Origin of the sequence: Pseudomonas sp. TYF_14, assembly GCF_043105275.1 — a bacterium.
GTDB classification, from domain to species: domain Bacteria; phylum Pseudomonadota; class Gammaproteobacteria; order Pseudomonadales; family Pseudomonadaceae; genus Aquipseudomonas; species Aquipseudomonas alloputida.
In genome coordinates this window covers 1-47,074 of sequence record NZ_JBICLK010000018.1, presented here as the reverse complement: position 1 = coordinate 47,074, position 47,074 = coordinate 1, and the positions used below count along the sequence as shown (strand labels likewise).

General features: G+C 63.3%; 40 protein-coding genes and 1 pseudogene. 25 read left to right on the top strand and 16 right to left on the bottom strand.

Going from position 1 to position 47,074, the window contains the following annotated elements:
• The 3 genes and pseudogenes from ACF8O8_RS05495 to ACF8O8_RS05485 form a co-directional block, all read left to right on the top strand.
• Positions 1–906: pseudogene (locus tag ACF8O8_RS05495) on the top strand (hypothetical protein); the annotation flags it as partial.
• A 2-nt stretch (positions 907–908) separates the two neighbouring features.
• A complete protein-coding gene (locus tag ACF8O8_RS05490; protein ID WP_392509349.1) occupies positions 909–1,799 on the top strand; it encodes a DUF6708 domain-containing protein in 891 nt (296 codons plus the stop codon).
• Positions 1,796–2,053: a PAAR domain-containing protein gene (locus ACF8O8_RS05485; RefSeq protein ID WP_003250871.1), complete on the top strand. Its 258-nt coding sequence runs from the start codon at positions 1,796–1,798 to the stop codon at positions 2,051–2,053. Before ACF8O8_RS05490 ends, ACF8O8_RS05485 begins: the two co-directional genes overlap by 4 nt.
• 150 nt (positions 2,054–2,203) lie before the next feature.
• Here the strand turns inward: ACF8O8_RS05485 and ACF8O8_RS05480 are convergent, their stop codons facing one another.
• Positions 2,204–2,974, bottom strand: coding sequence for an IclR family transcriptional regulator (locus tag ACF8O8_RS05480; RefSeq protein WP_064491504.1), 771 nt, complete (start codon positions 2,972–2,974; stop codon positions 2,204–2,206).
• 156 nt (positions 2,975–3,130) lie between these two features.
• On the opposite strand from ACF8O8_RS05480, the gene ACF8O8_RS05475 reads away from it, so the two are divergent.
• From ACF8O8_RS05475 to ACF8O8_RS05455, 5 genes are all read left to right on the top strand, one after another.
• Positions 3,131–3,940, top strand: a complete 810-nt coding sequence (locus ACF8O8_RS05475) for a shikimate dehydrogenase (RefSeq protein WP_010953529.1) — start codon at positions 3,131–3,133, stop codon at positions 3,938–3,940.
• Positions 3,941–3,944: 4 nt separating this feature from the next.
• Positions 3,945–5,678 (top strand): FAD-dependent oxidoreductase, encoded by a 1,734-nt coding sequence (locus tag ACF8O8_RS05470; protein WP_392509348.1) that lies wholly within the window; start codon positions 3,945–3,947, stop codon positions 5,676–5,678.
• Positions 5,663–5,983 carry an NIPSNAP family protein gene (locus ACF8O8_RS05465; RefSeq protein ID WP_003250862.1) on the top strand — a complete coding sequence of 107 codons (321 nt, stop codon included), beginning with the start codon at positions 5,663–5,665 and terminating at the stop codon, positions 5,981–5,983. Before ACF8O8_RS05470 ends, ACF8O8_RS05465 begins: the two co-directional genes overlap by 16 nt.
• 41 nt (positions 5,984–6,024) lie before the next feature.
• Positions 6,025–7,713, top strand: a complete 1,689-nt coding sequence (locus ACF8O8_RS05460) for an FAD-dependent oxidoreductase (RefSeq protein ID WP_350297686.1) — start codon at positions 6,025–6,027, stop codon at positions 7,711–7,713.
• A 241-nt stretch (positions 7,714–7,954) separates the two neighbouring features.
• A complete protein-coding gene (locus ACF8O8_RS05455; protein WP_012052802.1) occupies positions 7,955–9,280 on the top strand; it encodes an MFS transporter in 1,326 nt (441 codons plus the stop codon).
• Between the two features lie 148 nt (positions 9,281–9,428).
• Here ACF8O8_RS05455 and ACF8O8_RS05450 read toward each other — a convergent pair whose 3' ends face one another.
• From ACF8O8_RS05450 to ACF8O8_RS05440, 3 genes are all read right to left on the bottom strand, one after another.
• The gene (locus ACF8O8_RS05450) at positions 9,429–10,244 is read right to left on the bottom strand and encodes a sugar phosphate isomerase/epimerase family protein (protein WP_392509347.1); all 816 of its coding nucleotides are present in this window, start codon (positions 10,242–10,244) and stop codon (positions 9,429–9,431) included.
• Positions 10,245–10,273: 29 nt separating this feature from the next.
• Entirely contained in the window at positions 10,274–11,326 is a 1,053-nt protein-coding gene (locus ACF8O8_RS05445; RefSeq protein ID WP_010953524.1) for a Gfo/Idh/MocA family protein, read from the bottom strand.
• A gap of 138 nt (positions 11,327–11,464) precedes the next feature.
• Positions 11,465–12,241 carry an IclR family transcriptional regulator gene (locus ACF8O8_RS05440; protein ID WP_392509346.1) on the bottom strand — a complete coding sequence of 259 codons (777 nt, stop codon included), beginning with the start codon at positions 12,239–12,241 and terminating at the stop codon, positions 11,465–11,467.
• A gap of 194 nt (positions 12,242–12,435) precedes the next feature.
• On the opposite strand from ACF8O8_RS05440, the gene ACF8O8_RS05435 reads away from it, so the two are divergent.
• Entirely contained in the window at positions 12,436–14,148 is a 1,713-nt protein-coding gene (locus ACF8O8_RS05435) for an FAD-dependent oxidoreductase (protein ID WP_392509345.1), read from the top strand.
• A gap of 108 nt (positions 14,149–14,256) precedes the next feature.
• Here the strand turns inward: ACF8O8_RS05435 and ACF8O8_RS05430 are convergent, their stop codons facing one another.
• Both ACF8O8_RS05430 and ACF8O8_RS05425 read right to left on the bottom strand, forming a co-directional pair.
• Positions 14,257–17,163: an HD domain-containing phosphohydrolase gene (locus ACF8O8_RS05430; protein ID WP_392509344.1), complete on the bottom strand. Its 2,907-nt coding sequence runs from the start codon at positions 17,161–17,163 to the stop codon at positions 14,257–14,259.
• Positions 17,164–17,368: 205 nt separating this feature from the next.
• Positions 17,369–17,980: a TetR/AcrR family transcriptional regulator gene (locus ACF8O8_RS05425; RefSeq protein WP_049588130.1), complete on the bottom strand. Its 612-nt coding sequence runs from the start codon at positions 17,978–17,980 to the stop codon at positions 17,369–17,371.
• Between the two features lie 109 nt (positions 17,981–18,089).
• Between ACF8O8_RS05425 and ACF8O8_RS05420 the strand changes: the two genes are divergently transcribed.
• The 7 genes from ACF8O8_RS05420 (at position 18,090) to ACF8O8_RS05390 (ending at position 27,627) form a co-directional block, all read left to right on the top strand.
• Positions 18,090–19,883: an ABC transporter ATP-binding protein gene (locus ACF8O8_RS05420; RefSeq protein WP_010953518.1), complete on the top strand. Its 1,794-nt coding sequence runs from the start codon at positions 18,090–18,092 to the stop codon at positions 19,881–19,883.
• The gene (locus ACF8O8_RS05415; RefSeq protein WP_049588131.1) at positions 19,877–21,634 is read left to right on the top strand and encodes an ABC transporter ATP-binding protein; all 1,758 of its coding nucleotides are present in this window, start codon (positions 19,877–19,879) and stop codon (positions 21,632–21,634) included. Before ACF8O8_RS05420 ends, ACF8O8_RS05415 begins: the two co-directional genes overlap by 7 nt.
• Complete coding sequence (locus ACF8O8_RS05410; RefSeq protein ID WP_010953516.1) at positions 21,634–22,575, top strand: ABC transporter permease; 942 nt, start codon at positions 21,634–21,636, stop codon at positions 22,573–22,575. Before ACF8O8_RS05415 ends, ACF8O8_RS05410 begins: the two co-directional genes overlap by 1 nt.
• Positions 22,572–23,513 (top strand): iron chelate uptake ABC transporter family permease subunit, encoded by a 942-nt coding sequence (locus ACF8O8_RS05405; RefSeq protein WP_010953515.1) that lies wholly within the window; start codon positions 22,572–22,574, stop codon positions 23,511–23,513. The genes ACF8O8_RS05410 and ACF8O8_RS05405 overlap by 4 nt, the downstream gene beginning before the upstream one ends.
• Complete coding sequence (locus tag ACF8O8_RS05400) at positions 23,510–24,286, top strand: ABC transporter ATP-binding protein (protein ID WP_010953514.1); 777 nt, start codon at positions 23,510–23,512, stop codon at positions 24,284–24,286. The genes ACF8O8_RS05405 and ACF8O8_RS05400 overlap by 4 nt, the downstream gene beginning before the upstream one ends.
• Positions 24,283–25,272 carry a siderophore ABC transporter substrate-binding protein gene (locus ACF8O8_RS05395; RefSeq protein WP_014591457.1) on the top strand — a complete coding sequence of 330 codons (990 nt, stop codon included), beginning with the start codon at positions 24,283–24,285 and terminating at the stop codon, positions 25,270–25,272. The genes ACF8O8_RS05400 and ACF8O8_RS05395 overlap by 4 nt, the downstream gene beginning before the upstream one ends.
• Before the next feature lie 117 nt (positions 25,273–25,389).
• Positions 25,390–27,627, top strand: coding sequence for a TonB-dependent siderophore receptor (locus ACF8O8_RS05390; protein ID WP_049588134.1), 2,238 nt, complete (start codon positions 25,390–25,392; stop codon positions 27,625–27,627).
• 141 nt (positions 27,628–27,768) lie between these two features.
• Here the strand turns inward: ACF8O8_RS05390 and ACF8O8_RS05385 are convergent, their stop codons facing one another.
• The 3 genes from ACF8O8_RS05385 to ACF8O8_RS05375 form a co-directional block, all read right to left on the bottom strand.
• A complete protein-coding gene (locus ACF8O8_RS05385; protein WP_350297682.1) occupies positions 27,769–29,262 on the bottom strand; it encodes an aldehyde dehydrogenase in 1,494 nt (497 codons plus the stop codon).
• A 195-nt stretch (positions 29,263–29,457) separates the two neighbouring features.
• A complete protein-coding gene (locus ACF8O8_RS05380) occupies positions 29,458–30,840 on the bottom strand; it encodes an aspartate aminotransferase family protein (protein ID WP_003250846.1) in 1,383 nt (460 codons plus the stop codon).
• Between the two features lie 42 nt (positions 30,841–30,882).
• Entirely contained in the window at positions 30,883–31,725 is an 843-nt protein-coding gene (locus ACF8O8_RS05375) for a helix-turn-helix transcriptional regulator (RefSeq protein ID WP_010953510.1), read from the bottom strand.
• Between the two features lie 280 nt (positions 31,726–32,005).
• Between ACF8O8_RS05375 and ACF8O8_RS05370 the strand changes: the two genes are divergently transcribed.
• From ACF8O8_RS05370 to ACF8O8_RS05360, 3 genes are all read left to right on the top strand, one after another.
• Positions 32,006–33,388 (top strand): APC family permease, encoded by a 1,383-nt coding sequence (locus ACF8O8_RS05370; protein ID WP_392509343.1) that lies wholly within the window; start codon positions 32,006–32,008, stop codon positions 33,386–33,388.
• 152 nt (positions 33,389–33,540) lie between these two features.
• Positions 33,541–35,121, top strand: coding sequence for an aldehyde dehydrogenase (NADP(+)) (locus ACF8O8_RS05365; protein ID WP_392509342.1), 1,581 nt, complete (start codon positions 33,541–33,543; stop codon positions 35,119–35,121).
• 160 nt (positions 35,122–35,281) lie between these two features.
• Positions 35,282–36,655 (top strand): 8-oxoguanine deaminase, encoded by a 1,374-nt coding sequence (locus tag ACF8O8_RS05360; RefSeq protein ID WP_392509341.1) that lies wholly within the window; start codon positions 35,282–35,284, stop codon positions 36,653–36,655.
• A 113-nt stretch (positions 36,656–36,768) separates the two neighbouring features.
• On the opposite strand, the gene ACF8O8_RS05355 is transcribed toward ACF8O8_RS05360, so the two are convergent.
• The gene (locus ACF8O8_RS05355) at positions 36,769–37,260 is read right to left on the bottom strand and encodes a GNAT family N-acetyltransferase (protein WP_392509340.1); all 492 of its coding nucleotides are present in this window, start codon (positions 37,258–37,260) and stop codon (positions 36,769–36,771) included.
• A gap of 162 nt (positions 37,261–37,422) precedes the next feature.
• On the opposite strand from ACF8O8_RS05355, the gene ACF8O8_RS05350 reads away from it, so the two are divergent.
• Complete coding sequence (locus tag ACF8O8_RS05350) at positions 37,423–38,013, top strand: biliverdin-producing heme oxygenase (RefSeq protein WP_392509339.1); 591 nt, start codon at positions 37,423–37,425, stop codon at positions 38,011–38,013.
• Between the two features lie 199 nt (positions 38,014–38,212).
• Positions 38,213–38,587, top strand: coding sequence for a hypothetical protein (locus tag ACF8O8_RS05345; RefSeq protein WP_392494358.1), 375 nt, complete (start codon positions 38,213–38,215; stop codon positions 38,585–38,587).
• A gap of 29 nt (positions 38,588–38,616) precedes the next feature.
• On the opposite strand, the gene ACF8O8_RS05340 is transcribed toward ACF8O8_RS05345, so the two are convergent.
• Positions 38,617–38,772 (bottom strand): DUF2986 domain-containing protein, encoded by a 156-nt coding sequence (locus ACF8O8_RS05340; RefSeq protein WP_392509338.1) that lies wholly within the window; start codon positions 38,770–38,772, stop codon positions 38,617–38,619.
• Positions 38,773–38,982: 210 nt separating this feature from the next.
• On the opposite strand from ACF8O8_RS05340, the gene ACF8O8_RS05335 reads away from it, so the two are divergent.
• Positions 38,983–40,737 carry a phosphoethanolamine transferase CptA gene (locus tag ACF8O8_RS05335; protein WP_392509337.1) on the top strand — a complete coding sequence of 585 codons (1,755 nt, stop codon included), beginning with the start codon at positions 38,983–38,985 and terminating at the stop codon, positions 40,735–40,737.
• A 10-nt stretch (positions 40,738–40,747) separates the two neighbouring features.
• Here ACF8O8_RS05335 and ACF8O8_RS05330 read toward each other — a convergent pair whose 3' ends face one another.
• From ACF8O8_RS05330 to ACF8O8_RS05315, 4 genes are read right to left on the bottom strand one after another with little or no spacing between them, the layout of a single operon-like run.
• On the bottom strand, positions 40,748–41,278 hold the full coding sequence (locus ACF8O8_RS05330) for a membrane integrity-associated transporter subunit PqiC (RefSeq protein ID WP_392509336.1): 531 nt from the start codon (positions 41,276–41,278) through the stop codon (positions 40,748–40,750).
• 11 nt (positions 41,279–41,289) lie between these two features.
• Positions 41,290–42,930, bottom strand: coding sequence for an intermembrane transport protein PqiB (locus tag ACF8O8_RS05325; RefSeq protein ID WP_392509335.1), 1,641 nt, complete (start codon positions 42,928–42,930; stop codon positions 41,290–41,292).
• Positions 42,930–43,559 carry a paraquat-inducible protein A gene (locus ACF8O8_RS05320; protein WP_392509334.1) on the bottom strand — a complete coding sequence of 210 codons (630 nt, stop codon included), beginning with the start codon at positions 43,557–43,559 and terminating at the stop codon, positions 42,930–42,932. The genes ACF8O8_RS05325 and ACF8O8_RS05320 overlap by 1 nt, the downstream gene beginning before the upstream one ends.
• The gene (locus ACF8O8_RS05315) at positions 43,556–44,152 is read right to left on the bottom strand and encodes a paraquat-inducible protein A (RefSeq protein WP_014860839.1); all 597 of its coding nucleotides are present in this window, start codon (positions 44,150–44,152) and stop codon (positions 43,556–43,558) included. Before ACF8O8_RS05315 ends, ACF8O8_RS05320 begins: the two co-directional genes overlap by 4 nt.
• A gap of 150 nt (positions 44,153–44,302) precedes the next feature.
• On the opposite strand from ACF8O8_RS05315, the gene ACF8O8_RS05310 reads away from it, so the two are divergent.
• Positions 44,303–44,776 (top strand): hypothetical protein, encoded by a 474-nt coding sequence (locus tag ACF8O8_RS05310; protein ID WP_392509333.1) that lies wholly within the window; start codon positions 44,303–44,305, stop codon positions 44,774–44,776.
• Positions 44,777–44,825: 49 nt separating this feature from the next.
• Here the strand turns inward: ACF8O8_RS05310 and ACF8O8_RS05305 are convergent, their stop codons facing one another.
• The gene (locus ACF8O8_RS05305) at positions 44,826–45,731 is read right to left on the bottom strand and encodes a LysR family transcriptional regulator (RefSeq protein WP_392509332.1); all 906 of its coding nucleotides are present in this window, start codon (positions 45,729–45,731) and stop codon (positions 44,826–44,828) included.
• A gap of 277 nt (positions 45,732–46,008) precedes the next feature.
• On the opposite strand from ACF8O8_RS05305, the gene ACF8O8_RS05300 reads away from it, so the two are divergent.
• Both ACF8O8_RS05300 and ACF8O8_RS05295 read left to right on the top strand, forming a co-directional pair.
• Complete coding sequence (locus tag ACF8O8_RS05300; protein WP_003250815.1) at positions 46,009–46,395, top strand: VOC family protein; 387 nt, start codon at positions 46,009–46,011, stop codon at positions 46,393–46,395.
• Positions 46,396–46,436: 41 nt separating this feature from the next.
• On the top strand, positions 46,437–47,006 hold the full coding sequence (locus ACF8O8_RS05295) for a hypothetical protein (protein WP_003250813.1): 570 nt from the start codon (positions 46,437–46,439) through the stop codon (positions 47,004–47,006).
• The last annotated feature ends 68 nt before the right edge of the window (positions 47,007–47,074 follow it).

The following is a 47,074-nucleotide window of genomic DNA, read 5'->3' as shown; positions in this document are numbered from 1 at the left end:
TCAACTGCGCCAGGCATGGCCTTTGGCAATGGGATCATCAAGTTCTTGGGTAGCAATCTGTTTGCGCGTTTAGCCGGATACCCGGCAATTGCATTTAGCCTATTTTCTGACCTATCTAAGGGATTGCGCCAATTCGATAACGGCAATTCTACGGCTGGCAGATACACAATTGCTGGTGGATTAACCATGGCCATTGGCTCTGCTGTCACTCTTGAAGCAGGACTTGCCATTGCGGGCGCTACAACGCTGGTACCCTTTGCCGGATGGGCCGCCGCTGCCCTTGTCCTCGTAGGCGTAGCCATCATAGCAGGAGGCCTCTACCTACACGCCAAGGCACATGAACGCCTTCACAGCCCAATAGAACTGTGGGCAGCACGTAGCATATTCGGCAATCGCATCAATGATGGAGAGTCGCACGCCGACATCAACTTGGACTTTCACAAAAAACTGCCTGCTTTCACCTCGCTGCAAACAGAAATTAAGGCTTGGCACAATGAACATTATGGACCCAAGCTACTATTCGCCGAGCAGGCCTTATCACTCGGCATAACTAACGTCGACACCCGATGGCATCAGAATAACCACTGGTCGCCGCCAGATTGGACAGCGATCACACATAACAAAGTAATCACTTCCCAACCAACCGCTGAATTCACAGTACTGCTGCCTGGCTTTGTGCTTGGGGTAAGCGAATGGTCAGGAAGCTTGAGCACCCTCCGTGACGACAAAGGAATAAACGTATTCCCAATTGCCCCGACCGGCCACATCGTAGGTGCTGGCCTGGTTCTGCATTTCGAGAACACGCTAGCCAACCAAAATCCTGTCTTACTGCATCTAACTTACCGCGCCAATCAAGGGTTGGACGAAGACACTGAGACGCTGTCACTTTTCCGTCTGGATCACTAATTATGGCAACCATCTGGATATTCAATTCAACGTCATACTCAGGGCACGCACCTGCAATTGGAGGACAATTAGCAAAACTATCCGAGAATACCTTGTGCCTGAGAAACCCATGGGTAACAGATTCCGTATTTATGGGAAAACTGTACTGCGCAATGACGATCACACTATTGATAAGCACTTACCCTTATCTATCCCCCAGCATCTCGAGACTCTACAACGAAGACATTTTATTGATGTTTTTATTTCTAATAACCCCCTTCGTGTTCACTCCCTTCCTAGTTTATCGAATTCTCTTTATAAAGGGCCTATCAACCATTTGCCTCAACCGATCAACCCAAAAGATCTACTACCGACGTTTGAGCAAGGTATTTGTGTTTGAATGGAGTAACACCGGAGGTGGCATCTTCAAACGCACCGAATACGGCGGCTCATCGTTCAGCACCAGCTATGCCCTCGCCTTCGCCCCCCGCCGCGAAGACGGCAGCCTGCACCAAAAAGACTGCCTCTGGGTCGACAGTAACGAACCCACCGAACCCGGCGTCAAGCATGTCGCCGAGGTATGGGAATACCTCCGCCACTTCATGGATCACGGCCCGGACAAACTCCCTCCGCCCGGTGAACCCAACTGGTGGCACAAGCCACTGCACGCCATCTGCCTGACCCCGGCAGAAGCCTGGCGCCACTATGCACCTTGGCGAACCGGCGAGCCCGGTGAAATGCAGGGTAAAAAGAACTGGCAATTGCCGTTCTGGGCCGTGCTGTTTCCCTACAACCTCTCCGTCGCCCTCTGCTGGTACGGCATCTGCCGCCTGTTCAACGTCCGAGCAGCGCCACCGCCTCCCGAAGCATTTGAGGAAGCCCCCATTCAACCCGGCAAAAGGAAGCGCAAATGAAACCCATCGTACTGGTAGGCCATCGTCATAGCTGCCCGCTCCATGGCGAAGGCACCGTGGAAACCGGCGCAAATGCAACATTCGTGGATGGCAAGGCCGTCGCTCGTGTGGGCGATCGCATCAGTTGTGGCGCCGTTATCGAAACCGGCGCTGCCTGCACGATCATCGAGGGCCACCCCGCAGCAAGGGAGGGTGACACTACCAGTCATGGAGGGACCTTGATCGAGGGGGACCAGGGTTGGCTCATTGATTGAAATCCACTACCGGCCACCGAGCCGGATGCTGAAGCCTGTCAGTCAACAGGTTTGGGCCGTCCAGCGGCCCAAAAGGCGAGCAAAGCCACCTTTCCGGGTGACCCGTTCTCGCATCCAGGGCGCCAGCCCGCAAACTGCGCCATGTCTGCGTCAATCCAGCACTGGCCGAAGCAACGCCTGCGCCTCATACAGGGTCGGTAAATACCGCAACCGTATCTCATCAATACTCAACCGCGATGCATGAGTAGTGATGGTCAGCGTGGCTTTCAACTGGCCGGCCCGCCCCAGCAATGGCACCCCCAGCACCCGCATACCGATTTCATATTCCTGATCAACGATACAGAACCCCTGCCCCTTCACGCGCTGTAGCTCAGCGTCCAGCTGCGCCCGGTCTGTCAGTGTGTAAGGCGTCAACGCCCGCAGCGGGTGACGGGCAAAGTATTCGTCCCGCTCCCCCTCATCCAGCCAGGCCAGCCAGATTCGCCCGCTGGCCGTGCAATACATCGGTACCCGCGAGCCCGGCCTGATCGACAAAGACGCCACATGGCTATACCGGCTACGCACCAGATGGATGATCTCATCGCCATCGCGGGTACCCACCGATACGTGCTCCTGGGTCTGCCGCGCCACCTGTTCAACAATCGGCCGCAGCATGCGCGGCAGTTGCGCTGAGTCCACATAAGCCTGGCCGATACGCAAGGCCTTGGGGGTCAGCCAGTACTCACGGCTGTCAGTTTCGGCAAAGCCCTCATGCACCAAGGTCAGCAGAAACCGCCGCACCGCACTGGACGTAAGGCCAGACAACCTGGCCGCCTGCGGCACACTCAGGCGCGGCTGCTCGGCGCTGAACAGTTGCATCAGCGCCAGGCCTTTCTGCAAGCCCGCGATCAGGTCACGGGGATGGATGGCGGGTGTGTTCATGCATTCGACTCGCTACCAGAGGAACAAAAACAGCCGATTACTGCGATAACCGGATCATGACTGCGATTATCGCATTAAGTGGCCGCTTGGCGCATTGTTGCCCACGCCCCTCTGCCTCACCCTTGGCGCCATAACAACGCCAATAAGGAGGTCAGCATGATTCGAGGTTCCACTGAACTGGTCGCCATCGTCGGTTCGCCCATCGCCCAGGTGAAGTCCCCGCAAAACTTCAACACCTGGTTCAACCACAACAACTGCAACCTCGCCATGCTGCCCATCGACCTGCACGAGGCGGCGCTGGACAGCTTTGCGGATACCCTGCGTGGCTGGCAGAACCTGCGCGGTTGCGTGGTCACCGTGCCTTACAAGCAGGCGCTGGCCAACCGCGTGGACGGCCTGAGCGAGCGCGCGGCTGCCCTGGGCTCGATCAATGTGATACGTCGCGAGCGCGACGGACGCCTGCTGGGCGACAATGTGGACGGCGCCGGCTTCCTCGGCGCTGCGCACAAGCATGGCTTCGAGCCGGCGGGCAAACGGGCACTGGTGATCGGTTGCGGCGGTGTTGGCAGTGCCATTGCCTATGCACTGGCTGAGGCAGGGATCGCCAGCATAACCCTCTGCGACCCCAGCACCGCACGCATGGGTGCGGTATGCGAACTGCTCGGCAACGGCTTCCCCGGGCTTACGGTCAGCACACAGTTCAGTGGGCTGGAAGACTTCGACCTGGTGGCCAACGCGTCCCCAGTCGGCATGGGCACCCGCGCAGAGCTGCCGTTGTCCGCCGCCCTGCTGGCTACCCTGCAGCCAGACACCCTGGTCGCCGACGTGGTCACCTCACCCGAGATCACCCCGCTGCTGAACCGCGCGCGGCAAGTAGGTTGCAGGATCCAGACTGGCCCGGAAATGGCCTTCGCCCAACTGGGCCACCTTGGCGCCTTCATGGGCGTCACACCGTTGGAGATCTGAAGCCATGACGACTCTGGAGCACACACACAACAGCTTCGACCTGGTTGTGCTGGGCAGCGGTGCCGGTGGTTTTGCCGCTGCCGCCACCGCGGCCCGCCGTGGGCTGAAGGTGCTGGTGGTGGAAAAAGCCGAACGCTTTGGCGGCACCTCGGCGATTTCTGGCGGCGCGGTGTGGCTGTACGGCACCGACCAAGCCCGTGACGCCGGCGCCAAGGATTCCCCCGAGGCAATGCGCACCTACCTCAAGCAGGTCATCGGCGACGGCTACGACCCCGCCTTGGGCGACGCCTTCATCGAGCATGGCCACCAGGCGCTGCGCTGGCTGGAGCAGAACACCGAACTGCGTTATGCCCTGCGCCCACTCTCGCCCGACTATTACCCGGATGCACCCGGTGCCACTCAGTTCGGCCGGGCGCTAGAAATGGTCGAGTACGACGGCAAGCGCCTGGGCACACGCTTCAAGGACCTGCAGATGCCACCGCCCGGCATGCTGCTGTTCGGCGGCATGATGGTCAACCGGGTGGATATCCAGCATTTCCTCAGCATTCGCCGCTCACCCAGGTCGCTGTGGCATTGCCTGAAGTTGATGGCGCGTTACGCGCGCGACCGCCTGCAGCACCCACGCGGCACCCGGCTTACCACCGGCAACGCATTGATCGCCCGCCTGGCCACCAGCGCCTTCGCCCACGGCACGCAGTTGTGGTTGCGCAGCGAAGCCGTGGAGCTGATCGCCGAGCGCGGCGTGATCACGGGCGTGGTCGTACAGCGCGAGGGCCGACGTGAGCGGGTAATGGCCCGTGGTGGCGTGGTGTGCGCCATGGGCGGATTCGCAGCAGGCGCAATGGCCGCCGACTACCGCCCGGCTCAAAAGGCGCCGCACCTGACCCTGTCACCACCGGCCAACGACGGAGCCGCCCTGCGCCTTGCCCAGGCCGTGGCAGCAGCCGAGGGCGAGGGCCTGGCGGCCAACTTCTTCTGGGCACCGGTTTCCGAACTACGTCATGCCGATGGTGAACGTGAGCGCTTCCCGCACCTGGTCACAGACCGCGCCAAGCCGGGCGTGATTGCGGTAGACCAAACCGGGCGGCGCTTCGTCAACGAGTCCGACTCCTACCACCACTTCGTGCACACCATGTTCGCCAAAGGCATTGCCAGCTGCTGGCTGGTCTGCGATGCCGAGGCAATGAACCGCTACGGGCTTGGCCTGGCGCGGCCCAAGCCCGTCAACAACCAGGCGTTGATCGACGCAGGCTACCTGTACCGGGCCACCACATCGCAGGCACTGGCCCTGGCCATCGGCGTCGATCCACAGGTGTTTGCGCAAACACTTTCACAGTTCAACAGCGATGCCGGCAATGGCATCGACCACGCCTTTGGCAAAGGCGGCAACAGTTACAACTGCTACATGGGCGACCCACAACATACGCCCAACCCATGCTTGGCACCCCTTACCAAGGGGCCGTTCTACGCCATCCGCATTCACACCGGCGACCTCGGTTCAGCCCGTGGCCTGGTGACCAACGCCGATGCCAACGTGCTGAACCGCAACGGCTTGCCGATTCCCGGGCTGTATGCGGTCGGCAACGACATGAACTCACTGATGAAGGGCACCTACCCCGGCCCCGGCATCACCCTGGGCCCTGCCCTCACCTTCGGCTGGCTTGCTGCCAACCACGTCACCGCGCGCCTGCAGGCGCCGGCTACCCCTACGGAGAACCCGGCATGTACTACGAACTGAGAACCTACACCCTCGACCCATTGAAAATGGCCGACTGGCTGGCCCTGTACCAAAGCCACGCACTCGAGGTGCAGAGCGAACACCTGGGCAACCTGGTGGGCTTTTTCACCAGCGAGTTCGGCGACGTCAACCAAGTGGTGCACATCTGGGGCTATGCCAGCCTCGACGACCGCATGGCACGCCGCGCAGCCATGGCGGCAGACTCGCGCTGGGCGGAATTCTCGCGACGCAACCGCGAGCTGGGCGCGGTACTGCGCCTGCAATCGCGGCTGCTGCGCCCGACCGGTTTCTCACCGCTGCAGTAAGCCACACGCCACTTCTTCCAACATCCGAGCGGACCCCTTCCATGCCCCCCCTTGAATGTGACGTACTCGTCATCGGCTCCGGCGCCTCTGGCCTGGCTGCCGCCGTAACCGCCGCGCATCATGGCCTGACAGTGGTCGTCGCGGAAAAAGCCAGCCAGCTGGGCGGCACCAGCGCCTGGTCGGGGGGGTGGTTGTGGATACCGCGCAACCCGCTGGCCATCGCCGAAGGCATCGTCGAAGCCGACGATGCCCCGGAGCGCTATCTGCGTGCGCAAACCCACACCCGCGAGCTGGACCCGCGTCAACGCGCCTTCCTGCGCCATGGTCCGGAAATGGTGGCGTTCTTCGAGCAGCACACAGCCGTGCAGTTCCAGTGCGGTAGCCGTATGCCCGACATGCGTGAAGGCGATGGCAGTGCACGCGGCGGTCGCTCGCTGTGTGCATTACCTTACGACGGGCGACGGCTAGGGCCTTGGTTGCACAAGTTACGCCCACCGCTGGACATCGTCAGCCTGGCCGGCATGGGCATTGCCGGGGGCGCCGACATGGCTGCCTTCTTCAACGCCACACGCTCGCCCAAGGCAGCGCTGCATGTTGGCAAGCGCCTGTTGCGCCATGGCCGAGACTTGCTGCTGCACCGTCGCGGCTTGCATCTGGTCAATGGCAACGCGCTGGTGGCGCGCCTGCTGCGCAGCGCCCTTGATCGTGGCGTGACATTGCTGACCGAGAAAGCGGCCAGCCGTCTGTTGTTGTGCGAAGAACGGGTCAACGGCGCGCTGTTTGCCGATGGCCAAGCGATCTACGCACGGCGTGGTGTGGTGCTGGCCTGCGGTGGCTTCCCACATGATCGCCAGCGTATCTCGCAACTGATGCCGCACGCGCCGGACGGTGACCAGCATTACTCCGCTGCGCCCAGGGAGAATAGCGGTGATGGTTTGCGCCTGGGCGAACAGGCGGGTGGGCGGGTGTCTGCGGCAGGCGCCCACGGGGGCGCCTGGGCGCCGGTATCGCAGGTACCGCGCCGCAATGGCCATTTCGGCCATTTCCCACACCTGATCGACCGTGCCAAGCCCGGTTTCATCGCCGTGCGCCGCGATGGTCGGCGCTTCGTCAACGAAGCCGATTGCTACCACGACTTCATGAACGCGCTGTTCGCCGCCACGCCGCAGGCTGAGCAGCCGGAGGCCTGGCTGATCTGCGACCATGCTGCGCAACGGCGCTATGGCATCGGTTGGGCCAAGCCCTTTCCCTTCCCTACCCGCTTCTATCAGCGCAGTGGCTATTTGCACAGCGGCGCTACCCTGGCGCAACTGGCACAGCGCTGCGGGATCGACGCCGAGCAGTTGCAGCGCACGGTGGAGGGCTTCAACCATCACGCGGCACAAGGTGAAGACCCTACCTTTCTGCGTGGCGCGTCGGCCTACAACCGGGCCCAAGGCGACCCGCAGCAGGCACCTAACCCGTCGCTTCGGCCGTTGCTGAAGGGGCCGTTCCATGCGGTGAAACTGCTGCCAGGCAGCCTTGGCACCTTCGCCGGCCTGGACACAGACGCCTCAGCCCGCGTACTGGACCACGCAGGGCAGCCGATACCCGGGTTGTTTGCAGTGGGTAACGACATGCACAGCGTGATGGGTGGGTACTACCCGAGCGGTGGCATTACCCTTGGGCCAGGGATGACCTTCGGCTATCTGGCCGGTAGAGCGTTGAGCGCGGGCTGTGCAGATCATTGACGTCGGTGTTGCGCCCATCAGGCAACCAAGGCCAAAGCCTTCTACCCTTCAGTGACGTGAATACCTGCCGCGCCCGCCGGCCAACGCAACCGTTCGATAACCGAACAGTAGCCCGTCTCTTGAATTGACGCTGCCGTCTTCACTGCTCACCATGCACCGGCCTTGCGTGCCCCCCTGCCTGGGAAACGGTCACGCACCCGTAGCACCGCAGCTGAATACAATTTCAAGAAACGAGCAGTCTATGAACCACTCCAAGATCCCCCCCGCCGCGCCCCGGATGTCCCAGGGCTCGATCGGCGACAAGCTCCGCGGCGCCTTCGGCGTCGGCAAGACCCGTTGGGGCATGCTCGCCCTGGTGTTCTTCGCCACCACCCTGAACTACATCGACCGCGCCGCCCTTGGCATCATGCAGCCCGTGCTGGCCAAGGAAATGAGCTGGACGGCGATGGACTACGCCAACATCAATTTCTGGTTCCAGGTCGGCTATGCCATCGGCTTTCTGCTGCAAGGCCGGCTGATCGACAAGGTCGGAGTCAAACGGGCCTTCTTCTTCGCTGTACTGCTGTGGAGCCTGGCCACGGGTGCCCACGGCCTGGCCACCTCGGCTGCAGGTTTCATGGTCTGCCGCTTCATCCTCGGCCTGACCGAGGCCGCCAACTACCCGGCCTGCGTCAAGACCGTGCGCCTGTGGTTCCCGGCGGGTGAGCGGGCGATTGCAACGGGGTTGTTCAACGCCGGTACCAATGTTGGCGCCATGGTCACCCCCGCGCTGTTGCCGCTGATCCTGGCTGTATGGGGCTGGCAGGCTGCGTTCATCGCCATGGGCAGCCTGGGCCTGGTGTGGGTCGTGTTTTGGGTGCTGAAATACTACAACCCGGAAGACCACCCCCGCGTGCGTCAGAGCGAGGTGCAGTACATCCAGCAGGATGACGAGCCCGAGCCGACCCGCGTGCCGTTCAGCCGCATCCTGCGCCTGCGTGGCACCTGGGCTTTTGCAGTGGCCTATGCGATTACCGCGCCGGTGTTCTGGTTCTACCTGTACTGGCTGCCGCCGTTCCTGAACCAGCAATACAGCCTGGGCATCAACGTGACCCAGATGGGCATCCCGTTGATCATCATCTGGCTGACGGCAGACTTCGGCAGTATCGGGGGAGGCATTCTGTCCTCGTGGCTGATCGGCCGTGGCGTGCGTGCCACAACAGCGCGCTTGGTGTCCATGCTGATCTTTGCCTGCACCATGCTCAGCGTCATCTTTGCTGCCAACGCCAGTGGACTGTGGGTCGCGGTGGCGGCCATCTCGATCGCGGTAGGCGCGCACCAGGCGTGGACGGCGAATATCTGGAGCCTGGTGATGGACTACACACCCAAGCATCTGGTGAGCACCGTATTCGGCTTCGGCAGCATGTGTGCGGCAATTGGCGGGATGTTCATGACGCAGATTGTCGGCAGCGTGCTGACCGCTACCAACAACAACTATGCCGTGCTGTTTACCATGATCCCGGCCATGTACTTCCTGGCGCTGGTGTGGATGTATTTCATGGCACCGCGCAAGGTCGAGAGCGCCTGAGAGCGCTAGCCACTTACCTCTACGGGGCCCTTGCGGGCCCTTTTTTTGGCTTGGAGTTTCTTGAGAAGCGGACAACGACAATGCAGCGTTCGGTGTGGGTTCACTCGCGAACGTGGCGTAACCGGTGCCATGCGCCACGTTCGCTCGATCAGACCGCGGCCAATACCGCCTGGGCTTTCTCCAGCGCCATGCGCGCGCGCTGTTCGCCACTGACGCCTTGCTCCAGCAATTGCCGCGTGGGGATTTCCAGGCTCAGCGGCACGCTCGGCGGCAAGGCGCGTAACAGGCCAACCAGATCGGCATCGCCATCACCCGGGAAGCGTCGCTCGTTACGCGCCTGGCGCAGGATCTCGTCCATGTCGGCCGGTACCGGGCCAGCAACGTCACACAGTTGGGCATAGCGCATGCGCTTCGGCTTCAGTTGCGCCAGGTCGTCCAGCGAAGAGCCGGAGCGGTTGAAGTGGAAGGCATCCACCAGTACGCAGCCATTGGCGCGGTCGGCGTTGGCCACCACCCGCATGGCCTGGCGCAGGTCACGTACGTCGGTCCAGGGCATGAACTCCAGGTGAGGGTGAATGCTGTAGCGCGCCGCCAGCTCGCACAATGCGGCAAAGCGTTCGGTCAGGCGCGCTTCGTCGGGGTCGTTGCCCGCTACCAGCAATTCAGTGCCACCCAGCTCGGCGCCCACCGCCAGGATCGCTTCGAAATCGGCCACACAGGTTGCCGGTTCAAGACGCAGGATCTCCAGGTCGAGCACCTTGATGCCCGTGTCGCGCAGGCGCGCCTGGGTTTGCCGACGCAGTTCGGCATCGGCAACCAACGGGAAATGCCGCTCCTGTTCGGTGGCTGGCACCAGCCGTAGGCCGACATGGCTGTAACCCGCTCGGGCGGCGACCTCGACCATGTCCGGTGGAGACAGCTCGAGCACCGTCAGGGCCGCGAGGGAAAAAATTCGATCAGTCATTTATCATCACCAGCAATAGTAAGGTTGTATCAGCCAATGTGCGCGGGCGCGCAAGCCCGACCGCTTTGGGCTGCCTGTCGTATCGCTTCGATCAGCGCCAGTGTGCGCCCCCCGTCGGCAGCGTCGATCAGCGGCGCCTGTTCACCCCGGGCAACACGCACAAAATGCTGCAATTGCAGGGTCAATGCCTCGCCGGCAGGGATGCTTTCCGAACTTTGCAACAGGGGCGTATGCCAGCCCGAGCCTGCCTCGGCGTAATGCCAGCGCTTGAGCTGGGGAATGCTCAGTGCACCTTGGGTACCGGCCAGCAGATAGCACGGCTGGCCATCCTGGCGCGGGTACACGGGGCTTTCGCCAGCGTCCAGCTCCCAGCTCCACGGTGCAGCCACCGCGTCAGACCCGGTCAGGCTGCCCAGGGCACCGTTGGCAAACTGCAGCAGCACCGCGGCGCTGTCTTCGTTGGCAAAACCGCGTACATCGTTGCGGGTGAAGGCCTGCACCTGCACCACCTCGCCGCACAGGTAACGCAACAGGTCAAGGTCGTGGATCAGGTTGGTCAGCAAGAAACCGGCCCCTGGCTCGCGGCGCCAGGGCGTTTCGAAATAGCTGTCGGGCTTTTGCAGTTGCCACAGCGCGGTGACATTGATCAGACGGCCCAGTTTGCCTTCGTTGATCACCTGGTGCGCCTTGGCGATCAGCGGATTGTGTCGGCGATGGTGCCCTACAAGCACCGGTACACCTCGGCGGCGTGAGGCTTCCACCAGTGCACGCACTTCATCCAGGTTCACGCCCACCGGTTTTTCCACCAGCACTGGCACCCCGGCCTCGACACAATCCAGGGCGGTGGCGACATGCAGGGTGTTGGGGTTGGCGACGATCACTGCCTCGGGGCGCACCTGCTCCAGCATTTGCCGGTGGTCGGCAAAGCATGGCACACCGCACTCGGCAGCGAAGGCCTCGGCCTGCGGGCCGGGGTCGGCTACCGCACACAGTTGGGCTTGCGGCACATTGCGCAAGTGCTGGTAATGCTGCCGGCCCATGATGCCGGCGCCAATCAAGGCAATACGAAGGGGTGCGTTCAACAGCCTGTCCTCTTGTCATTGTTGTTATGAAATTCTGAAACCGGGTTCCAAAATTCATACTCGACAATTTAGAACCAAGTTCAGCTTTTCAGAAGAACGGGCGCAACAGACTGTGCGGTAATCGACCGGAATATTCCCTCAGGCAAACAGCTCGCTGGCGGGACTGGCCGCCGACAGCTCTTCTGCCGCCGACAACAATAGCGGTGCCAGCGCTGCGAGGCGGCTCTGTGCCAGCCGCGCGCTGGGCCCGGCGATGCTCAGCACGCCAATCACCTCGACACTTTGCGGGCGGCGCACCACTGCGGCCAGGGCTGAGGTGCCGATGGCGGAGGTTTCCTCGACCCAGGCATAACCACGCTCGCGGGCGCGGTGCAGGTAGGCGAGCAGCTCGTCGGTGGAACGTGGCGCGTTCGGGCCGAACTGGTCGGGGTCGGCAATACCTTGGCGCAACACCATCTGCAGCGCCTGCTCATCGTCCAGGCTGGCCAGCCAGGCGTGCCCGGAGGCGGTATAGAACAGCGGCGCGTCGCGCCCCATATCCGGGTCGTAGCGCAGCCCGGAGCGGGCCCCCTGAGACTTGGCGATCCAGGTTTGCCGGGCACCGTCGATTACCCCAAGGCGCACCAGTTCACCGCTGTCCTGGGCCAGGCGGTCAAGAATCGGCTGGATGATGTCGGCACCGCTGCTGGCCAGGTAACGAAAGCTCAGCGCTACCAACTTGGCCGACAGCTGATAGCGGCTGTTTTCCCGGTTCTGGCGCACGTAGCCCAGCCGCACCAGCTCCGTGAGCATGCGGTGGGCAGCGCTTTTGGGAATGTCCAGGCGCTCGGCCAGGGTTTGTAACGGCAGCCCTTGGGGTTCACCGGTAAGGCTTTCTACAAGACTGAAGGCGCGTTCGATCTGACTACCAGCCATGTCACAGGTCCCTGATTTTTTTGCGAATTCTAGAAGATGATTCCACATCGTCGCTAGCCAGCGCAGCTCGGGCCACCCCGAATGTCCGATGATCGCCCAGTTCTTGCCTGACATGACCAACCTGACCTTGCAGGACCACCCGCTGCTGATAAGAATGTGGAACATTGTTCTAATAAAAGCACAGGAAACCCGCAATGCCTTCCGCTCCTCTCGAAACCGAATGCGATGTACTGGTCATAGGTTCTGGCGCCGCCGGGCTGGCGGCGGCCGTCACGGCTGCCTGGCATGGGCAGAAGGTGATCGTGGCGGAGAAAGAACCGGTGTTTGGCGGTGCCACCGCCTGGTCCGGCGGCTGGGCCTGGGTGCCACGCAACCCGCTGGCGCGCAGGGCCGGCATCGAGGAAGACATCGAACAGCCGCGGACTTATCTGCGCCATGAGCTGGGGACAAACTACAATGCCGAGCGCGTCGATGCCTTCCTTGAGGCGTGCCCGCATATGGTGGCGTTTTTCGAGAAGTACACGGCGTTGCAGTTTGCCGACGGCAACGGCATCCCGGACATGCATGGCGATACGCCAGGCGCAGCCCTTGGCGGCCACCAGGTGATCGCCGCGCCCTACGATGCCCGCGAGGTTGGCGCCCTGCTGCCACGCTTGCGCAAGACCATGCGCGAAACCTCGTTCATGGGCATGCCGATCATGGCCGGTGCCGACCTTGCCGCCTTCCTCAACATGACCCGCTCGCCCAAAGCCCTGCTGCACGTGTGCAAGCGCTTTGGCCGCCACCTGTACCACCTGGCCCGCCATGGTCGGGCCATGCACCTGGTCAACGGTGTGGCACTGGTGGCGCGCCTGGCCAAATCGGCACAGGACCTGGGTGTGCACCTGCAAGCGTCGGCGCCGGCCAAACGCCTGCTGATCGAGGGTGGCCAGGTGCGCGGGGCGTGGGTCGCGACGCCACAGGGCGAGCAGCTGATCCGCGCCAAGGCCGTGGTGCTGGCGGCAGGCGGTTTCCCCAATGACAACGCCCGGCGCCAGCAACTGTTCCCGCGCGATGCCAGCGGCCACGACAACCTGGCGCTGCCGCCCAAGGGGTGTTCTGGCGATGGCCTGCGGCTGGGCGAGTCCGCCGGCGGCGTGGTTGCCACCGACCTGAAGTCGCCAGTGGCCTGGGCACCGGTTTCACAGGTGCCGTATCGCGACGGCAGCGTCGGCCACTTCCCGCACATTATCGAGCGCGGCAAACCGGGCGTTATCGGCGTGCTGGCCAACGGCAAGCGTTTCGTCAACGAAGCGCATGGCTATTACGACTATGTGTCGGCCATGGTCGCTGCAGTGCCGCAGGGCCAGGAGGTGTGCTCGTGGCTGGTTTGCGATCATCGCTTCTTGCGCTGCTATGGCCTGGGGCATGCCCGCCCGGCACCGCTGCCGGTAGGGCCGCATGTGCGCAACGGCTACCTGAAACGCGGCGCTACGCTCGAGCAGCTCGCCCAGGCCTGCGGCATTGACCCGTCCGGGCTGCGCGCCACGGTCACTGACTTCAATACCCATGCCCGTAACGGCCAGGACCCGGCGTTTGGCCGCGGTTCCACGCCGTTCAACCGCAAGCAGGGTGACCCACAGCACAAGGGCCCTAACCCTTGCGTGGCGCCCATCGAGCACGGGCCGTTCTATGCGGTGAAAGTAAAGCCCGGCTGTTTTGGCACCTTTGCCGGGTTGCGCACCGACGGCAATGCCCGTGTACTGGATGAGGCGGGGCAACCGATTGCAGGCCTGTATGCAGCAGGTACCGACATGGCCAGCGTGTTTGGTGGCTGGTACCCGTCGGGCGGCATCAACCTGGGGCCGGCGCTGACCTTTGGCTATGTCGCCGGGCGGCACATTGCCGGGGTGCAGGGGTATGAGTGAGCTGACCCCCAATACCCGGGTGGTCGGCGCTCTGCAGGAGGACGCCGGGAAAGGCCGTGGCGCTTGAATCGAGCGCCACGCGGTCTGATTTTTCAGTGCTGTCACCCCTCAGTTCACAGGTCTCGCTGCGCTGCGCTCCTGAATTTGCGCCAGCCAGTAGGTCACATCCACCTCGTCGATCTGCTCGGTGCGCAGGAAGCGCTCGGCATATTGGCGGTATACCCCGCTGCTGAGGAACAGCTGTAGCAGTTGCCCGTCGACGTGCCCCTCGCGGGCCATGGCCACCAGGATCTTCACCGATTCGGACAGCGTCTTCGGGGGTTTGTATGGCCGGTCTGCTGCCGTCAGTGCTTCGAAGATGTCGGCAATCGCCATCACTCGCTCGGCAATGCCCAGGTCCTGCCCGTCCAGACGGCGCGGATAGCCGCTGCCGTTCATCTTTTCGTGGTGGTTGCCGGCGATGTCGGGTACCCGCTTGAGCTGACGCGGGAGCGGCAGTGCACTGAGCATGATGATGGTCTGCACGATGTGTTCGTTGATCTTGAAGCGTTCTTCGTCAGTCAGCGTGCCACGGCGGATCGACAGGTTGTACAGCTCGCCGTAGTTGCTGGCGTGGCCTGGCAGATGCATGTCGAACCCCCAGATGTTACGCGGGTCGTCCTTCACCACCGGCGGCGTGCGGGTGCCCCAGGGCACGCAGTGCTCGGGGCGGTCGGCCAGCAATGGCTCCTCTGTCGGTAGTTCAGGCTGCGGCACGCCGACAAAGCGTTCCGCCTCGTCACGGGAGATGCCCAGGCGGTTATCGAAATGGCGCAGCCAGCGTCGCTTGCCGATCACCTGCAAGCGCTGGATATCGGTGTCCTGCATGAACTCGCCGCCGATGTTGGCCTGGGCGACGAAAGCGAAGTCGTCCTGCAGCTCGGCCTGGCTTCGCTGCAGTGCGGCTTTCAGTACCTGCTGGTCGACGCCGCTGGCCAGGCCTTGCCAATAAGCCAGCTCCGCATCGCGCCACAGCACTTCGAAACGCATGCGTACTTCGTGGATGCGGTTGTACAGGGTCTCCAGCTTGGTCGCCTTGTCCACCACGTACTCGGGGCTGGTGACCTTGCCACAATCGTGCAGCCACGCTGCCACACGGAACTCGTACCGCTCTGCCTCGGTCATGCTGAAGCTGGCGAACGGACCGCTGTCGGCTGCCACTGCCTGATCCAGCAGCATCTGCGCCAGCTGAGGCACCCGCTCGCAGTGGCCACCGGTATAGGGGCTCTTGGCATCGATGGCGTCTGCCAGCAGCTTGATCATGGCGTCCAGCAGGCGTTGCTGGGCTTCGACCAACTGGCGGGTTTCGATGGCCACTGCAGCCACACCGGACAGCTCCTCGACAAAGCGCCGAAATGCCTCGCCCACCCGCTCCTGCGCCTGCTCTTCGCCCATTTGCAGGACCAGGATGCCCAACAGTGCCTGGCTACGGTCATTCAGCACCACGGCCAGACTGCGTTCGTGCAGGCCGAGGGCCTGGGTCACTGTTGCAGCCAAGTGCTGCCGGGCGCTTTCATCCACTGCCAGCTCGCTTGGGTAGTGTTCACCGCGGCACGAGGCGGCCAGGCGCAGCAAAGCCTGTTCAGCGTCGTACAGGTAAACCCCGCCGGCGTCGCCCCCGGCAGCTTCTACCAGATGGCTCAGCACGCCATCGAGCATGCGCTCCAGGTCTCGCTCGCGGCTGAGCGCAAGGGTAATCGCCTGAAAGTGGCGAATAGTACCGGACATGCGGCTCAGCACGCGGCTCAACTCGCGCACCTCGGAAACCCGCGAGTGCACGCCCACTTCACGGCTGAAATCAAAACTGGCCAAACCTTGAACCTGCTCGCGCAACAGCCGCAGCGGGCGGCCAATGCGCCGGCCGAGCACACCGCCGAGCACCAGCAACACGGCCATCAGTGCCACGGTCCAGAGCAACTGCTCGAACAAGACTTTGCGTGCCCCCACCATCAGCTCGTGGCCTGGTACGGCAATCAGCACGTGCAAGTCGTGCCCGGCCAGGGTGGTCAGCTGCACACGAATGCCGTACCAGGTCTGGCCGTCCACCTGATAAGGCTGAGGCTGGTTGCCCTTCGGCAGGTCAGCGTATAGCCGCGCCAGGCTGGGAGCGCCCAGCTCGGCGACACGCGACAGGCGCACGCCTTGCCCTTCGTGCACGATTGCCCGCTGCGGGTCCGGATAGGCCACAACGTTGCCCTGGTCATCGACCACCACGATCTCGGTACCCGGGGTCATGCGCAGGTCCTGAGTCTCGCTGGCCAGGTCGTTGACCGAGACATCCAGGCCGATCACGGCCCCACCGTCGACGCTACGTTGGGCCATGGTCAAGCCGACCTCGCGGGTGGTGAAGAACACATAGGGGCGCGTCAGCACAGTAGAGGGTTGTACCGTGGCTTCAGCAAACCAGGGGCGCAGGCGTGGATCGTAGCGATAGTCAGGTTTGGCCTGGGCCTGCAACAAGTTCAGCGCCCGATCATAAAAGCGCCACTCGCCCTGCACCTTGGCGCCGTCGCCATGGCTGACGCTCTGCACCAGAAAAGCCGTGCCCGGTGGAGCGGCGAAACGCTGCATCAGCTGTGGGTCACGCAGGCGACGCACCAACAGGAACTCGCCGCTGGGGTAACCCAGATAGGCGGCGCTGAGCATGCGGTTGGCGTCCAGCATTTCCACCAGCTGTGGCAGCCGATCCAGGCGCTGTGCCTGGGTGTGCACCGTCGTGTTGTGAGCCAGCAGGCGAATGCTGCTTTGCGCCGGCTCGATCATGCGCCTGGCGCGCTCGTCGATCGTCTTGGCAACCTGCTGGGCGGCATCGCCAGCGGCGGCCACGAGGGTTTGGCGAATTCCGCGGTAACCCTGCCAGGCCAGGGCGGCGCCGAGCAGCAGCATGCCCAGCACGATGGCCAGCGCCACCAGCCATTGCAGCGAGATGCCACGCCCGGCTTTACCGGCAACACGGTCATTCGACACGCAGCCCATTCCAGGTACTCCATGTGTGGCAGTTTGAAGGAGCAGCCAGAACGATCATGCAGGCCAAGGCCATTCGCAGGCAGCGTGACGGGCCAAATGGTGGCAAGCTGCCCTGGTCCATCTTGGCAGCAGTGTAGAGCGTACGTGGGCTTTCTGCCGGGATGGCAAAAAAGTTAACCTGGGCAGTAAAAGGCGCACAGCCGTTACATGAGGCTCAACCCCGCTGCTCCAGCATGACCAACGCCCCGACAATCAGCGCCTGCATGCCCTCAAGCAATTCCACTTCCATCTCCGATTCTTCGCCAGCCCGGTCGGCCTCCAGCAGCGGCTCGCGCCCCGACACCGTGTACACCGTATCGGCCACGGCAAAGCCATGGAACGCCACCGTCGACAACAACCAGCGCGCCTCTTCCAGGCTCAGGCCGTAGGCCTGGGCGATGTGCGCCTGGTGGTCATTGATCTTGTCGATCATCGCTTCTGTCGCTGCCAGCCTGCGGATCACATAGGGCGTCAGACCCGGGTGGGCCTTGACGAATGCCTGTACCGACGTGGCAAAGCGCGTCAGGTAGGACTGCAACCCTTCTACACAATTCCCGTCTGCCCTAGGGATCTGCCAGCGCTGAAAGATCTCCTCGGCCACCAGACACTTGAGTGCTTCGATGTTCGGCACATGCTTGTACAGCGCCATGTGGCTTACGCCCAACGCAGCGGCCACGCCAACGAACGTGAGGTTGGGCAAGCCGATGGCGATGCTCACGTCGGCAATCCGTTCACGGGTGATGGTGCGAGGGCGACCGCGTCCGGGGGTGCGTTGTGGTGGTTGCATCGGTTCCTCCAGGCTTTGTGAAGACAGTCTTGTAGCTGCCTTGTCGGGTTTTCGCAAATTAGTTTATAGTCATGCAACTAATTAATTTGCAGCTTTCCAGGCCCGCTTCATGTCCGATTCATCAACGCCCCTTGACGATGCCGCCCCTTCAACAAACAAAGCCCGCAGCCCGCTCAGCCGTGTGCTTTCCCCCATTCGCGGGCGGCTGGCGCTGTCGGCGGTGCTGGCTGCGGCGGGTTCGATGCTGGCTTTGGTACCGCTGGCAGGCATTGCGCACATCGCACACCTGGCGTTGAGCGAAACCGCCACATCGGGCGCCATTGGCCGGGCCATCGCAGCCAGCATCGCCAGCCTGTTCACTGGCATGACCCTGATCACCGCAGCCGAAATGCTGGCGCACCAGGCCGACAACCACATCACCCATCACCTGCGCGTGGCGATCGGCCAGCGCCTGATGCAAGTGCCGCTCGGCTGGTTCAGCGAGCGGGCATCAAGCGAAGTGAAACGGGCCATGCAGGACGACATCGGCACACTGCACAGCCTGACCGCGCACTTTTTCACCACACTGGGCCGCACCGTGGGCGCCGTGCTGATTTCCGTGGCCTACCTGTTCGCCATGGACTGGCGCCTTGCCGTGGTCGTGCTGCTGCCCTTCCCGGCGTTCTTCCTGTTTCTGCACCGTGCCATCAAGGCCAGCGCAGCGCATATGGGTGATGTGGTTGCGGGCATGGCGCGCATCGACAACGCGGTGGTCGAGTTCGTCAATGGCATGCCGCTGGTCAAAGCATTCGGCGGGCGCGGCAACGCGCAGGACCGCTACCGTGCCGCGGTCGATGCCTTTGCCAACACCTTCACCGGTTTCACCCGCCCACTGGTTGCGGCGATGGCACGGGCCAATGCCTTGATCGCGCCGGTGACGGTAGTGGGTGTGGTGCTGCTGGCAGGCATGGCGTTCGTGGCCCTGGGCTGGATAGAGCCGCTACAGATACTGCCCTTTGCCTTGGTCGCACCTGGGTTGTGCGCGCCGCTACAGTTGTTGCACTACATTACCCACGACCTCAACAACGCGGTGGGGGCGGCCCAGCGGGTGCAGGTCCTGCTGGACACCCCGGTGCTGCCGGCCCCTGCAGTTGGCAGCCTGCCCAACGGCAGCGAACTGCGCGTGGAGCAACTGAGCCATGCCTACGCCCCCGGCAACAACGTGCTCGATGACGTCAGCTTCACCTTGGCCCCCGGCACCACGACCGCCATCGTCGGCCCCTCTGGCGCCGGCAAGTCGACCCTGGCGCGCCTGCTGCTACGGTTTTTCGACCCAGACGCCGGGCGCATCACCCTGGGTGGCGTCGACCTGCGGCAGATCGAGAGCCGCGAACTGTACCGACGCATAGGTTTCGTGCTGCAGGAGGTGCGGCTGATCCATGCAAGCGTGGCCGACAACATCGCCCTGGGCAAACCGGCTGCAACCCGCGAACAAGTCGAAGCGGCTGCGCGCCTGGCCAACATTCACACACGCATCCTGCAACTGCCGCGTGGCTATGACTCGGTGGTGGGCGAAGACGCGCAATTGTCCGGGGGCGAACAGCAGCGCCTGAGCATTGCTCGCGCCGTGCTGCTCGACCCGCCCGTGCTGGTACTGGACGAGGCCACCGCAGCCGCCGACGCCGAGAGCGAGGCGGCGATCCAGGATGCCCTGTCGCGTTTCGCCCGGGGTCGCACCCTACTGGTCATCGCCCACCGGCTGGACACGGTGATGCATGCCGACCAGATCCTGGTGCTGGACCAAGGCGCCCTGTGTGAACAAGGGCGCCACAGCGAATTGCTCAACCGCCAAGGCCTTTATGCACGGCTGTGGGCGCAGGGTGGTTATCAGGACACCGTGAAAAAGGCGCTGCCAGCATGCTGAAAACCTTCGTTCGACTGCTGGGCGAATGCGCCCCGGCCTGGCGCCGTTACCTGCTGATGACCGTGCTGTACGGGGTATTCAGTGGCCTGACCATCAGTACCCTGGCGCCGCTCATGCTGCACCTACTGAACAGCGAAATACACGCTGCCAGTGCCTGGTTGGTCGTGCTGGCCGCCGGCTTGACGCTGTGCTGGGCCTGGCGACGCCAGGTGGAAAAGGCCGGCATAAGCCTGGCGGTAGCGGTGCTGCAAGGCGGCCGCCAGCACATTGGCGCCCAGGTAGCACAGCTGCCACTGGGTTGGTTCACCCCTGACAACACCGCGCGGCTCGGGCATGTGATCACCCAGGGCACGATGGCTGTGGCCCAACTGCCGGCCCATGTGCTCACGCCCTTGATCAGTAGCAGCGTCACGCCGCTGGTGCTGTTGGTTGCGCTGTTCATCCTGCACCCGCCGCTGGGGCTTGTCGCCCTGCTAGCGCTGCCGGCGCTGGCTGCAGTGCTGCTGTTCAGCGCACGCCTGGGGCGCCGGGCCGATCACGCCTTTCACCAGCACTTCGCCGCCGCCAGCCAGCGTATGGTGGAGTTCGCCCAGGCACAGTCGGTGCTGCGGGCCTTCAATGGGGAGGGTGGGGGCACACGGTTGCTGGCGCAAAGCCTGGAGCGCCAGCGCAGCAGCGGCATGGGCCTGATCATTCGTGCTTCGCTGTCAGCACTGCTCAACAGTTGGGCCGTGCAGGCAACATTTGCCGCGCTGTTGGTGGCCGCCGGCCTGTGGTTCGGCGATCAGGCGGGTGGCCAAGCGCAGGACGCAGTTGCGGTGATCGTGGCACTGGTGCTGGTGTGCCGCTTCATCGACCCGCTGCAGGACGTGGCCAGCCATGTCGAGATCCTGCGCGGGGCCCATGGCCAGCTGCAGGAAATCGAACGGATCCTGGCAGCCAAGCCGTTGCCAGAACCCGCCTCGCCCCACCGGCCGGTGGGCGGCGCAATCAACCTGCAAGGGGTAAGCTTGCGCTACAATCCCACCGGGCCCGACGTGCTGCAAAACGTGAACCTGCACATCCCGGCAGGCAGCATGACCGCCGTCATCGGCGCCTCGGGCTCAGGCAAGACATCACTGATGCGCCTGATTGCACGGTTCTTCGATACCACCGAAGGCAGTGTGCGCATTGGCGGCGTCGACGTGCGGCAAATGGCCCGCGCCAGCCTGACCGACACAGTCAGCCAAGTACTGCAGGACACCTGGCTGTTCCAGGGCAGCATCGCCGACAACATCCGTATCGGCAAACCCGATGCCAGCGACGCCGAGGTACTGCAAGCGGCGCACATGGCCGGCTTGGGACACACCCTCGAACGGCTGCGCGGGGGCCTCGATACGTCCGTGGGCGAAGGTGGTGCGCAGCTTTCCGGTGGCGAACGCCAGCGTGTGACCATTGCCCGTGCGCTGATCAGGCAAGCACCAGTACTGCTGGTGGACGAAGCCACCGCCGCCCTTGATGCCGAGAACCAGGCCGTGATTGCCCAGACGCTGCACAGCCTGCATGGGCGTTGCACCTTGGTGGTCATCGCACACCAGCTCAGCACCGTGGCCATGGCCGACCATATCGTGGTGCTGGACGCCGGGCAGGTTGTCGAACAAGGCACACCGGCCACACTGCGCGCCAATGGCGGGCACTATGCACGCATGCTCGAACAGCGCCACGCCGCCAACGGCTGGCGCATCGGGGCACCGAGGGTGGAACACGACTGATGCGTGTTGCATGCCTCATCCTGTTCCTGGTGTTGTGCGCGGCCTCACTGGCTGTCGGCGTTCGTGAGCTGGCCTGGTCTCAGTTGCTTACCCTGCAAGGCGACGCCTGGCTGACCCTGACCGCAAGCCGCCTGCCACGGCTGGCCGCCTTGATACTGGTGGGTGTCGGGCTGGCGGTATGCGGTGTGATCCTGCAGCAGATCGTGCGCAACCGTTTCGTTGAACCCGGCACCACCGGCGGGCTCGATGCCGCGCGCCTGGGCATCCTGCTGTCGCTGGGCCTGGCGCCCGCGGCCGGGGCACTGCTGCGCATGCTGTTCGCACTGGCCGTGTGCTTTGCCGCCAGCCTGCTGTTTGTCGCCCTCATCCGCCGCATACGCGCCCGCAACGCGGTGCTGGTGCCGGTCATCGGCCTGATGTACGGCGGCGTGCTGAGTGCGCTGGCCGAGTTCTACGCCTACCGCTTCAACCTGCTGCAAAGCATGCAGGGCTGGTTACTGGGTGATTTTTCCAAGGTGGTGCAGGGCCGCTACGAAATTCTCTACCTGATTGTACCGATCGTGTTGCTCACCTACCTGTACGCACAGCGCTTCACCGTGCTGGGCATGGGCGAAGGCATGGCCACCAGCCTGGGCCTGAACTACACCGCCAACGTGACGGTGGGCCTGCTGCTGGTAGCTGTGACGGTGTCGGCCAGCGTGATCATCGTCGGCGCCATCCCCTTCGTCGGCCTGGTGGTGTCCAACCTGGTCGCCCTGCGCCATGGCGACAACCTGCGCCGCACCCTGCCACTGGTGGCGCTGGGCGGTGCGGCCTTGCTGCTGGTCTGCGACCTGCTCGGGCGGTTGCTGATCTACCCGTTCGAAGTGCCCATCGGCCTGACTGCAGGCGGCCTGGGCGGGCTGATCTTCCTCGGGCTGATCATCTGGAGGCAGCGATGAAAGGCCGACACTGCTTGTGGCTGGCCGTGGTCGCTCTGGCCACACTGTTCGTGTTCGTCAACGCTGGGGCGGATTTCGCCTACCTCATCCCCAAGCGCCTTGTGCGCCTGGCGGCCATGGTGATCGGTGGCGTGTGCGTGGCCTGCTCCGCCATCGCCTTCCAGACCCTTTCCGGCAATCGCATCCTCACCCCGGCGATCATGGGCTACGAAGCCGTGTACCTGCTGCTGCAGGCGCTGCTGGTGCTGGGCATGGGCGTGCAGGGGCTGATCCTGCTCGGCAGTGACGGCAATTTCCTGCTCTCGATGCTACTGATGCTCGGCTACTCCTGGGCCCTGCACCGCTGGCTGTTTCGTGACGGCAAAAACAACGTGTACTTCCTGCTGCTGGTCGGCCTGGTGCTGACCATGGTCATGGCCACGTTCACCCAGTTCGTCCAGCTGAAAGTCAGCCCCGGCGAGTTCTCGATGCTGCTGGGCTACACCCAGGCTTCGTTCAACCGGGCATCGCCGCAGTTGCTGCTGTATTCGGCCGTGCTGGTGGCGGGCGTGTGTGTGCTGCTGGCCCGGGCCGTACCGGTGCTGGACGTGCTGGCACTCGGACGCGACCAGGCCATTTCACTGGGCGTGGACTACCGGCGCAACGTGCGCCTGCTGCTGGCGCTGATCGCAGCGTTGGTCGCGGTGTCGACCAGCCTGTTGGGGCCCACGGCATTCATGGGCGTGTTCGTCGCCAACATCACCTATGCGATGGCCGGTACCTTCCGCCACCGGGTCACCCTGGCCCTCGGCAGCGCCGTGGCCATTGCCGTGTTCATTGCCGCCCAGTTGCTGGTCGAGCATGTCTTCAACTACAGGACCACCGTCGGCATCCTCGTGAACCTGGTGTGTGGCACCTACTTCCTCGCCCTGATGGTGCGCAACCGGGGAGCCGCATGATTACTGTCCACGACCTGCACAAAACCTATGGCAGCAAAGAGGTGTTGAGCGGGGTAAGCGCCAGCTTCCCACGCGGGCAGCTGACCTCGCTGATCGGCCCCAATGGCGCCGGCAAGTCCACCTTGCTGATGATGCTGGCCCGGCTGCTGGCGCCTGCCAGCGGTGACATACGCCTGGACGGGCAAAGCATCGACAGCATCGCCATCGGCGACTATGCCCGGCGCGTGGCCACCCTGCGCCAGTCGGTCGACTTCAACCTGCGCCTGACCGTCGACGAACTGGTCGCGTTCGGCCGCTTCCCCTACAGCCGTGGTGCGCTCACCGCTGCAGACCGTCGGGCCATCGACCAGGCCATTGCCTTTCTGTCCCTGGAGCCGCTGCGCCAGGCCTACCTCAATGAACTCAGCGGCGGCCAGCGGCAAATGGCCTTTCTGGCCATGACCATCGCCCAACAGACCGACTATCTGCTGCTGGACGAGCCGTTGAACAACCTCGACATGCGCCACGCCGTGCAGATCATGCGCGCCCTGCGTCGGCTGTGCGACGAGTTCGGCCGCACGGTGATTTTGGTGGTGCACGACATCAACTTTGCAGCCGCCTACTCCGACTGCATCGTCGCCATGCAGGGTGGCCGTGTGCATTGCAGCGGCAGCGTCGAGCAGGTTGTGACCGAGCGACAGCTGCACGCGCTGTACGGGCTGGATTTCGACATCACCCACAGCGCGCGCGGCCGCCTGTGCAACTACTTCAACCCACCCGGAGAACAGCAATGAACCGCAACCACCCCGCCAACGGCTGGCCATTGGCGCTACTGCTAGCCGCCACCCTCGCCCTGCACGGCTGCAACGAGCCCACGGCAGCCACAGCGGCACCGGCGAACACCACGCGCCATGGCGACTACACGCCGTTAACCGTACAGCACAAACTGGGCACCACAGTGATCAGTCAACTGCCACAGCGCACGGTGGCTCTGGACATGAACGAAGTGGACTTCCTCGACCAGTTGGGCGTACCCGTGGCGGGCATGCCCAAGGACTTCGTGCCGGACTTTCTTGCACGCTATAAGGATGCCGGGCAAACGGCAGATGTCGGCTCGATCGTGCAGCCCAACCTGGAGCGGGTGCATGCGGCGCGGCCTGACCTGATCCTGATCACCTCGCTGCAGGCCAACCACTATGACGAACTGAGCGAAATGGCGCCGACCCTGCACTTCGATGTGGACTATCGCGACAGCGAAACCGGGCATGTCGCCATGGTCAGGCAGCACCTGCTCAGCCTTGGGCAGGTGTTCGGCAAGCAAGGCTTGGCCCAGCGCAAGGCTGACGCCCTGGAGGCCAAGCTGGCCCAGGCGCGCAGCGTCACCCGCGACCGCCCGGAGCGGGCCCTGGTGGTGCTGCACAACAACGGCGCCTTCAGCGCCTTCGGCGTGCAGTCGCGCTACGGCTTCATCTTCAATGACCTAGGCGTCAAGCCGGCCACCACTACCCTGGATACCGGCCTGCATGGCCAGCCGATTTCCAGTGAGTTCATCCAGCAGGCCAACCCCGACATCCTCTATGTGGTGGATCGCACCGCCGTCATGGAGCACCGCCCAATGATGACAGCAGACACCTTGGACAACCCCCTGCTGCGCCAGACCAACGCATGGAAGCACGGCCGCGTGGTGTTCGTCGACCCGCAGGCCTGGTACGTCACGGCCGCCAGCCCGACCTCACTGGCTTTGATCGCGGATGACGTGATCAGGGGCTATCAGGACTAGGCACTTCCTTTTTGCAAATGCCTGCCACTGCGTTAGCACGTGATTCTCATTTGCCTTACTTCTTCGCTTTTTAAATGCAAAAACACAACCCGCCATCTGTCCCTCTGGAGCCATCGCGTGTCCATCCGTACCTTGCACACACTCTCGTCCCCTGCCCTGGCATTGCCTGCGCTGCCGCGCACCCCGCTGGCACATGCCGTATTCATTGGCCTGGCCCTTGGTAGCTGCACACTGGCGCCAATCGCCGCACACGCCGACGCAGCCAACCCCCACGAGGCCGCTGAAGAAAAACCCGCCCCCCCGGAATTGCCCGCCACCCTGATCGACGCCCAAGCCAGCGCTGCCGATCCACTGCCACCGGTGTATGCCGGCGGCCAGGTGGCCACCGGCGGGCGGGTGGGCCTGCTGGGCAACAAAGACTTCATGGAAACGCCGTTCAGCACCGTCAGCTACACCGACACCTACATTCAGGATCTGCAGGCCCGGGACATCACCGACGTTATCGCCGCCACCGACCCGTCAGTGTTCAGCAACGGCCTGACCGGCACCTACAGCGAGAACTACTCGATCCGCGGCTTCCAGACCAGCGTCAGTGACATGACTATCGATGGCCTGTTCGGCATGGCCCCCTACTACCGCGCCTCACCCGAAATGTACGAACGCATCGAAGTACTCAAAGGCCCGTCGGCGCTGCTTAACGGCATGCCGCCCGGCGGTTCGGTGGGCGGTATTGTCAACCTGATTCCCAAGCGCGCTGGCGACACGCCGCTGACCCGGCTGACCGCCACCTACGCTTCCGATGCCCAGCTTGGCGGCCATGTCGACGTTGGCCGGCGCTTCGGTGAGGGCAACCAGTTTGGCGTGCGCTTCAACGGCATGTACCGCGACGGCGACACTGCCATCGACGATCAACGCCAGCGCAATGTGCTGTCTTCTCTGGCCCTGGACTGGCGTGGCGAACGTGGCAAGCTGTCGCTCGACCTGTTCGATACCGACGACCACATCAGCGGCCAGAACCGCGGCATGGGCCTGGCCGCTGGGGTACCAGTCCCCAAACCGCCAAAAAACGACACACTGCTCAACCCCGACTGGGCTTATGTGGAAACCAAGGACAAGGGCGTCATCCTGCGTGGTGAGTACGAGCTGAACGACCAGTTGCTGGCCTATGGCGCGGTCGGCACCAGCAAGACGGACTATCGCTACAGCGGCGCACTCACAGCAACGGTGAACAACAGCGCCGGTGATTTCACCACCGCGATGGGCCAGTTGCAGATGGAGATCCACAAGACTTCTGCCGAGGTGGGGCTGCGTGGCCATTTCGACACCTTCGGCATCAACCACCAATGGTCGGTCAACGCCACCCAGTACAGCGACACGCAAAAGGACTTCGGCCGCCGCGCCGCCGGCTCGAACTGGACGACCAATATCTACAACCCTGTCTGGGGCCCGAAGGTATCGGAGGCCTGGCCACTGATTGCCCACACGGAAAACGACCTGAAAAGTTATGGCATCGCCGACACCCTGTCGGTGCTGGATGACCGGGTGCAACTGACCCTCGGCGTACGTCGCCAGGAAGTGGTCACCGACACTTACAACACCAATACCGGTGCCCGCAACAAACCAGGCTATGACACCCACGCCACCACCCCTGCCGGGGCCATCCTGTTCAAGCTGACCGATGAGCTGTCGCTGTACGCCAACTACATCGAAGGCCTGAGCAAAGGCGCGGCCGCACCGATCACCGCTGCCAACTATGGCGACGTGTTCGCGCCGTACAAATCAAAACAGAAGGAAATCGGCCTCAAGCTCGACCTGGGCACCTTCAGCCACACCTTGGCGCTGTATGAAATCAAGCGCCCGGGCAGCTATACCGACCCGGTCACCAACATCTTTTCGTTCGGTGGCGAGCAGCGTAATCGGGGCGTGGAATGGAGCTTCTTCGGTGCCCCTCTGCCCGACGTGCGCCTGATGGGGGGCGTGGCTTATGTCGACCCCAAGCTGACCAAGACCGCAGGCGGTGCCAACGATGGCAAGACCGCCACGGCCTACCCCAAGGTGCAGGGCAAGCTGGGCATGGAGTGGGACATCCCCGGCCTGGATGGGCTGACCCTGACCGGCAACGTGACCTCACAGTCCAAGCAATACATCAATGCCGAGAACAGCCTGTCGATTCCGGGTTACACGATCTTCGACGTTGGCGCCCGCTTTGTGACCCAGGTCGCCAACAAGCCGGTCACCTTGCGAGCGAACATCGCCAACCTGGGGGACAAGGACTACTGGGGTGTGCCACTGACCCAGACCCTGGGGTTGGGGGCGCCGCGGACCTATCAGCTTTCGGCTAGCGTGGACTTCTAACCGGGTCCCGCCGCGGCGCCAGATACGGCCTCTTCGCGGGCGCGCCCGCTCCCACAGGTCCAGCACAACCCTCAGACTTGTGCTGAACCTGTGGGAGCGGGCATGCCCGCGAAGCAGACGACGCGGTCAATGATCAATACATCAGCCGCGCAACTGGTACCAGGTGGTCTTGAGTTGCGAATACTTGTCGAACGAATGCAGTGACAGATCGCGGCCAAACCCCGACTGCTTGCCCCCACCGAACGGCACCGTCACATCCAGCGCATCGACTGTGTTCACCGATACGGTACCGGCTTTCAACGCCCGCGCTACCCGGTGCACCTGGTTGAAGTCGTCGCTCCACACCGAGGCTGCCAGGCCATAGATGCTGTCGTTGGCCAGGCGCACGGCTTCTTCTTCCGCGTCGAAGGCGCTGACCGCCAGTACCGGGCCGAACACCTCCTCGCGCGCCAGGCTCATGCGGCCCTCGACACCGGCAAAAATGGTCGGCTCGATGTAGTTGTCCGAACCTTCGATGGTCAGGCGTCGGCCGCCACACACCAATCGCGCGCCCTCTTGCCCGGCACGCACAATGGCGGCCTCGATGCGGCCGGTCTGCCCGGCATCGACAATGGCCCCGGCGCGGCTCGCCGGATCCAGCGGGTTACCGGGCAGCCACTGGCGAGCCTTGGCCTGCAGGCGCTCGATGAACTCATCGTGGATGGCACGCTGCACGTACAGCCGCGAGTTGGCCGAACACACCTCGCCCTGGTTGAAGAAAATGCCGAAGGCGGCCTTTTCCGCAGCCAGGTCCAGGTCCTGGCAGTTGTCGAACACCAGGTTTGGGCTCTTGCCGCCGCACTCCAGCCACACCTGCTTGAGGTTGGACTGCGCCGAGTACTGCATGAAGTACTTGCCCACCTGGGTGGAGCCGGTGAAGACCAGGCAGTCCACATCCGGGTGCAGGCCCAGCGCCTGCCCGGCCTGCTCGCCCAGGCCCGGCACCACGTTCAGCACGCCTTCCGGCACACCGGCTTCCAGCGCCAGCTGGGCCAGGCGCAGGGCCGAAAACGGTGATTGCTCGGCGGGCTTGAGTACCACGCTGTTACCGGCAGCCAGCGCCGGGGCCAGCTTCCAGGCGGCCATATCGAGCGGGAAGTTCCATGGCACCACGGCAGCGACCACGCCGAGGGCTTCGCGGGTGATGGTGGCCAGCGCATTGGCAGCAGTGGGCGCCACCTGGTCATACAGCTTGTCCAGCGCCTCGCCGTACCAGGCGAACACATGGGCAGAACCCGGCACGTCGATGTTGTAGGCATCCATCACCGGTTTGCCCATGTTCAGCGAGTCCAGCAATGCCAGTTCTTCACGATGGGCCATGATCAGCTCGGCCAGCCGCAGCAGCACTTTCTTGCGCTCGCCCGGCGCCATGCGCGGCCAGGGGCCTTGCTCGAAGGCTCGACGGGCGCTGGCGACAGCCAGGTCGACCTCGGCATGGCCGCAGGCGGCAACCTGTGCCAATACGTTGTTGGTGGCGGGGTTGATGGCTGCAAAGGTGGCGCCATCCTGTGCGTTGACGGGTTTGCCGTCGATCAGTGCATGGGCCGGAAGGTAGAGGTCCGAGGCGCGTTGTTGCCAGAATTCGAGAGTGTACATTTGTACTCCAGACGACCGTCGTGGCGGTCCTTCTTGCGCAAGTAACAGGTACCACACAGTCCGCAAGCACGCCGCACTCCCTCTGTGGGAGCGGGCATGCCCGCGAATCAGGCGACACGGTGGATGGCACCGGCTTCGCCGGTGTTCGCGGGCGTGCCCGCTCCCACAGGGAAGCGCGTTGCCCTTGTCAGCGGCTTACAGCTTGCCGACCAGCCGCGCCGTGCGGTCTACGGCTATCCGGGTCTTCTCCACCAGCTCATCCAGCTCGCTGTGGTTGGCGATCAAGGCCGGGGCCATGATCATCCGGCCCAGGGTCGAGCGAATGATCACCCCTTCCTCGAAACCAAAGGTGCGGCACTGCCAGGCCAGGTCGTTCTCGTTGGCAAAGCGCTTGCGCGTCGGCTTGTGCTCGGCGAACTGCAGCGCCGCCACCAGCCCGGCCCCTTGCACCTGGCCGATCAATGGGTGATCGGCAAACACTTCCCGCAGAATGCGCTGCAGGTACGGCCCCGTGTCGTCCTTCACCTGGCGCACGATGCCTTCGTCACGCAGCGCCTTCAGGTTGGCGATGGCCACTGCCGCCGCCACCGGGTGGCCGGAATAGGTCAGGCCGTGGGCAAACACTCCGCCGCGTTCCACCAACGCCTCGGCAATGCGCTTGCTCAGCACCAGGCCACCCATGGGCACATAGCCGCTGGTCAGGCCCTTGGCAATCGACAGGGTGTCGGGCTCGAAGCCGAAGTATTCATGGGCGAACCATTCGCCGGTGCGGCCAAAGCCACCGATCACCTCATCGGCGCACAGCAGCACGTCGTACTGGCGGCAGATACGCTGGATTTCCGGCCAGTAGCTTTCCGGCGGGAAGATCATGCCGCCGGCCCCCTGGAAGGGTTCGGCAATGAAGCCGGCAACGTTCTCGGCACCCAGTTCGAGGATCTTTTCCTCCAGCTGCAGGGCGCAGCGGCGGCCGAACTCGGCCGGAGTCAGTTCACCGCCCTCGGCGTACCAGTAGGGTTCGTCGATGTGTGCCACATCCGGAATCAACCCGCCCATGTCGTGCATGAACTTCATCCCACCCAGCGCCGTGGCCGCCAGGGTCGAGCCGTGGTAGCCGTTCCAGCGGCCGATCATGATTTTCTTGCCTGGCTGGCCAACCACCTGCCAATAGCGGCGCACGGTGCGGATCAGTACCTCGTTGGCCTCGGAGCCGGAGTTGGTGTAGATCGCGTGGCTGTAGTGCCCCGGCAGCAGGCTGAACAGCAACTCGGACAGTTCGATCACCGCCGGGTGGGTGGTGTGGAAAAACATGTTGTAGTAGGCCAGCTGATCCATCTGCGTGGCCGCGGCGGCCGTCAGGTCACGACGGCCATAACCGAGCTGGGTGCACCACAGGCCGGACATGCCATCCAGGTAACGCTTGCCCTCGCTGTCCCACAGGTGCAGGCGTTCGCCACCGACGATCACCCGCGGCCCTTCGGCGTTCAGCGCCTTCTGGTCGAGGAAGGCATGAATGTGGTGGGCGGCATCGGCTGCCTGGTAGTCACGGGTCTGGCGTTGCGGGGCGAAAGGCGCGTTCATTGTTGGTTTTCCTTTGCGGTGGGGTTGCAGGGCAGCTGGCGTTCAGCGCAGCTTGCCCATGTAGCTTTCCAGCGGGTCCTTGCCCAGCACGCCCTGGGCATTGGCCAGCGCATCGATGAACAGGGAGAACAGTTCGGACTGGGTGCCGATGTCGAGCTTGGCGTAGACGTTCTTGCGGTGCGACTTGATGGTGTCCTCCGACACTCCCAGCCGCTCGGCCAGCGACTTGGTCGAGTGGCCACGCAGGATCAGCTGGGCGATACGGCATTCACGCTCGGTCAGCAGCGAGCTGCCGAAATTGTTCAGCGCGGCATGGATACGTTGCTCGAGGATGTTCTCGAAGCGCCCTGCGCGGCTGTCCAGCCCGGCAAAATGCTTGCCGAGTACCGCCAGTACCCAAGGCGTGATGAGCCCGAACCGCGTGCGGCTTTGCCCATCCAGCTTGTCGGTGAAGGCCAGCGACACCGCCAGGCTTTGCCCGGGCGCCACCTGCAGGATGTAGTTGAGTTCATCCTCCAGGTGCGAGTGACGGTAGAACGATTGGTAGTACTCGCTGACCTCGAAGTGGTCGGGTGCCACTTCGAACAGGCCGTAACAACCGGATTCGACCTGTTCCACACAAGCACCGTAGAACGGGTCGAGCAGGTAGAAGCCCGACAGGTAGCGGCTGACATTGCCCTCGGGCTGCCAGGGCGCCTTGTCATCCTGCTCGAACAGCGCACAGGGCATGCCATCGTGCGGGTACAGGTACACCGTGGTCGCCTGGATCGGCCGGATCACACCCAGTGCAGCAAACAGGCTGGCGGCAAAGCCCGGCCGGCCGATCGCCTCGGTGACCTTGGCCTGGTGCTCGAACCATTGTTCTGAAAGCAATTGATTGGTCACTGTAAGCCTGCCGTTTTCTCAGTGGCACCGCCGCCAGTGCGGTGCGTCGTTGAGCAGATACTCCCACGGCGCTGCAGGCACCGGAATCACCCTTTGGGGTGAGCCGGGCAAGGGCTGTGTCCGCTCACCCCAAAGGGTGATTCCGGGTGCCTGCAGGGTGTGGGAGCATCAACCCGCCCCAGCGCTGCGAGCTTTCCGCTCGACCTCCTTGCACAACACCTGACGGTCGCGAGCCTGCTCGCCTGCCGCGGTGTCCTGCATCCCTTTTCAGGAGTTAGCAATGCATACAACAACAAGTACAGCCCATAGCCACGCCCCGCATGCACCCTCGCAACCCGGCACCAGCACCGGCCGCTTCCGCAAGTCCATGAGCATGACCGCCCTGGTGCTGTTTGGCCTGGCCTACATGGTGCCCCTGGCCGTATTCACCACCTACGGGCTGGTCACCCAGATGACCAAAGGGCACCTGCCCACCGCCTACCTGCTCACGCTCGCCGCCATGCTGCTGACCGCCTACAGTTACGGCCGCATGGTCCAGGCCCACCCCTACTCCGGCTCGGTCTACACCTACACGCGCAAGGCCTTCGGCAGCCATATCGGCTTCATCACCGGTTGGACACTGCTGCTCGACTACATCTTTCTGCCGCTGCTCAGCTATCTGCTGATCGGCATCTACATGTCGGAATACTTCCCGACCATCCATGCCTGGGTGTGGGTAGCGGGTTCCATTGCTCTGGTCACCTTCCTCAACCTGATCGGCATCGAGTCGATCACCCGGGTCAACTGGATCCTGGTGGTGGTGCAACTGGTGTTCATCATCGTCTTCGTCGCTTTGTCCATTCTCAAGCTCAGCGGACAGGCGGAACCGGTGTCGCTGCTGGCCCCCTTGCACCACGATGGCTTCAGCGTGCCGTTGATCATGACCGGCGCCGCCGTGCTGTGCCTGTCGTTCCTCGGCTTCGATGCGGTGTCGACCATGGCTGAGGAAACCAGTAACCCGACCTACCGCATTCCCGTGGCGATTCTGGCGGTGTCGTTGATCGGCGGCCTGCTATTTCTGGTGGTGTCTTATTGCGCACAGATGGTGTTCCCCGATTGGGGCAGCTTCGCCGATCCGGATTCGGCGTCGGTTGACGTGATGCGCCGGGTGGGCGGCGAGCTGCTGGTAACCGCCTTCACCGCTACCTACGTGGCCGGCTGCTTCGCCTCGGCCATGGTGTCCCAGGCCAGCGTGTCGCGCGTACTGTTCGCCATGGGCCGCGACGGCGCATTGCCGCGGGCATTCGGCCAGCTGGTGACGAAAAAGCGCGTGCCAGCCACTGCCATCCTGGTGGTCAGCCTACTGTCGCTGATCGCCCTGGTGATCACCCTGGATACCGTGGCGAACATGATCAGCTTTGGCGCACTGTTCGCCTTCTCGGCGGTGAACCTTGCAGTGGTCAAGCACTACCTGGTTGACCAGAAACTGCGCGGTTGCCGCAACTGCCTGCTGTACGGCGCCATTCCCGGCCTGGGCTTTCTCAGCACGCTGTGGCTGTGGAGCAGCCTGACCAGCCTGTCGTTCACCATCGGCCTGTGCTGGATGGGCCTGGGCCTGTTGGTGCTACTGGGGCTGACCCGGGCGTTGCGCGTGAAGCTGCCAGAGTTGCAGATGGCCGAGTGAGCCCGACGCCTTGCGTGACCGCTCCTGCAGGGCATCGCGAGAACCCGGGTGATAACTGCTCGTTATCACCCGATCCGTATTAATCATTATTCAGCCCCCCATTCGCCCCCTACAGTCCTGACCAACGATTGTCATTGCCAACGGGAAACGAAATGTCCATCGAACACCGCCTGAACCACATCGCCGGCCAGCTCAGTGGCCACGGTGACGTGCTGCTGCACAGCCTCGACGCCCACACCGGTGAAACACTGCCCTACGCCTTCCACCAGGCGACTGGCGATGAAGTCGAGGCCGCCGCCCAGGCCGCCGAGGTGGCCTACCCGAGCTACCGCAGCACCCGCCCGGACCAGCGCGCCGCTTTTCTCGACGCTATCGCCAGCGAACTGGACGCGTTGGGTGATGACTTCATCCAGGACGTGATGCGCGAAACCGCACTGCCTGAAGCACGCATCCGCGGCGAACGCAGCCGCACCAGCAACCAGCTGCGCCTGTTTGCCGAGGTGGTACGGCGTGGCGACTTCTACGCTGCACGCATCGACCGCGCCCTGCCCCAGCGCACCCCACTGCCGCGCCCGGACCTGCGCCAGTACCGCATCGGCGTGGGCCCGGTGGCCGTGTTCGGCGCCAGCAACTTCCCTCTGGCCTTCTCCACCGCTGGCGGTGACACCGCTTCGGCGCTGGCCGCCGGCTGCCCGGTGGTGTTCAAGGCACACAGCGGGCACATGCTCACTGCGGCCCATGTGGCCGCGGCCATCGACCGTGCAGTGACCGGCAGCGGTATGCCGGCAGGCGTTTTCAACATGATCTACGGTGCCGGTGTGGGCGAAGCGCTGGTCAAGCACCCAGCCATCCAGGCGGTCGGCTTCACCGGCTCGCTGCGCGGTGGCCGCGCCCTGTGCGACATGGCCGCAGCGCGCCCGCAGCCGATCCCTGTGTTCGCCGAAATGAGCAGTATCAACCCGGTGGTTGTGCTGCCGCAGGCTCTGCAGGCTCGCGGTGAGCAGGTGGCGACCGAGCTGGCCGCCTCGGTGGTGCTGGGCTGCGGGCAGTTCTGCACCAACCCGGGCCTGGTGGTGGGTATCCGGTCGCCACACTTCGAGCATTTCCTGCAAACGCTGGTGGCACGCATGGCCGACCAAGGCCCGCAGACCATGCTCAACGCTGGCACCCTGCGCAGCTACCAGAACGCTGTGCAGCACCTGCTGGCGCACCCGGGTATCCAGCATCTGGCCGGCCAACCGCAAACCGGTAACCAGGCTCTGCCGCAGTTGTTCAAGGCCGACGTGAGCCTGCTGCTCAATGGCGACCCGCTGTTGCAGGAAGAAGTCTTCGGCCCTACCACCGTGGTGGTTGAAGTGGCCGATGCCCAGCAATTGGCCGAAGCATTGCGTCACCTGCAAGGTCAGCTGACTGCCACCCTGATTGCCGAACCTGACGACCTGCGCACCTTTGCCTCACTGGTGCCGTTGCTGGAACGCAAGGCCGGGCGCTTGCTGCTCAATGGCTACCCGACCGGCGTGGAGGTTTCCGATGCCATGGTGCATGGCGGCCCCTACCCGGCCACCTCCGACGCCCGCGGCACTTCGGTCGGCACCTTGGCCATCGACCGCTTCCTGCGCCCGGTGTGCTTCCAGAACTACCCTGACGCACTGCTGCCGGATGCGTTGAAAAACGCTAACCCGCTGGGGATTGCCCGGTTGCTGGAGGGTGTGAGCAGCCGCGAGGCGGTGTGATCTTTCATGGCTGCAACCCGTGCCGGCCTCTTCGCGGCTCTAGCCGCCAAGAGGCCGGCACGGGCACTTCGAGCTGTATACAATCAGTAAAAAGCTTGCTTACAATACCGAGCGCCTATGACATCGGTAATCGCCGATGCGTATTGCGCAGGCTTGCACCATGTCATCTACAAACCCTGCAATAACGCTCCTCGTCAAAAACGCCGCACTTCTGGTCACCATGGACGGCGAACGCCGCGAAATCAAGAACGGCGGTCTGTTCATCGAAGGCAACCTGATCAAGCAAGTTGGCCCCAGCGAAACCCTCCCGCAGCACGCCGACGTGGTTCTGGACATGGCCGGCAAGGTGGTCATCCCAGGCCTGGTCAACACCCACCACCACATGTACCAGAGCCTCACCCGCGTGGTACCGGCCGCTCAGGACGGCGAGCTGTTCAACTGGTTGACCAACCTGTACCCGATCTGGGCGCGCCTGACCCCCGAGATGATCGCGGTGTCGACCCAGACCGCCATGGCCGAGCTGATCCTGTCCGGCTGCACCACCTCCAGCGACCACCTGTATATCTACCCCAACGGCTGCAAGCTCGACGACAGCATCCACGCGGCGGCCGAGATCGGCATGCGCTTCCACGCCGCGCGCGGCAGCATGAGCGTGGGCCAGAGCCAAGGCGGCCTGCCACCTGACGCGGTGGTGGAAAAGGAAGCCGACATCCTCAAGGAATCGCAACGCCTGATCGAGGACTACCACGATGCCAGCCACGGCTCGATGCGCCGTATCGTGGTCGCGCCATGCTCGCCATTCTCGGTCAGCCGCGACCTGATGCGCGAAGCTGCCGTGCTGGCGCGCCAGTATGGGGTGTCGCTGCACACCCACCTGGCCGAGAACGTCAACGACATCGCCTACAGCCGCGAGAAGTTCGGCATGACCCCTGCCGAGTACGCCGAAGACCTTGGCTGGGTCGGCCATGATGTATGGCATGCCCACTGCGTGCAGCTCGACCAGCACGGCATCGAGCTGTTCGCCCGCACCGGCACCGGCGTCGCCCACTGCCCATGCTCGAACATGCGGCTGGCCTCGGGCATCGCCCCGGTACGCAAGATGCGCGACCACGGCGTACCGGTGGGCCTGGGGGTCGATGGCTCTGCCTCCAACGACGGCGCCAGCATGATCGGTGAAGTGCGCCAGGCCCTGCTGCTGCAACGGGTGGGCTTCGGCCCTGACGCGATGACCGCACGCGAAGCGCTGGAGATAGCCACCCTGGGTGGCGCGAAAGTGCTCAACCGCAATGATATCGGCGCCCTGGCCCCGGGCATGGTCGCCGATTTCGTCGCCTTCGACCTGGGCCATGTGGCGTATGCCGGCGGCCACCATGACCCATTGGCGGCACTGGTGTTCTGCACCCCGACCCAGGTGCATACCAGCGTGATCAACGGCCGTGTCGTGGTGAAAGACGGCCAGCTGGCCACCGTCGACCTGCCGCGGGTACTGGAACGCCACAACCAGCTGGCCCATCAGCTGGTCAGTGGCACTTGAGGCCAGGCATCAGCTCGGCATCGCCGGGTTGAATGAAGGGCATGCGCAGCCCTTTGGGCTGCGCTGTCACCTAGGCAAGCTGCGGGTAGCGCGCACTACGATGTCATGTCCACTCAAAGGTCCATGACCATCTCATGCCAGGCCATACCGCCGTGGTCCGACGGCGACGGTTTCACGTATCGGTAGCCCAGCTTCTGGTACAGGGCCACATGCTGCTCCTTGCACATCAGGTGAATGGTCTGCTTGCTCGCCGCGTGCATGCGCCCGATGAATTCGTTCATCAACAGTTTGGCGTAGCCTTTGCCCTGGTGGGCCGGGTCTACGACCACCGACATGATCACCACGTTCGCTGCCGCCGGGTCATGGCCGACCAGCTCTTTGAAGGCCTCGTCGGACATCACGACCTCGTGGGCGCAGCCACTGTTGATGAAACCCACGATCTCGCCGTCACTTTCCAGCACCAGGAAGCCTTGTGGGTACTGCGTGATACGCGTGCGGATTTTCTCCAGCGTGGCGGCCTCATCCCCTTCGTAGGCGCCAATTTCGATGGCGTAGCAACGCTCGGCATCGGCGGGAACGGAGGTGCGGAACTGAAGGGCGCTCATGGCAAGTATCCTTGGCAATGGTAAAGGCAGCCGCCATGATAAATGAGCCTCGACCTTGCGCTCCATCATTGCGAACTCGGTCAGGTCGGGCGTGTGACGCTTGATGCTTGCCAAGGATGGCAAGCATCATGGGGTCCTTGCTCTATTGCCACGGATACGCCGATGACCGCTGTAACTTCCCCCTTCACCGAACCAAGCCGCTGCAAGCGCCTGAAAGCGGCCAGCAGCAGAGATCATGACAGCGTCGATCAACTGGTAATGGCAGCGCGGCCTTTCGAGAACCGCGAGCGTTATGGGCGCTTCCTGCAGGTGCAGCACCGTTTTCATGGCAGCCTGCTGGCGTTGTATCAGGATGAACAGCTCAACCAGCAACTGCCGGGGCTGGCGGCGCTTTCACGGTTCGCGGCAGTCGAGGCCGACCTGCGCGACCTCGGCCTGCCGCTGCCAACGCCCGCCCAACCGGTCTGTGTCAGCTCGGCCCAGGCCTTGGGATGGCTGTATTGCAGTGAAGGTTCGAACCTGGGGGCGGCGTTTCTCTACAAGCACACGCAACGTCTTGGGCTGGAGGGTGACAAGGGCGCCCGCCACCTGGCCCCTCACCCGGATGGCCGAGCGCTGCATTGGCGCGCATTTGTTGCCAGGCTGGACAGCCTGGTGCTGGGGGATCAGGAAGAAGCAGAGGTGGTGAAAGGGGCGATTGCTGCGTTCGACAGTTACCGGCGGCATTTGCGTGAGGTGTTTGCAGGCCTATGACTGACCAGTGGGGCACTCACGGCGGCTACTGCACAGCGCCAACCACCCCGGCAAATTTCTTCAAGTTGTTGCTGTAGCGAACTTTTTCTTGATTCCCTGTCTATGTGTGAGGCGCAGAAAGGTAGCGGAACGCGAGACAAGGTTCGCCCCACACCTGCTGGCCAGATGGCTCATTCGTTATCAGAGGTTGGCTACGCTCATGAAAATACATGTCGCAAGGTTGGTGCTGCTCGGCCTGTTCTCGCTCGCAGCGGTGGGCACGGCATCGGCAACGCAAATGAAAGCCGCCGAACCGGTTTCCCCGGCTGTCCAGTCACCGTTAAAGCCAGCCGGCAACCCTTGGTCGAGCGTGGCCAGCGTGGCCGTTGACCAGCCGGCCACCCTCCTGGCGCATGATGACGATCGCTGGCACGACCATCGAAGCGATTGGCGCCGCGAACAGTGGCGGCGTGAACAAGCCCGTCGGGACTGGGAGCGGCGGCGCGACTGGGAACGGCGCCGTGATTGGGAGCGCCGCCATGAGCGCGCCATGCGCCAGCGTCATCATGACGCGCATCATTACTACCGCCGTTGAAGCCCAAGCAATCGGTTTTAGGGGCAGTGTCAGTCGGCCAGCTGCGGAGCGTCGCCCGCCGCCTCTGCCTCCATCTTCAAGCGGTCCGCCTTGCAGATGTACTTGGGCTTGCGTGGCGCCAGTTTGGCACTGGCCTTTTTGGCATGCGCCTGCAATAGCTGCTTGATCTTCTTACGACGGTTCATAGTCTACGGGGCCTTTCAGGACGTTTCGCTGCCGCCATCATACCCCGGCAGCCTGGGAAAACGCAGTGAACAGCCCAGCTTATGCCTGCTACGGCCACGCAGGTCACAGGATTCAACGCGTTGACGTATTTTTCACAGTCCGCAGATTAGCGTCACGCCCTTTCCGGTCACGCGCACAACCGCTGGCCGCCAAGGTACGACGAGGCTTACGTGTCAAACACTACATCCCCCGCCGCGCACAAGCGCGTGGACTGGGCCGGGCTCGGCTGGCTCTTGCTGTTCTTCTGGTATTTCTCCGGTGTAACCCAGGCGCTGCTGCTGTTCAGCGGGACGACCGGCTTCGCCGGTTTTCGCGATGCGTTATTCCTCAGCAGCCTATGGCTGGCGCCCGTCCTGCTGCTGCCGCGCTTCACCCGCGCCACCGCGGCAATCATTGGTCTGGTGCTGTGGGCTGCATCGCTGGTGGGCCTGAGCTACTTCGGCATCTATCGCCAGGAATTTTCACAAAGCGTCATCTTTGTGATGTTCGAGTCCAACACCGCCGAGGCTGGTGAGTACTTCAGCCAATACTTCAGCGTGGGGCTGGGCCTGGCACTGGTGCTGTACACGCTGGTCGCGGTAATGCTGTGGCGGCGCGTGCGCCCGGTCAGCCTGCCGCTGCGCAGCCGCCTGCCGGTGGTCGTGCTATTGCTGGTAGCCAACCTGGTCATGCCGTTCTACAAGCAGATGGTCACCCAGGAGCGCAACTTCGCCGATGCGCTCGAAAAAGTGCAGCAACGAATGGAGCCGGCCGTCCCTTGGCAGTTGCTGGTCGGCTACCGACAGTACCGCCAGCAACTGGACAACATGCAGAAACTGCTGGCCCAGAATGCCGCACTGCCACCGCTGCAAAACCTGCGAGACAGCAGTGGTACAGCGCCGCGCACCCTGGTATTGGTGCTCGGCGAGTCGACCACCCGCGAGCACATGCACCTGTATGGCTATGACCGCGACACCACGCCCAACCTCGACGCGCTGGCCGCCAGCGACAAGGGCCTGACCGTGTTCCGCGACGTGGTATCGCCGCGCCCGTACACCATCGAAGTGATGCAGCAGATCCTCACGTTCGGCGACGAGCAGAACCCGGACCGTTTCCTCAGCGACCCGTCGCTGATCAACCTGCTGAAACAGGCAGGCTACAAGACCTTCTGGATCACCAACCAGCAGACCTTGACCAAGCGCAACACCATGCTCACCACCTTCTCGCAGCAAACAGACGCGCCGGTGTACCTGAACAACCAGCGCAACCAGAATGCCCGCCAGTACGATGACGTGGTGCTGGCGCCGTTCGAGAAAGCCCTGCAGGACCCTGCGCCCAACAAGTTCATCATCGTGCACCTGCTGGGCACGCACATGGACTACCGCTACCGCTACCCGGACGACTATGCGCACTTCAACGACAAGCAAGGTGTGCCAGCCAAGCTGACGGCGGACCAGGTAGAAACCTACAACTTCTATGACAACGCGGTGCGCTACAACGACTATGTGGTGTCGACCCTGATCAAGCGTTATGCGGCAGGCAACCCCAACGGGTTCCTGATGTACCTGTCCGATCATGGTGAAGACGTGTACAGCTCCGGTGACCACGACCGCCTGGGGCGCAATGAAGGCGCACCGACCCGGCCGATGTACACCATCCCGTTCCTGCTGTGGACCTCGCCTAGCTGGCAGGCCGAACACCCGCGTGACTTGCAGGCAATGGCCAACCGCCCCTACAGCAGTTCGCATCTGATCCATACCCTGTCAGACCTGGCCGGATTGAGCTACGACCGCTATGAACCGGCCAAGAGCCTGGTGAGCCCACAGTTCGTGGCAGCACCACGCTGGATCGGCGACCCGTACCGCAAGGATGGCTTGCGCGAGTTCGATCAGCTGCCGCAGGACAAGGCCGACGGGGCACAGGAAACAGCCAGCACCCGGCAGTAATAAGGCCGGTTCATGCCCGGCAGCTACCCTGCAGGGCACTCCCCTGCACCGCCTCGGCCAACTTGCGCAGGTTGGCCTGGTGTGCATTCACCAGGCTGGTGATGCTGTTGTCCGCGGCAGTCTGCACAGACGTACGGCAGGTCAGCTCGGTCTGCCCTTGCTGCTTCAGGCGCCACACCGCCTCCAGCGAGGCATAGCGCCCTGGTACCGTGTCGAAGCGCTGCACATCCACCCGCAGCGACGCCTTGCCACCGCCCGCCGGGCCGCCCAACAGGTCCTGCAGGGCGCTGCGGAATTCATCCACCAGGTTGGCGCCCCACCACTCCGTCTCCAGAATGGCCAGGCCGCTCTGCCCTTGCCGCACCACCAACTGTGGGCGGTCGACCTGGGGCGGCACAGCCACCCTGACCACCTGGATGCGTTGGCCGCTGTCACGTACCGGGTCGCTCGGTACCAACGTGTGGTAGTTGTTCGGCGTACTGCTGCAGCCCCCGAGCCACACCAGCAGGCTGGCCACACATGCATTGCGCAGTCGTTGCATCGGCTGTCTCCTCAGGGTTCAAGGTCTGCGGACCCGGCCGCTTTCGGCCGGCCACGAATCAGCGACTCGGGGTGGCGGCCCAGGTAATCGGCAAGGTCACGTAGCGAACGCGACATGCGCTCCAGCTCGTCCAGCGTTTCACCCATTCGCTCGCGCTGCGGCGAATCTTCGGAAATGGCCGAGTTGGCCGTACGCAGGGTCTTGTGTACCTCGTCCAGCGCCACTTTCACCTCCGGCAGCGTCTGGCCATTGAACTGCCTGAGGCTGGCGCGCAGCTCACGCAAGCTACCGTCCAGGTTACCGGCGATGCTTTCCAGCGGCAGCTTGGCAATGCGCTCCATCACCCGCTGCAGCTGTTCCTGCAACTGCTCAAGGCTGCCGGGCAGCGTCGGGATCATGATGGGGTCGGCAGCCATGTCGAAGGCCACCTTGGGGGCATCGGGGTAAAAGTCCAGCGAAATGAACATCTGCCCGGTGATCAGGTTGCCGCTACGCGCCTGGGCCCGCAGCCCATGTTCGACAAAGGTGCCAATCAGTTTCCGCGCCCCTTGCATATCGCCCTCGGTGTGCTTGAACACCGCCAGCATCTTGCGGTGCACCGGCCCTAGCCGCTGCGGGTATATCACCGCATCGACCACTACCGGGAAGCTCTGCCGCGTAGCATCGTAATCGAGCTGGATCGAGGTGACCCGGCCAAACTCCACACCCTTGAACTCCACTGGCGCGCCCACCGACAGGCCGCGCATGGCCTGGTCGAAGCGCAACTGCAGGTACTGCGCCTGGCCATGCGGAGGCGACAGCGCCATGTCGCGGTCGGCGAATAGCTGGAAGCGGGCCTGGTCGGCAGCAGGCTCGGCTTGCGCGGCGAAATCGGGCGAGCCGAAGGCCAGCCCGCCCACCAGAATCGACGACAGCGATTCGGTATCGACCTTCAGGCCATTGGCACCGATCTGCATGTCGATGCCACTGGCATTCCAGAAGCGCGTGTCATCAGTGACGAATGTGTCGTAGGGCGCCTGCACGAACACGCCAATCTCTACCCCCTTGCCATCACTCTGGAGCGCAAAGGACACCACTTCGCCCACCGGGATCTTGCGGTAGTAGATCGAAGAACCGATATCCAGCGAGCCCAGGTCGCTGGCGACAAGAACGAAACGCTTGCCCTTTTCGTCATAGGTGATCGGCGGTGGCAGCTCCAGGCCGACAAAGGACTTTTCCGGCACCTTCGACTCGCCGGAATCGGCCCCGATGAAACTGCCCGAAAGCAACGTGTCCACCCCGGAAACCCCGCCCACGCCGATGCGCGGTCGCACCACCCAGAAGCGCGCCCCTTGGGTAGCAAACGAACGGGCATCGTTGGAAAGCTGAACCTTGGCCACCACACTCTTCTTGTCGTCGGCCAAGTCCACCGTGGTCACTTCGCCAATCACCACGCTGCGGTATTTTACCTGGGTCTTGTGCGCCACCAATCCCTCCCCGCTGTGGAAAGAAATGGTGATCACCGGCCCTTGCTGCATCCAGTTGCGCACCACCAGCGAAGCGCCGATGAGGATCGCCAGGATCGGCACGATCCATACCAGCGACACGCTCCAACGTCGGGTGCGCACTTCAACCTGCCCAGGGCCCTCGCGCTTGTCAGTCTGTTGCCCCATCAATGCGGCCTCCCCTCGTTGGCATGGCTATCCCAGATCAAGCGTGGATCAAAGCTCATCGCAGAGAACATGGTCAGCACTACCACCATGCCAAAAAACAGAATGCCCACACGCGGCTCGATGGTGCCCAGCCCGCGCAGTTGCACCAGCGCAGCCACCAACGCCACTACCATCACATCGAGCATGGACCAATAGCCGATCAGCTCGACGAAGCGGTACAACTGCGAACGCTGCCGGCAGGCCCAGGAAGAACCACGCTGGGCAGTGAACAGCAGCAGGCCAAGGGAAAAGAACTTGATGGCGGGCACACCCACGCTGGCAATGAAAATGATCAGCGCGATGTCCCAGGCCCCGGCTTCCCAGAACTCCAGCACGCCACCGCCAATGGTGCTTTCTGTACCACTGCCGAGCATTTCGGTGTGCATCACCGGCAGCAGGTTGGCGGGAATGTAGAAAATCAGGGCGGCCAGCAGAAACGCCCAGCCACGGCTGATGGCATTGGCCTTGCGCCGGTGAATGACGGCGCCGCAACGGTTGCAGGTGTACGCGCCACTGCGCGTGTCGCATGCCTGGCCACAGCCATGGCACAGACACAAGCCAAGGTCGTGCGCCATGGCTGGGACAGTCATACCTGTTCCCACAAATCGCGGATGTCCTTGCCGGCAATGTGGATGATCAACATGCTCAGTGCGGCCAGGGCCAGCAGGCCGATACCGGGGATCACATCGAGCAGCCCCGCCAGCTTGATCACCGCCACCATCGCCCCCAGCAGACACACCTCCAGCATGCTCCAGGGCCGCAGGCTTTCCAGGCCACGCATGCACAGGGCAAAGCCGGGGGCGCGCTGACCGGCAAGGGCAAAACTCAACACCCAGCACAACAGGGCAATTTGCAGCAGCGGCGCAAAAATGATCGACAGTGCCATGACCAGGGCGATGAAGGTGATACTGCCGTGACTGAGGATCTGCACGGCGTCCCACAATGTGGCCGAGTGGGTCAGCCCCTGCATGCCGATGGTCATCACCGGGTAATAGTTGGCGAACACCAGCAGGACACCGCCAGTCACACTCAATGCCAGCCGCTGCTCGATGGTCAGTGACCTGTGCCGGTACAGCACGCCGCCACAGCGCTGGCAAAGGGCACGTTGATGTTTGAGCAGCGGTGCACGGTGGTACACCGTGTCGCAATACTCGCAGATGATCAGATCTTGCGTCTGGCTCATGGTTTGCCCGCAGGTAGCCTTGGATCAGGCCAAGAGGCTAATCGGAACGGCGTCTGATATCCGGTGTAGACCATCTGGGCAAAACTTCCATCACGACCTCAAAGGCGAACTATCCTGTGAGGCGGGCTTTCCGCCCGGTGGAGGTGTGCCATGCGTACGTTCACGTGGAGTTACCTGTTGATGCTGCTGTGCGCAGCATCGGCCGCCCAGGCGCAGTCGGTGGTGCCGCTCAAGGGCCAGAGCAGCCAGCAGATGCAACTGGATATCAATGATTGCAATACCGTCGCCACCAATGCCGCAAACGGCACGGCGACGTCCAGCGACCCCCATGTCGGTAGCCGGGTTCGCGGTGCAGCTGCGGGTGCCGCCGCCGGTGCTGTAGGCGCGCAGGTGCGCGGCAACCAGCATGACGCGTTGTACGACCGGGTGGGTGACGATGCCAAGCAGCAATACCGGCAGAACCGTGCCGGCGAAGTGGCCGCCGCCGGGGCCGCGGTCGGTGGCATGCGCCAGCGTCAGGACCGGCGCCAGGATCGGCGCGGCCAGGACGAGGCAAAAAATCAGGCCCATGCCAGTGCCTACAGCGGTTGCCTGCAGGGGCGCGGCTATCAGGTCAGCCCCTGAGCAATGCCACGCCATGCGCCTCCTGCCGAGGCAGCATGGCGTGCTCAGTTCAGAACTTCGCCAGCTCTTCCCGGCAAAACTCCACGAACAACTGCGCCGGCTTGGTCAGCTGGACTCGCTTCAACCACGCCGCCGCCAGCCCCGACAGCGCCACCGGCTCGGCAATGTCGAGCATTGCCAGGCGTTGGCCGTCATAGGTGAATTCCGAGTGCGGACGGGTTACCAGCAACGAAAAACCGAAACCCTGACCGACCATGCCGCGCACCATCTCGATCGACGGCGAACTGAAGACAATGTTCGGTGCCAGGCCCATCTCGTTGAACAAGCTGACGAAGTAGGTGCGGCTAGGGGCCACGTCCAGCAGGATCATCGGCTCCGGGCACAGGTCGCGCAGCGAGACCTGGGCCTGGCCGGCAAAGCGGTGGTTCTCGGGTAGCAGCACATAGGGCTTCTGCGGCGGCATCAGTGGCTCGGCCTCGATGGTGCCATCCAGGTCGTGGTCATAGAGAAATGCCAGGTCGAATGTTCCGGCGGTCAGGCCCTGGATCAGGTCCTGCTGTTCACCGTCGCGCAGGCGAATATCCACACCCGGGTAGCGCTGACGAAAACCGGCGATCAGGCGCGGCAGGTAGAGTGGCGCCACGGTTTCGAAACAGCCAATGTCGATTTGCCCGGCGACGGTATCGTTGTCGGCCAGGGCATTCTGTTCGAACTCATGGGCCATCTGCAGCAGCGACTTGGTCTTGGCGTAGAAGCGTTTGCCGCTGGGTGTCAATGACACGCCCTGGGCGTGGTGGCGGATGAACAGCTGCACACCGAAACTTTCCTCCAGGCTCTTGATGGCCGTGGAGATGGACGGCTGGGCGATGTACAGCTGGCGTGACGCTTCGGCCACACTGCCCGCTTCCACGGTGGTGACGAAGTACTTCAGTTGTCGCAAGGTATAGGCAGCCACAGGGTACCTCTCTGACGCGGGTCTGGGCAGGCTGGGATCATGCCTCACACTTTACCCTTGGCTGCCGCTCTGCGGGGGCTGAGCGCTGAAGGATTTACCTATGCCTTGAACAGGTTTTTTGTAGGGTCTGCCAGTACCTCGTCTCACAGGCCTGCGCAAACCGGCGCCGCACCACGCTTGCACCTGTAACGGGCCCTCGTGGCACTGCAACCGCTGGTCAAAAACGCCCGAACGTCTTTACTGATAGTCATCGGCCCCAGGTAAACGGTGTGTGCTTATGAAGATCGTGGTCACCAGCATCCTCGTCGACGACCAGGCCAAGGCCCTGGCTTTCTACCACTACGTACTCGGTTTCGAGCCCAGGCACGACATCCCCATGGGCCGGCACCGCTGGTTGACCCTGACTTCGCCCAACGACCCCAATGGCGTCGAACTGCTGCTGGAACCTGACGCGCACCCGGCGGCCAAGGTGTACAAGGCCGCGCTCAAGCAGGATGGCATTCCCGCCACCTCGTTCGGCGTGCGCGATATCCAGGCCGAATACACCCGGCTATGTGCAGCCGGTGTGCAGTTCATCCGGCCACCCACCCCTATGGGGCCGGTTACCGTGGCGGTGTTCGATGACACGTGCGGCAACTTGATCCAGATTGCCCAGAAGCACTAGCCGGTTGCCCTTACCCCAATGCGCACCCACAAGGAAAAAAGATGCGCCACGAATTCAGCGAAGTGCTCAACGACCTGGTCGACTACTTTCTGCTCGGCGATATCCAGTTGCTCGAGCGCTTCAAGCAAGACCATCAACTGCCCGACGACCTGGCCGGTGCGTTCACCCACGGTGACAGCGGCGACCAGGCGGTGCGCGAAGGCATCGTGCTGCCGCTGGCCGGTGTCGACAACCTGCCCTACCGCATCCTGTTCACCCTCGATAACCACACCCCGGCCCTGCGCGAGGCCGGCAGCCGCCTGAAGCACCGGCGCAATGGCTATGTACTGCGGGTCGAGCACGGTGCGCTGATGCTGTACACCTGGCGCATCCTGCAGCACTTCACGCCCAAGACCCTGGGTGACCTGATGGCGCGTTACCAGGTGCCAGGGCGGCCGATCATCGAACTGGACAATGGCTGGTACGACGTGGAGGTGCTGGCGGGGGCACTGGTGCGCGACGGGTTGTACGAGCCGGCATTCGAGTTCGTGCTGAAGAAGCGCTGGAGCCGGGGTGAGGCGACAGCTGTGGATACCGGGTATGCATTCGGGCTTCGTGGCTACTTCGACTGATTGATCGCCTGTGCCGGCCTCTTCGCGGGTGAACCCGCTCCTACAAAGCTTTCGAGGCCTGTGTTGAT

Bases quoted from the DNA above. Each gene is read 5' to 3' on its own strand.
- ACF8O8_RS05490 (WP_392509349.1), top strand. From the start codon at position 909: ATGGCAACCATCTGGATATTCAATTCAACGTCATACTCAGGGCACGCA.
- ACF8O8_RS05485 (WP_003250871.1), top strand. From the start codon at position 1,796: ATGAAACCCATCGTACTGGTAGGCCATCGTCATAGCTGCCCGCTCCAT.
- ACF8O8_RS05480 (WP_064491504.1), bottom strand. From the start codon at position 2,974: ATGAACACACCCGCCATCCATCCCCGTGACCTGATCGCGGGCTTGCAG.
- ACF8O8_RS05475 (WP_010953529.1), top strand. From the start codon at position 3,131: ATGATTCGAGGTTCCACTGAACTGGTCGCCATCGTCGGTTCGCCCATC.
- ACF8O8_RS05470 (WP_392509348.1), top strand. From the start codon at position 3,945: ATGACGACTCTGGAGCACACACACAACAGCTTCGACCTGGTTGTGCTG.
- ACF8O8_RS05465 (WP_003250862.1), top strand. From the start codon at position 5,663: ATGTACTACGAACTGAGAACCTACACCCTCGACCCATTGAAAATGGCC.
- ACF8O8_RS05460 (WP_350297686.1), top strand. From the start codon at position 6,025: ATGCCCCCCCTTGAATGTGACGTACTCGTCATCGGCTCCGGCGCCTCT.
- ACF8O8_RS05455 (WP_012052802.1), top strand. From the start codon at position 7,955: ATGAACCACTCCAAGATCCCCCCCGCCGCGCCCCGGATGTCCCAGGGC.
- ACF8O8_RS05450 (WP_392509347.1), bottom strand. From the start codon at position 10,244: ATGACTGATCGAATTTTTTCCCTCGCGGCCCTGACGGTGCTCGAGCTG.
- ACF8O8_RS05440 (WP_392509346.1), bottom strand. From the start codon at position 12,241: ATGGCTGGTAGTCAGATCGAACGCGCCTTCAGTCTTGTAGAAAGCCTT.
- ACF8O8_RS05435 (WP_392509345.1), top strand. From the start codon at position 12,436: ATGCCTTCCGCTCCTCTCGAAACCGAATGCGATGTACTGGTCATAGGT.
- ACF8O8_RS05430 (WP_392509344.1), bottom strand. From the start codon at position 17,163: ATGGGCTGCGTGTCGAATGACCGTGTTGCCGGTAAAGCCGGGCGTGGC.
- ACF8O8_RS05425 (WP_049588130.1), bottom strand. From the start codon at position 17,980: ATGCAACCACCACAACGCACCCCCGGACGCGGTCGCCCTCGCACCATC.
- ACF8O8_RS05420 (WP_010953518.1), top strand. From the start codon at position 18,090: ATGTCCGATTCATCAACGCCCCTTGACGATGCCGCCCCTTCAACAAAC.
- ACF8O8_RS05415 (WP_049588131.1), top strand. From the start codon at position 19,877: ATGCTGAAAACCTTCGTTCGACTGCTGGGCGAATGCGCCCCGGCCTGG.
- ACF8O8_RS05410 (WP_010953516.1), top strand. From the start codon at position 21,634: ATGCGTGTTGCATGCCTCATCCTGTTCCTGGTGTTGTGCGCGGCCTCA.
- ACF8O8_RS05405 (WP_010953515.1), top strand. From the start codon at position 22,572: ATGAAAGGCCGACACTGCTTGTGGCTGGCCGTGGTCGCTCTGGCCACA.
- ACF8O8_RS05400 (WP_010953514.1), top strand. From the start codon at position 23,510: ATGATTACTGTCCACGACCTGCACAAAACCTATGGCAGCAAAGAGGTG.
- ACF8O8_RS05395 (WP_014591457.1), top strand. From the start codon at position 24,283: ATGAACCGCAACCACCCCGCCAACGGCTGGCCATTGGCGCTACTGCTA.
- ACF8O8_RS05385 (WP_350297682.1), bottom strand. From the start codon at position 29,262: ATGTACACTCTCGAATTCTGGCAACAACGCGCCTCGGACCTCTACCTT.
- ACF8O8_RS05380 (WP_003250846.1), bottom strand. From the start codon at position 30,840: ATGAACGCGCCTTTCGCCCCGCAACGCCAGACCCGTGACTACCAGGCA.
- ACF8O8_RS05370 (WP_392509343.1), top strand. From the start codon at position 32,006: ATGCATACAACAACAAGTACAGCCCATAGCCACGCCCCGCATGCACCC.
- ACF8O8_RS05365 (WP_392509342.1), top strand. From the start codon at position 33,541: ATGTCCATCGAACACCGCCTGAACCACATCGCCGGCCAGCTCAGTGGC.
- ACF8O8_RS05360 (WP_392509341.1), top strand. From the start codon at position 35,282: ATGTCATCTACAAACCCTGCAATAACGCTCCTCGTCAAAAACGCCGCA.
- ACF8O8_RS05355 (WP_392509340.1), bottom strand. From the start codon at position 37,260: ATGAGCGCCCTTCAGTTCCGCACCTCCGTTCCCGCCGATGCCGAGCGT.
- ACF8O8_RS05350 (WP_392509339.1), top strand. From the start codon at position 37,423: ATGACCGCTGTAACTTCCCCCTTCACCGAACCAAGCCGCTGCAAGCGC.
- ACF8O8_RS05345 (WP_392494358.1), top strand. From the start codon at position 38,213: ATGAAAATACATGTCGCAAGGTTGGTGCTGCTCGGCCTGTTCTCGCTC.
- ACF8O8_RS05340 (WP_392509338.1), bottom strand. From the start codon at position 38,772: ATGAACCGTCGTAAGAAGATCAAGCAGCTATTGCAGGCGCATGCCAAA.
- ACF8O8_RS05330 (WP_392509336.1), bottom strand. From the start codon at position 41,278: ATGCAACGACTGCGCAATGCATGTGTGGCCAGCCTGCTGGTGTGGCTC.
- ACF8O8_RS05325 (WP_392509335.1), bottom strand. From the start codon at position 42,930: ATGGGGCAACAGACTGACAAGCGCGAGGGCCCTGGGCAGGTTGAAGTG.
- ACF8O8_RS05320 (WP_392509334.1), bottom strand. From the start codon at position 43,559: ATGACTGTCCCAGCCATGGCGCACGACCTTGGCTTGTGTCTGTGCCAT.
- ACF8O8_RS05315 (WP_014860839.1), bottom strand. From the start codon at position 44,152: ATGAGCCAGACGCAAGATCTGATCATCTGCGAGTATTGCGACACGGTG.
- ACF8O8_RS05310 (WP_392509333.1), top strand. From the start codon at position 44,303: ATGCGTACGTTCACGTGGAGTTACCTGTTGATGCTGCTGTGCGCAGCA.
- ACF8O8_RS05300 (WP_003250815.1), top strand. From the start codon at position 46,009: ATGAAGATCGTGGTCACCAGCATCCTCGTCGACGACCAGGCCAAGGCC.
- ACF8O8_RS05295 (WP_003250813.1), top strand. From the start codon at position 46,437: ATGCGCCACGAATTCAGCGAAGTGCTCAACGACCTGGTCGACTACTTT.